The 53,935-nt window shown below is 64.5% G+C and carries 50 protein-coding genes and 3 pseudogenes; 25 read left to right on the forward strand and 28 right to left on the reverse strand.

Going from position 1 to position 53,935, the window contains the following annotated elements; all coding sequences use genetic code 11:
* Nucleotides 1-559, forward strand: a pseudogene (locus CWO91_RS19680) (hypothetical protein); the annotation flags it as partial.
* Nucleotides 560-580: 21 nt separating this feature from the next.
* On the opposite strand, the gene CWO91_RS19685 reads toward CWO91_RS19680, so the two are convergent.
* Both CWO91_RS19685 and rpsU read right to left on the reverse strand, forming a co-directional pair.
* Nucleotides 581-1,231 carry a tetratricopeptide repeat protein gene (locus tag CWO91_RS19685; protein WP_130215460.1) on the reverse strand — a complete coding sequence of 217 codons (651 nt, stop codon included), beginning with the start codon at nucleotides 1,229-1,231 and terminating at the stop codon, nucleotides 581-583.
* 129 nt (nucleotides 1,232-1,360) lie between these two features.
* Entirely contained in the window at nucleotides 1,361-1,657 is a 297-nt protein-coding gene (gene rpsU, locus CWO91_RS19690; RefSeq protein ID WP_008546194.1) for a 30S ribosomal protein S21, read from the reverse strand.
* Nucleotides 1,658-1,919: 262 nt separating this feature from the next.
* Here rpsU and aqpZ point away from each other — a divergent pair, with 262 nt between their 5' ends.
* On the forward strand, nucleotides 1,920-2,642 hold the full coding sequence (gene aqpZ, locus CWO91_RS19695) for an aquaporin Z (protein WP_130215462.1): 723 nt from the start codon (nucleotides 1,920-1,922) through the stop codon (nucleotides 2,640-2,642).
* A gap of 137 nt (nucleotides 2,643-2,779) precedes the next feature.
* Here aqpZ and CWO91_RS19700 read toward each other — a convergent pair whose 3' ends face one another.
* Both CWO91_RS19700 and purE read right to left on the reverse strand, forming a co-directional pair.
* Nucleotides 2,780-3,886 carry a 5-(carboxyamino)imidazole ribonucleotide synthase gene (locus CWO91_RS19700; RefSeq protein WP_130215464.1) on the reverse strand — a complete coding sequence of 369 codons (1,107 nt, stop codon included), beginning with the start codon at nucleotides 3,884-3,886 and terminating at the stop codon, nucleotides 2,780-2,782.
* Nucleotides 3,883-4,371 carry a 5-(carboxyamino)imidazole ribonucleotide mutase gene (purE, locus tag CWO91_RS19705; RefSeq protein WP_130215466.1) on the reverse strand — a complete coding sequence of 163 codons (489 nt, stop codon included), beginning with the start codon at nucleotides 4,369-4,371 and terminating at the stop codon, nucleotides 3,883-3,885. Before purE ends, CWO91_RS19700 begins: the two co-directional genes overlap by 4 nt.
* Before the next feature lie 141 nt (nucleotides 4,372-4,512).
* Between purE and CWO91_RS19710 the strand changes: the two genes are divergently transcribed.
* Nucleotides 4,513-5,223 carry a GGDEF domain-containing protein gene (locus tag CWO91_RS19710; RefSeq protein ID WP_165405561.1) on the forward strand — a complete coding sequence of 237 codons (711 nt, stop codon included), beginning with the start codon at nucleotides 4,513-4,515 and terminating at the stop codon, nucleotides 5,221-5,223.
* A gap of 2 nt (nucleotides 5,224-5,225) precedes the next feature.
* On the opposite strand, the gene CWO91_RS19715 is transcribed toward CWO91_RS19710, so the two are convergent.
* The 3 genes from CWO91_RS19715 to CWO91_RS19725 form a co-directional block, all read right to left on the reverse strand.
* The gene (locus CWO91_RS19715; RefSeq protein ID WP_128936481.1) at nucleotides 5,226-5,477 is read right to left on the reverse strand and encodes a hypothetical protein; all 252 of its coding nucleotides are present in this window, start codon (nucleotides 5,475-5,477) and stop codon (nucleotides 5,226-5,228) included.
* Nucleotides 5,478-5,498: 21 nt separating this feature from the next.
* Nucleotides 5,499-5,717: a hypothetical protein gene (locus tag CWO91_RS19720; RefSeq protein WP_130215470.1), complete on the reverse strand. Its 219-nt coding sequence runs from the start codon at nucleotides 5,715-5,717 to the stop codon at nucleotides 5,499-5,501.
* A gap of 153 nt (nucleotides 5,718-5,870) precedes the next feature.
* Nucleotides 5,871-6,077, reverse strand: a complete 207-nt coding sequence (locus CWO91_RS19725; protein ID WP_100234445.1) for a YdcH family protein — start codon at nucleotides 6,075-6,077, stop codon at nucleotides 5,871-5,873.
* A 328-nt stretch (nucleotides 6,078-6,405) separates the two neighbouring features.
* Here CWO91_RS19725 and CWO91_RS19730 point away from each other — a divergent pair, with 328 nt between their 5' ends.
* A complete protein-coding gene (locus CWO91_RS19730; protein ID WP_025034152.1) occupies nucleotides 6,406-6,585 on the forward strand; it encodes a YdcH family protein in 180 nt (59 codons plus the stop codon).
* 105 nt (nucleotides 6,586-6,690) lie between these two features.
* On the opposite strand, the gene CWO91_RS19735 is transcribed toward CWO91_RS19730, so the two are convergent.
* Nucleotides 6,691-7,794 carry an NAD(P)/FAD-dependent oxidoreductase gene (locus tag CWO91_RS19735; RefSeq protein ID WP_130215472.1) on the reverse strand — a complete coding sequence of 368 codons (1,104 nt, stop codon included), beginning with the start codon at nucleotides 7,792-7,794 and terminating at the stop codon, nucleotides 6,691-6,693.
* Between the two features lie 202 nt (nucleotides 7,795-7,996).
* Between CWO91_RS19735 and CWO91_RS19740 the strand changes: the two genes are divergently transcribed.
* The 5 genes from CWO91_RS19740 to CWO91_RS19760 are packed head-to-tail and all read left to right on the forward strand — an operon-like array spanning nucleotide 7,997 to nucleotide 15,152.
* Complete coding sequence (locus CWO91_RS19740; RefSeq protein ID WP_130215474.1) at nucleotides 7,997-10,684, forward strand: sensor domain-containing protein; 2,688 nt, start codon at nucleotides 7,997-7,999, stop codon at nucleotides 10,682-10,684.
* 36 nt (nucleotides 10,685-10,720) lie between these two features.
* Nucleotides 10,721-12,199 carry a glycerol-3-phosphate dehydrogenase gene (locus tag CWO91_RS19745; RefSeq protein ID WP_130215476.1) on the forward strand — a complete coding sequence of 493 codons (1,479 nt, stop codon included), beginning with the start codon at nucleotides 10,721-10,723 and terminating at the stop codon, nucleotides 12,197-12,199.
* 52 nt (nucleotides 12,200-12,251) lie between these two features.
* On the forward strand, nucleotides 12,252-13,424 hold the full coding sequence (locus tag CWO91_RS19750; protein ID WP_130215478.1) for an ABC transporter ATP-binding protein: 1,173 nt from the start codon (nucleotides 12,252-12,254) through the stop codon (nucleotides 13,422-13,424).
* Entirely contained in the window at nucleotides 13,421-14,335 is a 915-nt protein-coding gene (locus tag CWO91_RS19755; protein ID WP_130215480.1) for an ABC transporter permease, read from the forward strand. The genes CWO91_RS19750 and CWO91_RS19755 overlap by 4 nt, the downstream gene beginning before the upstream one ends.
* Before the next feature lie 4 nt (nucleotides 14,336-14,339).
* Complete coding sequence (locus CWO91_RS19760; protein WP_130215482.1) at nucleotides 14,340-15,152, forward strand: ABC transporter permease; 813 nt, start codon at nucleotides 14,340-14,342, stop codon at nucleotides 15,150-15,152.
* A gap of 103 nt (nucleotides 15,153-15,255) precedes the next feature.
* Here CWO91_RS19760 and CWO91_RS19765 read toward each other — a convergent pair whose 3' ends face one another.
* From CWO91_RS19765 to CWO91_RS19780, 4 genes are all read right to left on the reverse strand, one after another.
* Nucleotides 15,256-16,107, reverse strand: coding sequence for a carbohydrate ABC transporter permease (locus CWO91_RS19765; RefSeq protein WP_091888255.1), 852 nt, complete (start codon nucleotides 16,105-16,107; stop codon nucleotides 15,256-15,258).
* Entirely contained in the window at nucleotides 16,104-16,976 is an 873-nt protein-coding gene (locus CWO91_RS19770; protein ID WP_130215484.1) for a carbohydrate ABC transporter permease, read from the reverse strand. Before CWO91_RS19770 ends, CWO91_RS19765 begins: the two co-directional genes overlap by 4 nt.
* A gap of 94 nt (nucleotides 16,977-17,070) precedes the next feature.
* Nucleotides 17,071-18,456, reverse strand: coding sequence for an ABC transporter substrate-binding protein (locus CWO91_RS19775; RefSeq protein ID WP_130215486.1), 1,386 nt, complete (start codon nucleotides 18,454-18,456; stop codon nucleotides 17,071-17,073).
* Nucleotides 18,457-18,851: 395 nt separating this feature from the next.
* Complete coding sequence (locus tag CWO91_RS19780) at nucleotides 18,852-19,832, reverse strand: LysR family transcriptional regulator (RefSeq protein WP_130215488.1); 981 nt, start codon at nucleotides 19,830-19,832, stop codon at nucleotides 18,852-18,854.
* 118 nt (nucleotides 19,833-19,950) lie between these two features.
* Here CWO91_RS19780 and CWO91_RS19785 point away from each other — a divergent pair, with 118 nt between their 5' ends.
* Together CWO91_RS19785 and dctA are read left to right on the forward strand one after the other, a co-directional pair.
* Nucleotides 19,951-21,024, forward strand: a complete 1,074-nt coding sequence (locus tag CWO91_RS19785; RefSeq protein WP_130215490.1) for a 4-oxalomesaconate tautomerase — start codon at nucleotides 19,951-19,953, stop codon at nucleotides 21,022-21,024.
* A gap of 53 nt (nucleotides 21,025-21,077) precedes the next feature.
* Nucleotides 21,078-22,463: a C4-dicarboxylate transporter DctA gene (dctA, locus tag CWO91_RS19790; RefSeq protein WP_130215492.1), complete on the forward strand. Its 1,386-nt coding sequence runs from the start codon at nucleotides 21,078-21,080 to the stop codon at nucleotides 22,461-22,463.
* A gap of 97 nt (nucleotides 22,464-22,560) precedes the next feature.
* Here the strand turns inward: dctA and CWO91_RS19795 are convergent, their stop codons facing one another.
* Nucleotides 22,561-24,453 (reverse strand): AsmA family protein, encoded by a 1,893-nt coding sequence (locus tag CWO91_RS19795; protein ID WP_165405564.1) that lies wholly within the window; start codon nucleotides 24,451-24,453, stop codon nucleotides 22,561-22,563.
* A gap of 272 nt (nucleotides 24,454-24,725) precedes the next feature.
* Here CWO91_RS19795 and CWO91_RS19800 point away from each other — a divergent pair, with 272 nt between their 5' ends.
* From CWO91_RS19800 to CWO91_RS19810, 3 genes are read left to right on the forward strand one after another with little or no spacing between them, the layout of a single operon-like run.
* Entirely contained in the window at nucleotides 24,726-25,433 is a 708-nt protein-coding gene (locus CWO91_RS19800; protein ID WP_130215496.1) for a CoA transferase subunit A, read from the forward strand.
* 15 nt (nucleotides 25,434-25,448) lie between these two features.
* Complete coding sequence (locus tag CWO91_RS19805; RefSeq protein WP_018641532.1) at nucleotides 25,449-26,099, forward strand: CoA transferase subunit B; 651 nt, start codon at nucleotides 25,449-25,451, stop codon at nucleotides 26,097-26,099.
* A gap of 20 nt (nucleotides 26,100-26,119) precedes the next feature.
* Nucleotides 26,120-26,755 carry a GNAT family N-acetyltransferase gene (locus CWO91_RS19810; RefSeq protein WP_130215498.1) on the forward strand — a complete coding sequence of 212 codons (636 nt, stop codon included), beginning with the start codon at nucleotides 26,120-26,122 and terminating at the stop codon, nucleotides 26,753-26,755.
* Between the two features lie 139 nt (nucleotides 26,756-26,894).
* Here the strand turns inward: CWO91_RS19810 and CWO91_RS19815 are convergent, their stop codons facing one another.
* From CWO91_RS19815 to CWO91_RS19830, 4 genes and pseudogenes are all read right to left on the reverse strand, one after another.
* Nucleotides 26,895-27,773: an SUMF1/EgtB/PvdO family nonheme iron enzyme gene (locus CWO91_RS19815; protein ID WP_130215500.1), complete on the reverse strand. Its 879-nt coding sequence runs from the start codon at nucleotides 27,771-27,773 to the stop codon at nucleotides 26,895-26,897.
* A gap of 52 nt (nucleotides 27,774-27,825) precedes the next feature.
* Nucleotides 27,826-28,950 carry a copper-containing nitrite reductase gene (gene nirK / locus CWO91_RS19820; protein WP_164934739.1) on the reverse strand — a complete coding sequence of 375 codons (1,125 nt, stop codon included), beginning with the start codon at nucleotides 28,948-28,950 and terminating at the stop codon, nucleotides 27,826-27,828.
* A 520-nt stretch (nucleotides 28,951-29,470) separates the two neighbouring features.
* Nucleotides 29,471-29,947: pseudogene (locus tag CWO91_RS44350) on the reverse strand (copper chaperone PCu(A)C); the annotation flags it as partial.
* 25 nt (nucleotides 29,948-29,972) lie between these two features.
* On the reverse strand, nucleotides 29,973-30,179 hold the full coding sequence (locus CWO91_RS19830) for a hypothetical protein (RefSeq protein WP_130215504.1): 207 nt from the start codon (nucleotides 30,177-30,179) through the stop codon (nucleotides 29,973-29,975).
* 196 nt (nucleotides 30,180-30,375) lie between these two features.
* On the opposite strand from CWO91_RS19830, the gene hemN reads away from it, so the two are divergent.
* Nucleotides 30,376-31,728 carry an oxygen-independent coproporphyrinogen III oxidase gene (gene hemN, locus CWO91_RS19835; RefSeq protein ID WP_130215506.1) on the forward strand — a complete coding sequence of 451 codons (1,353 nt, stop codon included), beginning with the start codon at nucleotides 30,376-30,378 and terminating at the stop codon, nucleotides 31,726-31,728.
* Nucleotides 31,729-31,977: 249 nt separating this feature from the next.
* A complete protein-coding gene (locus tag CWO91_RS19840) occupies nucleotides 31,978-32,175 on the forward strand; it encodes a DUF1858 domain-containing protein (protein ID WP_130215508.1) in 198 nt (65 codons plus the stop codon).
* A 338-nt stretch (nucleotides 32,176-32,513) separates the two neighbouring features.
* Here CWO91_RS19840 and CWO91_RS19845 read toward each other — a convergent pair whose 3' ends face one another.
* Nucleotides 32,514-33,224 carry a Crp/Fnr family transcriptional regulator gene (locus tag CWO91_RS19845; RefSeq protein WP_091888281.1) on the reverse strand — a complete coding sequence of 237 codons (711 nt, stop codon included), beginning with the start codon at nucleotides 33,222-33,224 and terminating at the stop codon, nucleotides 32,514-32,516.
* A gap of 129 nt (nucleotides 33,225-33,353) precedes the next feature.
* Between CWO91_RS19845 and CWO91_RS19850 the strand changes: the two genes are divergently transcribed.
* Nucleotides 33,354-34,565 carry an NnrS family protein gene (locus CWO91_RS19850; protein ID WP_130215510.1) on the forward strand — a complete coding sequence of 404 codons (1,212 nt, stop codon included), beginning with the start codon at nucleotides 33,354-33,356 and terminating at the stop codon, nucleotides 34,563-34,565.
* A 2-nt stretch (nucleotides 34,566-34,567) separates the two neighbouring features.
* On the opposite strand, the gene CWO91_RS19855 is transcribed toward CWO91_RS19850, so the two are convergent.
* Nucleotides 34,568-35,590, reverse strand: coding sequence for an AraC family transcriptional regulator (locus CWO91_RS19855; RefSeq protein WP_130215512.1), 1,023 nt, complete (start codon nucleotides 35,588-35,590; stop codon nucleotides 34,568-34,570).
* A gap of 203 nt (nucleotides 35,591-35,793) precedes the next feature.
* Here CWO91_RS19855 and CWO91_RS19860 point away from each other — a divergent pair, with 203 nt between their 5' ends.
* Complete coding sequence (locus CWO91_RS19860) at nucleotides 35,794-36,414, forward strand: response regulator transcription factor (protein ID WP_130215514.1); 621 nt, start codon at nucleotides 35,794-35,796, stop codon at nucleotides 36,412-36,414.
* A gap of 168 nt (nucleotides 36,415-36,582) precedes the next feature.
* Nucleotides 36,583-38,259: a mucoidy inhibitor MuiA family protein gene (locus CWO91_RS19865; protein ID WP_130215516.1), complete on the forward strand. Its 1,677-nt coding sequence runs from the start codon at nucleotides 36,583-36,585 to the stop codon at nucleotides 38,257-38,259.
* A 185-nt stretch (nucleotides 38,260-38,444) separates the two neighbouring features.
* Here CWO91_RS19865 and CWO91_RS19870 read toward each other — a convergent pair whose 3' ends face one another.
* The 5 genes from CWO91_RS19870 to CWO91_RS19890 form a co-directional block, all read right to left on the reverse strand.
* Nucleotides 38,445-39,800, reverse strand: a complete 1,356-nt coding sequence (locus tag CWO91_RS19870) for an esterase-like activity of phytase family protein (RefSeq protein ID WP_130215518.1) — start codon at nucleotides 39,798-39,800, stop codon at nucleotides 38,445-38,447.
* Between the two features lie 85 nt (nucleotides 39,801-39,885).
* The gene (locus CWO91_RS19875; RefSeq protein ID WP_091888289.1) at nucleotides 39,886-40,785 is read right to left on the reverse strand and encodes a carbohydrate ABC transporter permease; all 900 of its coding nucleotides are present in this window, start codon (nucleotides 40,783-40,785) and stop codon (nucleotides 39,886-39,888) included.
* Nucleotides 40,778-41,734 carry a carbohydrate ABC transporter permease gene (locus CWO91_RS19880; protein ID WP_130215520.1) on the reverse strand — a complete coding sequence of 319 codons (957 nt, stop codon included), beginning with the start codon at nucleotides 41,732-41,734 and terminating at the stop codon, nucleotides 40,778-40,780. Before CWO91_RS19880 ends, CWO91_RS19875 begins: the two co-directional genes overlap by 8 nt.
* Nucleotides 41,735-41,869: 135 nt before the next feature.
* Complete coding sequence (locus CWO91_RS19885) at nucleotides 41,870-43,219, reverse strand: ABC transporter substrate-binding protein (RefSeq protein WP_130215522.1); 1,350 nt, start codon at nucleotides 43,217-43,219, stop codon at nucleotides 41,870-41,872.
* Between the two features lie 84 nt (nucleotides 43,220-43,303).
* Nucleotides 43,304-44,347, reverse strand: a complete 1,044-nt coding sequence (locus tag CWO91_RS19890; protein ID WP_130215524.1) for a C-terminal binding protein — start codon at nucleotides 44,345-44,347, stop codon at nucleotides 43,304-43,306.
* Nucleotides 44,348-44,598: 251 nt separating this feature from the next.
* Between CWO91_RS19890 and CWO91_RS19895 the strand changes: the two genes are divergently transcribed.
* Nucleotides 44,599-46,284 (forward strand): methyl-accepting chemotaxis protein, encoded by a 1,686-nt coding sequence (locus CWO91_RS19895; protein WP_130215526.1) that lies wholly within the window; start codon nucleotides 44,599-44,601, stop codon nucleotides 46,282-46,284.
* Nucleotides 46,285-46,535: 251 nt separating this feature from the next.
* Here the strand turns inward: CWO91_RS19895 and CWO91_RS19905 are convergent, their stop codons facing one another.
* Both CWO91_RS19905 and CWO91_RS19910 read right to left on the reverse strand, forming a co-directional pair.
* Entirely contained in the window at nucleotides 46,536-47,513 is a 978-nt protein-coding gene (locus CWO91_RS19905) for a Bug family tripartite tricarboxylate transporter substrate binding protein (RefSeq protein WP_130215528.1), read from the reverse strand.
* 235 nt (nucleotides 47,514-47,748) lie between these two features.
* A complete protein-coding gene (locus tag CWO91_RS19910; protein ID WP_165405562.1) occupies nucleotides 47,749-48,684 on the reverse strand; it encodes a DMT family transporter in 936 nt (311 codons plus the stop codon).
* Nucleotides 48,685-48,789: 105 nt separating this feature from the next.
* On the opposite strand from CWO91_RS19910, the gene CWO91_RS19915 reads away from it, so the two are divergent.
* Nucleotides 48,790-49,176: a DUF1330 domain-containing protein gene (locus tag CWO91_RS19915; protein ID WP_130215532.1), complete on the forward strand. Its 387-nt coding sequence runs from the start codon at nucleotides 48,790-48,792 to the stop codon at nucleotides 49,174-49,176.
* 61 nt (nucleotides 49,177-49,237) lie between these two features.
* Here the strand turns inward: CWO91_RS19915 and CWO91_RS19920 are convergent, their stop codons facing one another.
* A complete protein-coding gene (locus CWO91_RS19920; protein WP_130215534.1) occupies nucleotides 49,238-49,870 on the reverse strand; it encodes a TetR/AcrR family transcriptional regulator in 633 nt (210 codons plus the stop codon).
* 48 nt (nucleotides 49,871-49,918) lie between these two features.
* On the opposite strand from CWO91_RS19920, the gene CWO91_RS19925 reads away from it, so the two are divergent.
* Both CWO91_RS19925 and CWO91_RS19930 read left to right on the forward strand, forming a co-directional pair.
* On the forward strand, nucleotides 49,919-50,323 hold the full coding sequence (locus tag CWO91_RS19925; protein WP_130215536.1) for a hypothetical protein: 405 nt from the start codon (nucleotides 49,919-49,921) through the stop codon (nucleotides 50,321-50,323).
* Nucleotides 50,324-50,442: 119 nt separating this feature from the next.
* On the forward strand, nucleotides 50,443-50,847 hold the full coding sequence (locus CWO91_RS19930) for a VOC family protein (RefSeq protein WP_130215538.1): 405 nt from the start codon (nucleotides 50,443-50,445) through the stop codon (nucleotides 50,845-50,847).
* A 115-nt stretch (nucleotides 50,848-50,962) separates the two neighbouring features.
* On the opposite strand, the gene CWO91_RS19935 is transcribed toward CWO91_RS19930, so the two are convergent.
* Complete coding sequence (locus CWO91_RS19935) at nucleotides 50,963-51,895, reverse strand: DMT family transporter (protein WP_130215540.1); 933 nt, start codon at nucleotides 51,893-51,895, stop codon at nucleotides 50,963-50,965.
* Nucleotides 51,896-52,318: 423 nt separating this feature from the next.
* Here CWO91_RS19935 and CWO91_RS19940 point away from each other — a divergent pair, with 423 nt between their 5' ends.
* Nucleotides 52,319-53,611: an adenylosuccinate synthase gene (locus CWO91_RS19940; RefSeq protein WP_130215542.1), complete on the forward strand. Its 1,293-nt coding sequence runs from the start codon at nucleotides 52,319-52,321 to the stop codon at nucleotides 53,609-53,611.
* A 37-nt stretch (nucleotides 53,612-53,648) separates the two neighbouring features.
* Nucleotides 53,649-53,935: pseudogene (locus tag CWO91_RS19945) on the forward strand (hypothetical protein); the annotation flags it as partial.

The following is a 53,935-nucleotide window of genomic DNA, read 5'->3' on the forward strand; positions in this document are numbered from 1 at the left end:
GGCCGCCGCCCCGGTGGTGGAGGCCAATTCGGCCCCGGCTGCAGCTTCGCCGGCCGCGACCCCCGACGCCAATGACCTCGTGCGCGCCGCGATCGAGCGTCTGCGCAAATCGCCCGAGGGCAAGGCCGCTGAGGCCAAATCGGCCGAGACCAAATCTTCCGAAACCAAGCCCGCTGAAAGGCCGGCGGAGCCTGCGGCACGAGAAGCCGCCCGCATCCCGGAGGCTCCGCGTGTGACCACTGCGGAGCCGTCCCCGGTGCGTCCGCTGCCGCCGCCGATCACGGTGTCGACGCCATCATCCGAGGCCTATGGCAATGGCGGCTCGTCGCCGGTCAACCCGCCCTACACGGCCTCGGTCGGCGGCAATGACGACCCGAATCGGGTGACGCCGCCGGCTGATATTCCCGTGCCGGTGATCGCACCGCCGCTCGATCTGCGCGCCGACGCCGGCGCGCCCACGACCATGCAGCGGCCAAAGACCAATGTCGCCGATGAGATGCTGTCCGGCATGAAATCGATGTTCCACGCCGTTCTGCCGAAGCCCGCCACCCCCGATTAGGACGGCATCTGAGCCGCGCTGTCAGCCGCCGACGCGGGCAAGGCCGCTGCGGGCGGCATCGTCGCGTGGGCGAAGCGAGACCGCCTTGGTGTAGGACGCCGCTGCCTTGGCCCTGTCGCCCAGCCGCTCATAGGCCTGTCCGCGGGTGGTCCAGACCTGGGCGTTGTGCGGATCGGCCTCGGAGGCCTCGTCCAGATCGGCTGCGGCCTCCTTGACCTTGCCGAGCGCGAGATAGCTGGTGGCGCGGCCGAGCAGCGGCTCGACCTTCTGCGGGTTGAGCCCGCTCGCAGCGCTGAAATCGGCAATTGCGAAATCGTGCTGGTTATTGCCCTGATAGATCAAGGCACGGCCATAGAGCGCCTGCGCATTGTAGGGATCGAGCCCGACCGCGCGATTGAACTCGTCGAGCGCAGCTGCGGTCTCGCCTGACTTCGCCAGGGATTGGGCCTTTGCGGTGTGGGCCTGGGCTTCGCCGACATTGACGGCGCTGACCGCGCTTTCGGCGGCCGCAGTCGCCTTCGGCGCCTCCTGAGGCTTCTCCTTCTCCGGCATCAGCGATCCCAGATCGAAGGAGCAGCTGCACAGCGCAATCCCCATCAAAGCCGGCACGAACGGCCGCTGCCAGATCTGGCGCAGCCGCGCCAAGCTGCGCTCGGGGAAAGGGGAGGCCATCTACGGTTCGCTCGCGCTGGTGCCGCATCGGTAGTGCCCCCGTCCCAGAAGAAGGCACCGCTCACAAAACAATAACGCGGGCCAGGGGCCCGCGTCATCGAAAACTGAAGTCTTGCAAGATCCGGTAGATCAGCGCGGTCCGCGCGGACCTGCACCGGGGCCGCCACGACCACCGCGATCACCGCCGGGACCTGCGCCGAACACCGGCTTCGGCTTCATCGGCAGCAGGCCTTCGCGCTGCAGCTTCTTGCGGGCCAGCTTGCGCGCGCGGCGCACGGCTTCGGCCTTTTCGCGGGCCTTCTTCTCGGAGGGCTTCTCGTAGTGACCGCGGAGCTTCATCTCGCGGAAAATTCCCTCGCGCTGCATCTTCTTCTTCAGCGCCTTGAGGGCTTGATCGACATTGTTATCGCGAACGAGAACCTGCACGCGGCATCCTCTTCAGGTGGATCGGATTTGAATTCTGATAAGTCAAAGGGGATGGCGAAACGCGCAAGCCCTTAACCTTGAGCGCGCGGATGTATCAGACAAAACTGCAGATGTCCACCGGCCAAGGGGGATTTTGGGCCAAGTTCGGCCATTAAATGCGGCGAAAATACCTCTGTGCGGCCCCGATTTGGGCGATTCGGTGCCAATGACGGGGCCGTTTCCGGAGCTTTGCTCCGGAAACTTGAAATCAGGGGGACCACACATGGATATGAAAAAATACGCCGCCGAAGCCATCGGCACCTTCTGGCTCACATTCGCAGGCTGCGGCAGCGCGGTCATTGCCGCCGGCTTTCCTCAGGTCGGCATCGGTCTCGTCGGTGTGTCCCTGGCGTTCGGGTTGAGCGTCGTCACCATGGCCTATGCGATCGGCCACATCTCGGGTTGCCATCTCAATCCTGCCGTCACGATTGGCCTTGCCGCCGGCGGGCGCTTTCCGGCCGGCCAGATCCTGCCCTATGTGATCGCCCAGGTGGCGGGCGCGATCGTTGCCGCGTGGCTGCTCTATGTCATCGCGAGCGGGGCGCCCGGATTTGACGTCACCAAGGGCTTCGCGTCCAACGGCTATGACGCGCATTCGCCCGGCCAGTACAGCATGATCGTGTGCTTCCTCACAGAGGTGGTGATGACCATGATGTTCCTGTTCATCATCATGGGCGCTACCCATGGCCGCGCGCCCGCGGGCTTCGCGCCGCTCGCGATCGGGCTCGCGCTGGTGATGATCCATCTCGTCAGCATCCCCGTCACCAACACCTCGGTGAACCCGGCGCGCAGCACCGGTCCCGCGCTGTTCGTCGGCGGCTGGGCGCTGTCGCAGCTCTGGCTGTTCTGGGTCGCGCCATTGATCGGCGGCGCGCTGGGCGGGGTGATCTACCGCTGGCTCAGCGAGGAGCCCACAGGCATCGTCGCAGGCGTGAAGACTGCGTAATCGCTAGAGCATGATCCGGAAAAAGTGTGCAGCGGTTTTCCGGAAAGATCATGCTCAAACAATAACCTAAAGCGCAATGACGATTCATCCTGATCTCATCGCGCTTTAGGGGGATCGCAGCGATTGCTGCGGTCCCCTCAGGTGCCTTTCGTCGGCCTGACTTCGGTGATGTGTCCCATCTTGCGGCCGGGGCGCGGCGTGCCCTTGCCGTAGATGTGCACCGTGGCGCCGGGAACGGTCAGCCATTTGTCGTAGTCATTGATCTCGTCGCCGATCAGATTGGTCATGGTGACGACTTCGCCGTGGCGCACGGGCTTGCCGAGCGGCCAGCCGGCGATGGCGCGGATGTGCTGCTCGAACTGCGAGATGGATGCGCCGTCCAGCGTCCAGTGTCCGGAATTGTGCACGCGCGGAGCGATCTCGTTGACCAGCACCTTCGGTCCGGTGCCGTTGGCGAGCACGAACATCTCGACGGCAAGCACGCCGACATAGTCCAGAGCGTTCGCGATCTTGCCGGCGATGCTGCGTGCTTCCTCGGCGAGCGAATCCGGGATCGGCGCGGGCGCGCGCGATATCTTCAGAATGTGGTCGCGGTGCTCGTTCTCGGTGACATCGAAACACTCGACCTGACCCGCGGCCGAGCGCGCGGCGATCACGGAGATCTCGCGCTCGAACGGCACGAAGGCCTCCAGGATCGCCGATTTGGTGGCGAGGCTGGTCCACACCTTGGCGATGTCGTCGCCCTCGCGGATGATGGCCTGGCCCTTGCCGTCATAACCGAAGCGGCGGGTCTTCAGGACGGCCGGAAGACCGATTCGCACGATCGCCTCGCGCAGCGAGGAAACGGAGGTGACGTCGGCATAGGCGGCCGTGCCGATGCCAAGCCGCGTCACGAAATCCTTCTCGGCCAGCCGGTCCTGGGTGGTCTCGAGGATCTTCCGGTTGGGCAGCACCGGGCGGCGCGCATCCAGCACCATCGCGGCGGCCGCCGGCACGTTCTCGAATTCGTAGGTGATGACGTCGACGTCGTTGGCGAACAGCTCGAGCGCCTCGACATCGGCATATTCGGCGCAGGTCGCATTCAGGACCACGTCGAAGGCCGGGGAATCCGGATCGGGCGAGAACATCTGGCAGCGCAGCCCGAGCCGCGCCGCAGCCATGGCCAGCATCCGGCCCAATTGTCCGCCGCCGAGGATTCCGATGGTGTCACCGGGCTTCAGCGTCACCTGCCTGGCGTCGGTCACGCCTTGTCCTCCGGACGCTCGGCAACCGCCTCGGTCTGCGCCTTGCGCCAGGCGGCCAGGCGACCGGACAGGGCGGGGTCGGACAGCGCCAGCACGGAAGCCGCCAGCAGCGCCGCATTGATCGCGCCGGCCTTGCCGATCGCGAGGGTGCCGACCGGGATGCCGGCGGGCATCTGAACGATCGAATACAGCGAATCGAGGCCTTTGAGCGTCTTCGATTCGATGGGGACACCGAACACCGGCAGTTCCGTCAGCGACGCCGCCATGCCCGGCAGGTGCGCGGCGCCGCCGGCGCCGGCGATGATGACCTTGTAACCCGCCGCCTTGGCGCCCTTGGCGAAAGCGAATAGCCGATCGGGGGTGCGGTGCGCCGAAACGATGCGGGTTTCGGCGGCGACACCGAGTGCGGCAAGCGTATCGGCGGCATGCCGCATCGTGTCCCAGTCCGACTGGCTTCCCATGATGATGGCGATCGGCGCGGTCATGACGTCAAATGTGCCCGGAAAACAGAAAGATAGGCCAGATTAAAGGTTCCGGCCGGCGGCTCGCAAGGCGGTGGCAAGGAGAAGGGAATGCACTATCCTGTCTTGGTGAATCCCCGCAAGCCTTCATTGAGCAGGATGCCCATGAAGAAACCAAAAAGGGCGAGTGCTGCGAAGGCCAAAACGGGCCGAAAGACCAGCGCCAGCCACTCCAAAGCCGCTGCCAAGCGTCCGGCTCGCCCGGCGCGGCGCCAAACGCCGGCCGATGGAGCCACGGAAACCATCAAGGCGACCATCCGCGGCTTGCGGAGCAAGCTCAAGGCGGCGGAGCGGCGGGTCGCGGAGCTCGAGGCGGCCGCTGACACCGATTTCCTGCTCGAGATTCCGAACCGGCGCGGTTTCGAGCGCGAGCTCAACCGTGCCATTGCCTACATGAAGCGCTACCGCGCCAGCGGGGCGCTGATCGTGCTCGACGTCGATCGGCTGAAGCCGATCAACGATTCCTTCGGACACGCCGCCGGCGACGAGGTGCTGAAGGCGGTTGCCGCGACGCTGACGCGGCAGGTCCGCGCCTCGGATGTGGTCGGTCGTCTTGGCGGCGACGAGTTCGTGCTGCTGCTGTGGAATCTCAGCGAGACCGACGCCAAGGCGAAGGCCGCCATCCTCGAGCAGGCGATCGACGAATTGTCATTCACATTTCAGGGCCGGCACGTGGCTGCGGGCGCCTCCGCCGGCGTCGCGCTGTTGGGGGCGCAGTCCGACGCAGGCCGCGCCCTCGAGGAAGCCGATGCCGCCATGTATGTGCGCAAGGCGCACCGGCGTCACGAGCCACGGATCAGGCTCGCCAGCAGCTGATCCTACAGCGTGGCGAGATCTTGCGGCACGTTGCCGAACTTGCGCAGCAGTGTGGCGTCGCCGAATTCGCCGGTCATGGGATCGCCGCTGCGGCTGAACGCGATCGCGCCGATGTGACCGGCACCGCGCGACAAGATTTCGGCGCGCCGCAATGCGGCCGCCGAACTCTGGCACTCCTCTGCGGCGCCCGCGACGGGCGATCCGTCAGCATCGATCAGGAAGGGCATTGCAACGTAGTAGGTCACATCCGACATGGCGTTGCTCCGATGTTGAACTCAGGCGGCGCTGCTCTTGCCCCGCATCTTGCTGGGCGAGGTCTCCGGAATGCAGCCGGCGGAAATCGCCGCCTGCAATTCTGCCAGCTCGGCTTCCAGATATTCATTGGCCATGATCAGCGCCTTGATGGTGCTGCGCAGATTGCCGTCGCACATCGCGATCGCCTGATCGCAGGCTTGTTCATAATGGCTGTTGTCGAGAAGGGCGGTTGCCGACATCTGCGTTGTCCTTCTGCCTTTCCTTGGCGTTTTTCCCTTGGCGTTTTCCCTTGGCCTGTCTGGAGCCGGGACGTTCCGAATGTTCCTATTTTGTTCTTTTCGAGTCAAGCGGATTCAGATACGGCGAGCCGCCGCGAACGACCGGCTCAGGGCTCAGGCGATGATGTCGGGCGTAATCTGGTCTTCGATGAACGCGATGCGATCGCGTAACAAGAGCTTACGCTTCTTCAACCGCTGTAACCGCAACAGGTCGGGGGCGGGCGATTGATGCAGTGCATCGATCGCCGCATCGAGATCTCGGTGTTCCTGCTGCAACCGGGTGAGCTCGGCTTCGAGCTCACGCTCGTTTTCATTGGTCATGTCTGCGGTGGCCGAAAACCGATAGGCGTGAGATCTGGGCTGTGGATGCCCTGTGGAAATTATCGTCCTTGCGCGGCGTGACCGCAAGCGATCTGCGGCCATAGCCCGCCGATCTCCCGCAACATATTTCTGCGAGTCGCCGCGCCGCTACGCAGGCGCATTGATATCATGGATTTTTCTCGCGTGGTTCCTTACTCACGCTTCGTTACATATGAATTTTCAAAAATGACGCCGCGACGACGGATACCCATCGACAGAACGAATCGGTGATGTACAGTCTCTCGTCCGGATCGAATCCTAAGGTTCAACCCTACCGAGGAGGTTTCGAATGACAATTCAGGCACATCTTGTTGAATTGGAACGGAAGCACAAACTTCTCGAAAACGAATTGCACGAAGCTCTCGTGCACCTTTCAACAGACGACCTGCAAATTGTTGAGTTGAAGCGCCGGAAGTTGATGGTCAAGGACCAGATCGAGCGTCTGAAGCAAGGCGACACGCTCCACTAGTGACCCCCGTAACAGCGTAGAGTTGATCGTACCCTTTCAAGCGGGGATGAGTGCCTTTGCGCTCACCCCTGCTGCAATGTGCGTCGTGCAAAATTTGCGCGGCGCCTAGATGTCTGCGAGCTCGGCGACGTGATCGGCGATCGCAAGCGACGACGTCAGTCCCGGCGATTCGATGCCGAACAGGTTGATCAAGCCTGCGACGCCGTGATCGCGCGGGCCCTGCATCAGAAAATCCTGCGTGGCCACCGCCGGCGGCACGATCTTCGGGCGAATGCCTGAATAGCTCGGCATCAACGCCCTGTCGGGCAGCGTCGGCCAGTATTTGCGGATCGCGGGATAGAAGCGCTCGGCGCGTGACGGATCGACCTCGTAATTGATCGTCTCGATCCACTCGACGTCAGGGCCGAAGCGGGCCTGCCCTGCCATGTCCAGCGTCAGGTGCACCCCTAACCCGCCGGGCTCGGGCACCGGGTAGATCAGGTGCGAGAACGGCGCCCTTGCATTGCAGCTGAAGTAATTTCCCTTGGCAAGATAGGCCGGCGGAATCCGGTCCAGCGGCATGCCGTCGATGTTGCGCGCAACCGTCGTTGCCGAGAGCCCCGCAGCATTGACGAGCAGGTCGCATTGCAGTGTCATCGGCGCCTCGCCGCCAGCCTCGATCTCGATACCGCCGGCGGCTGCCTTGGCACGGACCAGTGGCGTGTGGAACGCGAAGGCCGCGCCGGCCTCCTCGGCTTCGCCGCGCAGCGAGAGCATGTAGGCGTGGCTGTCGATGATGCCGGTCGACGGCGACAGCAGCGCGGCGTCACAGGCAAGCGCCGGCTCCAGCGCGCGTGCGGCCTCGCCCGAAAGCAGCTGCATGTCGAGCACGCCGTTGGCCTCGGCATGTGCCTTGATCGATTGCAGCTTCTCAGTCTCTTTCGCGCTGGTCGCGACGATCAGCTTGCCGCAATTTTTGTGCGGGATGCCGCGCTCGGCGCAGTAGCGGTAGAGCGCGTGCTTGCCGCCGACGCACATGCGCGCCATCCAGCTGCCGGCGCGGTAGTAGATGCCGGCATGGATCACCTCGCTGTTGCGTGAGGAGGTGATGGTGCCGATGGCCTCGGCTTCCTCGAGCACGATGACCTCGCGCCCGGCCTGCGCGAGCCGTCGAGCCACCGCGAGTCCGACCACGCCGGCTCCGATGACGACGCAATCGACTTTATCCATGGTCGTGCAGGACGTCCGCTGGAAGCGCCGGTGGCCGCGGCTCTGGAATCGAGGGCGCGCGGCCGTTCTCCGTTAAGGAAGCATTTATCATGTCAGGGCAATTGCCGTATTTCGCGTCAAATTTTTCCGTTGCACATACAGGCGTTTACCCGATCCAAACCCGTGAAGCCAGACAATCCGACGTTGAAATCGCGGGTGGCTGATGGCTGAGAAGAACTGGCACGTGGGCAGCACGCTTCCGATCGCTGTGCAGGCCGTCCTGTGCCTGGCCGGCGCGGTCGCGCCTGCGCGCGCCTTTGCGCTGTCGGACGGCTTCACCGCTCCAGGTGATCTCGCCAAGCTCGATCCCAGCGTGATCTGGGAAGTCCTGATCGCGGGCATCGTCGTCTGCTCGTTCCTCGCCTCGATCGCGCTGTGGATCCATTCCTCGCTGCGCCGAACCAGGCGTTTGCAGTTGCGGCGCAATGCCTTCGTCTCCTCCGCCATGAACAATCTCAACCAGGGCGTGGTGATGACGAATGCGCAGCGGCGCGTCATCTTCTGCAACGACCGCTATCTCGATATCTATGGCCTGACGCGGTCGGATGTCCGGGCCAACATGAATGGCTACGAACTCCTCGCGCTGCGACGCAAGCGCGGGGTGCTCGGCGGCGCCTCCGACGACGAGTTCTACGAGAAGGCGGCAAGCAGCAACGGTTTGATCACCGAATTGCCGGATGGACGGGCCATCCTGGTGAAATTTCACGTGCTGCCGAACGGCGGCTCGGTGGCGACGCATCTCGACGTCAGCGAACAGCGCAGGCTGTCGCAACAGCTCGCCTCCACCAAGCAGTTCCTGGAAACGGTGCTGGACCACGTGCCGGCCTGTGTTGCCGCGAAGAACATCGAGGACGGCCGCTACATCTTCGCGAACACCGCCTATGAGCGCTTCTGGGGCTTCTCGCGGGATCACGTCGTCGGCAAGAAGGCGCGCGAGCTGTTTGTGCCCGCCTCGGCGGCCAGCATCGAGGCGGCCGACCAGGCCGCGCTCAATTCGCCGGACGGCCAGTTCCGCAACGAATTCGACGTCGAGCGTGGCGGGGAGCGGCGCATGGTCGCCTCGATCCGGATCGCGGTCCGCAATGAAAGCAATCGGCCCGGATTCCTGCTGCTGGTGTTCGAGGACATCACCGACCGCCGCTCACTGTCGCAGGAGCTGGAGAGCACCAAGAAGTTCCTCGAGCTCGTGGTCGATAACATCCCGGTGGCGCTGATCGTCGAGCAAGTGAAGGATGGCCGCTATCTGCTCGCCAACCGCAGCGCGGAGACGATTCTCAACCGCAGGCGCGAGGAAGCCACGGGCCTGACCGCCGCCGATATCTTCAATCCCAAGGAAGCCAAGCTGATCATCGCGCGCGACGAGGCCGCGATCAAGAAGCGCGGGATGATCACCGAGGAGCATCCGATCTCCACCAAGGACGGCCTGCGGCTGTTCCTGACCCGCCGCGCCACCGTGCTGAGCGATGCCGGCGAGCCGCAATATCTGATCAAGACCCACGAGGACGTCACCGATCGCCGGCAGACCGAGTCGCGCATGGCGCACATGGCCTATCACGACGGCCTGACCGACCTGCCGAACCGTGCCGCCTTCCTCCAGGCACTGACCCAGATGATCGAGGCCTGCGAAGGCACCGGCGAGGAGTTCGCCGTCCTCTGCGTCGACCTCGACGGCCTCAAGGAGGTCAACGATGTCTTCGGCCACGCGCTCGGCGACAAGCTCCTGATCGAGGTGGCGCAGCGGCTCCAGGATTCGGCGCGCGGCGGCGTGGTGGCGCGCCTGTCCGGCGACGAGTTCGGTCTCATCATCGACGGCAAGCAGCCGGAGGCGGGTCTTGCGCTGGCGCAGCAAATCGCCGAGGCCGTCGCGAAGGAATTCCAGATCGACGGCCGTCCGGTCCGCGCCGGCATCACCACGGGCATGTCGATCTTCCCGCACAATGGCGCTGATGGCGCCTCGCTGCTTGCCAATGCCGGCGCGGCGCTGTTCCGCGCCAAGCAGAAGTCGCGCGGCACGATCAGCCTCTACCAGCCGGAGATGGACCAGCAGATCCGCGATCGCCGCGTGCTGCACCAGGACCTCTCGATGGCAATCAAGAATGGCGAGCTCTCGCTCGCTTTCCAGCCGCAAGGCGCCGCCGGCCACAGCGTCGCCGAGAGCGAGATCATTGGCTTCGAGGCATTGGCGCGCTGGCAGCATCCGGTGCGTGGTCAGGTCTCGCCTGCCGAATTCATCCCGATCGCGGAAGAGAGCGGCCTGATCGTCGAGATGGGCGAGTGGATTCTGCGCGAGGCCTGCCGCGAGGCGGCGTCCTGGCCAAAACAGCTCCAGGTCGCGGTCAATCTGTCGCCGGCGCAGTTCATGCACGGTGACGTGGTCGGGCTGGTCCATTCGATCCTGATCGAGACCGGCCTTGCACCCGGCCGGCTCGAGCTCGAGATCACCGAGGGCGTGCTGATCGAGGACTTCGACCGCGGCCTTGCGCTGCTGCGCCGGCTGAAGGCACTTGGCGTGCGGATCTCCATGGACGATTTCGGCAGCGGCTATTCCTCGCTGAGCTACCTCCAGGCGTTCCCGTTCGACAAGATCAAGATCGACCGCGCCTTCATCATCAATCTCGGCCGCAACCCGCAATCGGCGGCGATCGTGCGCGCGGTGATCGATCTCGGCCACGGCCTCGAAATGTCGATCATCGCCGAGGGCGTTGAGACCCTCGATCAGCTCGCCTTCCTTGCCAAGGAGTGCTGCGACGGCGTGCAGGGCTATCTGCTCGGCAAGCCTCTGCCGATCGGGAAATATGCAGGCCTCGTCGGCCGCGCTGAGGTCATGGAGCTTGCGCTCAAGACCGGCTAATGATGACGGGGCGCTTCGCTCCTTCTCGACGGCCTCATGGCGGATTACGACCTTGCGATCATCGGCGGCGGCCTGAACGGTGTCAGCCTCACGCGCGATGCGGCTGGCCGTGGCCTGAGGGTCATCCTGTTCGAGCAGGGCGATCTCGGCGCCGGCGCGTCGTCGGCGACGCCGCGGCTCATTCATGGCGATCTATCGGTTCTGGAACGGCGCGGGTTCTGGCGGGTGCGGCGGGCGCTGGCGGAGCGCCGGACCTGGCTCAGGATCGCGCCGCATCTGGTCCGGCCGATGCACTTCGTCATCCCCGCCCATTCCGAGGAACGCCCGCCATGGCTGCTGCGTGCCGGCCTGTTGCTTTATGACAGCCTCTCCAGCCGGAATGGGCTGCCTGTCGCGACGACCCTCGACATCACGCATCATCCGGTCGGCAACGCGCTGAAGCGTCCGTTCGGCACGGCGTTCGAATATTCGGACTGCGTCGTCGATGATTCCCGCCTGGTGGTGCTGACGGCGCTCGATGCCGCCGAACGTGGCGCGGCGATCCGGACCGGGGCACGCTGTGTCCGCGCCGACCGAACCGACACCTGGCGGCTTGCGGTGGTCGATCGTGGCCACCGCCGTACGATCACGGCACGGGCCCTGGCCAACGCCACCGGCGCCTGGACGCCGATGGTGGCGGAGACCGTGTTGCGGCAGCCGCAGCCCGCCATGGCCGCCACGCAGATGAGCCAGATCATCGTGCCACGGCTGTTCTATTCCGATAACGTCTACGTGTTCCAGAACAGCGACGGACGACTGATCTTTGCTCGGCCCTTCGAGCGCGACTTCACCCTGATCGGCACGGTCACGCACGACTTCACCGGCGATCCCGCGATCGTGGCGATGCCGGGAGCCGACATCAGCTATCTCTGCGAGGCGGCCAGCCGCTATTTCCGCGAGCGCGTGACCCCGACCGACGTGGTCCGGACGATCTCCGGCGTCAACCTGACGCTGGCGTCCGTGCGGCAACGCGACGGCACGACCCTGTTCCACGCGCACCGGCGCAAGGCGCCGCTGATCACGATGTTCGGCGGCGATATCACGACGTCGCGCCTGCGCGCGGAGCGAGCGATAACGAAGCTGACGCCGTTCTACCCGATGTCGCCGCGCTGGACCGCCGGCGCGGCGCTACCGGGTGGAGATTTTGCCTGGGATCGTTTCGACACCGAGGTCGACCTCGCGCGCGACCGCTGGCGCTTTCTCTCGGAGCCGCAGGCCCAGCGCCTGGTCGCGGCATATGGCTCGCGCCTGCCCGCGGTGCTTGGCGAGGCCAAGACCCGTGAAGAGCTCGGCCCCGCCTTCGGTCCGGAGCTGACCGGCGCCGAAGTACGTTACCTGATGAACCATGAATGGGCGCGCTTCCCCGACGACATCCTGTGGCGCCGCTCCAAGCTCGGCCTGACCATGCCCGCGGCGGATCGCGACGCGCTGGCGGTGTTCATGTCGGATGTGAACGATTCATCCCGAACCGGTTGAGCTCGGGACGATCGGCCGCTAGCGTGCGGCGGAATCGGGGTTGGCAGGGAACATGACGGACGAGTTGCCCAGAACAGACGCCGCGGCCAATGCGGCCAGCGGAGATCAACATCCGGCGGCCGGGCAGCCGTTGCTGCGCATCGAGGGCGTCGCCAAGACGTTCGGGACGTTCCGTGCCGTGGACGGCGTATCGCTCGACATCAAGGCCGGCGAGTTTTTCGCGCTGCTTGGTCCGAGCGGCTGCGGCAAGACCACGCTTTTGCGCATGCTCGCCGGCTTCGAGGCGCCGGACGAGGGGCGCATCCTGCTCGGGGGTAAGGATATCGCGCAGGCCTTGCCGCACGAGCGTCCGATCAACATGATGTTCCAGAGCTACGCGCTGTTTCCGCACCTGTCGGTGCGCGACAACATCGCTTTCGGCCTGAAGCGTGCCGGCATGGCGCGCGCCGACATCGCCTCGCGCGTGGCGGAGATGATCGCACTGGTGAAGCTCGAGGGACTGGAGAAGCGCAAGCCCGATCAGCTCTCCGGCGGCCAGCGCCAGCGCGTAGCGCTGGCCCGTGCGCTGGCCCGCCGGCCGCAGCTCCTGCTGCTCGACGAGCCGCTCGCAGCGCTCGACAAGAAGCTTCGCGAGAGCACGCAAGCCGAGCTGATGGAGCTGCAGCGCCGGCTCGGCATGACCTTCATCATCGTCACCCACGACCAGGAAGAGGCGATGACGATGGCAAGCCGGATCGGCGTGATGAACGCCGGCAAGCTGGCGCAGGTCGCGAGCCCGCGCGAGCTCTATGAGGCGCCGCGCTCGCGCTGGATCGCGGAATTCGTCGGCGACGTCAATTTGTTCGAGGGCGAGTTCAAATTGCGCGACGGTCATCGCCTGGTCATCGCAACGCGCGACGCCGGGACTTTGGTTGCGGCCGAGCCGCGGGAGCCGGTGAGCGAGGCGAAATTGTCGGTCGCGATCCGGCCCGAGAAGGTCAAGCTCTCGCGCCGCGGCCCGGTGTTTGAGGCCGGTCGTGAAACGGCGATCAACAGTCTGGACGGTGTGATCGCCGACATCTGCTATCTTGGCGGCACCACTACTTATAAGGTGAAGCTCGACGACGGCGGAATGGTGCAAGCTTCAGTCGTCAACAGCGCGCGTCTCGACGTCGACGCCTACAGCGTGAACCAGAACGTCGTCGCCTGGTTCACGCCCGACGATTGCGTGGTGTTGCCGTCATGAGCGGACGCCGCATCTTCGCGCGGCCGGCGCGCTTTGCTGCAATCGCACCCTATCTCTGGATGGTGCTGTTCTTCCTGGTGCCGTTCGCCTTCGTGCTGAAGATTAGCCTGTCGCAGACGGCGATTGCGCAGCCGCCTTACGAGCCTGTGTTCGACCTGACGGCGGGATGGGAAGCGCTGAAGACGGCGCTTGCGGCGTTGTCGATCGACAATTTCAGGCTGCTGATCTCCGACGACATCTATGTGTTCGCTTATGTGCGCAGTCTCACCGTCGCCGTCACGGCGACCGTGCTCCTGCTCCTGATCGGCTATCCCATCGCCTATGGCATGGCGCGGCTGCCGAAGCGCTGGCAGGCGGTGGCGATGGTGCTGGTGATCGTGCCGTTCTGGACCTCGTTCCTGATCCGCATCTATGCCTGGATCAACATCCTCCAGCACGATGGTCTGCTCAACCAGATCCTGCTGGCACTGCATCTGGTCAGCCGGCCCATAGTGTGGCTCTCCACCGACAGCGCGATGTATATCGGCATCGTCTATTCCTATCTGCCGTTCATGATCCTGCCGCTCTACGCCACGCTCGCCAAGATGGAGCCGGCGCTGGAGGAGGCGGCCGGCGATCTCGGCGCGCCGCCCTGGCAGGTGTTCTGGCTCGTCACCTTCCCGCTGTCGCTGCCCGGCGTCGGCGCCGGCGTGCTCTTGTGCTTCATTCCCATCGTCGGCGAGTTCGTGATCCCGGACCTGCTGGCCGGCTCCAATTCGCTGATGATCGGCCAGACCCTCTGGCTCGAATTCTTCACCAACAAGGACTGGCCGGTCGCGTCCGCGGCGGCCATCGTGCTGCTGGTGGTGCTGCTGGTGCCGCTCTTGCTGTACGAGCGGCTGCAGAAGCGGCAATTGGAACAGGGGCGTTGAGACGATGCGCAAGGGCTTTCGTCTCTCCCGCTTCAACATCGCCTCGCTCACGCTGGGGCTGGCGTTCCTTTACCTGCCGATCCTCATCCTCGTCATCTATTCCTTCAATGCCTCGCGCCTGGTGACGGTGTGGGGTGGCTGGTCGCTGCGCTGGTATCACGAGTTCTTCAATGACCGCGCCATGATCGAGGCTGCCTGGATGAGCCTGCGGGTTGCGGTCTCGTCCGCGACCATTGCCACATTGCTCGGCACGCTCGCCGCGGTCGCGCTGTCGCGCGGCGAGCGGTTTCGTGGCCGGACGCTGTTCTCCGGCATGCTCTATGCACCGCTGGTCATGCCGGAGGTGATCACCGGATTGTCGCTGCTGCTGCTGTTCGTCGCGCTCAACGCCGAGCGCGGCTTCTGGACGGTGACGATCGCCCACACCACGCTGACGATGTGCTTCGTCGCGGTGGTCGTGCAGTCCCGCCTCGGTTCGCTCGATCGTTCGCTGGAGGAGGCCGCGATGGATCTCGGCTGCGATCCTGTCCGCGCCTTCGTGGCCGTCACGCTGCCGCTGATTGCGCCGGCAATCGTCGCCGGCTGGATGCTGGCCTTCACGCTGTCGCTGGACGATCTCGTGATCGCGAGCTTCACCACGGGCCCCGGCTCCGCGACCTTGCCGATCCGGATCTACTCCGAGGTGCGGTTGGGGGTGAAGCCGGAGATCAACGCGATCTGCACGCTGGTGATCGCCCTGATCGCGGTGGTCATCGTCATCGCCTCGCTCGCCTCGAAACTGTCGAGCTCACAGGGCGAGAGCGCGGCGCCACTGTGAGCCGATCGTCATTGCGAGCGAAGCGAAGCAATCCAGAAATGCCCCCGCGGAAACACTCTGGATTGCTTCGTCGCTACGCTGCTCGCAATGACACGAAGGGCTGCTACGACTTCACCGCACCCGCCGTGAGCCCGCCCACCATGTAGCGGCGGAAGGCATAGTAGACCGCGGCCGGCGGCAGCGCATAGATGAAGCCGGTGGTCATCAGCAGCTCCCAGGGCGAGTCGTCGGCGGCGAGGAAGTTGCCGAGTGCGACGGGGAGAGTGATCTCGCGATCGTTCGAGAGCAGCAGGAACGCGTAGAGATATTCGTTCCAGGCCAGCAGCACCGCATAGGTGCCGATCGCGACCAGCGACGGCATCATCAACGGCAGATAGACCAGGCGGAAGATCTGCAGCGTCGTCGCGCCGTCCATGACGGCGGCCTCGTCCAGCTCGACCGGCAGCTTGTCGGAGGCCTGCTTGAGCACCCAGATCGCATAGGGGCTGGCGATCGTCACCATCGCCAGGATCAGCGACCAGTGATTGTTGAGCAGGCCGTAATTGCCCATGGTGCGGTACATCGGCACGGCGAGGAACGCCGCGGGGATGAAATAGGTGAAGAGCGCGAGGTTCAACACCATGCGTCCACCCGGCACCTTCAGCCGCGAGATCGAGAACGCCGCCGCGGTCGCGATGAACAGGGTCAGCACGCCGACGGACGCTGCGATCAGCGTCGAATTCCAGAACTGGACGTAGAAGTCGCGCAGGAAATAGTGCTGCTGCTTGAACACGATCTCGAAGTTATGCAGCGTCGGGTGATCCGGCCACAGCTTGCCCGAGAACGCGTCCTCCTTCGGGGAGATCGCGAACAGGAACATGTGATAGATCGGGATCATCGTCCACAGGAAGACGGGGATGCCGATCAGCAGCAGCCGCGCTTCGATCGCGACTTCGCGCAAGGAGGGGAGCTTCATCGCGACAACCGTTTCATCATGAAGTACACGAGCGGCAGGACGAACGGCATCGCGCAGACGATCGACGCCATGGCGAGCGAGAGCTGGTCGAGCCGGAGATAGCGGATGCCGAGCGTCGACAGCACATGCGTGAGGTCGGCCGGGCCACCGCCGGTGAGCAGATAGACGCTGTTGAAGTCACCGAGCGTCCAGATCATCGAGAGCAGCGTGCAGGTGACGTAGAGCGTCTGCATCGACGGCCAGGTGATGTAGCGGAATTTCTGCCACCAACTCGCGCCGTCGACCTCGGCGGCCTCGAACAGATCGTGGGAGATCGCAAGACGGCCGGTGATCAGGATCAGCGTCCAGAACGGCAGCGACTTCCAGATGTGCACGGCGATCGCCATGCTCAGCGCCACGGTCGGATCGTTGAGCCAGTTCGGGCCGTCATCGCCTGTGAAGGAGAAGATGAGGTGGTTGATCATGCCCCATTCGGGATTGAGCATGAAGCGCACCGACAGGATGGTCGGGATCGACGGCACCGCCCAGGGCAGGATGAAGATCACCGAGAGCCATTTGATCCAGGTGCGCTGCTGGGCGAAGAAGCCGGACAGGAACAGCGCGATCAGCATCTTGATGTTGATGCCGATGACCAGGAAGATCAGCGTGTTGACCGCGGCGCGCGCGAAGATCGGGTCGTTGTAGAGCGCGACATAGTTCGCTGGGGCGCGCGCCAGCCACAGCCCGTAGCCGACGGGATAGATGACGAAGGCAAGGAAAACGAGCAGATAGGGCGCAAGCAGTACGATGCCCCAGACCTGCGCCGGGGTCAGCCGCGACGACAGGGGCGGGCCGGGGATTGCCTGATCGCCAGAGAGCGTAATCGCCATTCTTTTCGGTCTCTTCAAAGAGAAGCCGGCCGCGAAACGCGGCCGGAGTTGTTCTTACACCTCTCCCCGCAACGCGGGGAGAGGGGCGGATGACTTAACCCGCGACCTGCTTGATGCGGGCGATCAGTTCGTCGACGGCCTTGTCGACGGGAACCTTCTCGCTCACCACCCGGTTCATCGCCTTCGCCCACACGTTCTCGTTGTTGAGGATCGTGAACTTCCAGTTCTTGGTGAAGTCGAATGCGGCGGTGCCGCCCTTGAACTGCGTGTAGACCGCCTTGCGGTGCTTGTCAGCCTGCCAGAACGGACTTTCCTGGCTTTCCTTCGTCACCGGGAACCAGCGGCCGAGTGCGCCCTCGATATAGGGACGGACGTTCTCTTCCTGGAGCAGGAAGCTGATGAACTGCTTCGCCTCGGCCTTGTTCTTGGCCGCGGTGAAGACCAGCCCGGTCTTGACGTCGGAGCGGTAGCGGATGGTCGAACCATCCGGCGCCTTGGGGAAGGACGCCGTGATGATGTCCTGTTCATAGGCCTTCTTGCCGGCGTCGCGCTGCTCCTGGGTGAGGGCCTGGTTCTGTGAGTCCTCGTACCACTTCGCCGCGATCGAGATCGTGAAGTTGTGAGTCATCACGATGGTCTTGTTGTGGAAAGCGACGTTGTTGTCAGGATCCTTCCAGGTCGTCGAGGAGGGCGGCGTGCAACCCTTGATGTAGGTGTCGGTGTAGTCCTTCATCGCCTTGATCAGGTTCTCGCGGACCTTGGGATCATCGACCAGCAGCTTGCCGTCGTCGTCGACCAGCTTGACGTGGTAGGCGTCCATGAAGGTGTAGAACGACTGGAAGGCGTCGGTGGATTCCACGCCCATCGGCTGGCCGACGGCATAGATGCGCTGGCCTGTCGCCTTGCGGATCGCCGGCTGCACCTTGTCGCACCAGAACGTCCAGTAGCCCGTCCAGTCGGTCGGAATGTCGCTCTGCTTGAAGCCGGCCTTCTCCAGCATGTCGTTCCAGATCTGGACGTGCATGCTCTGCTGCTTCAGCGGGAAGCCGTAATAAGCCTTCTTCTTGGTCACATCGTTGTAGAGGATCGACGCATCCAGCGTGTTCTGCACGAACCGGCCCTTGATCGGCTCCATGACATCCGTGAGGTCCTCGAGCTTGCCCTCGTAAGCCCACTTGCCCTGCGCCTGCACGTCATAAGAGTCGGAATAGGCGACATCGGGCACGGTGCCGGCATCGAGCGCGGCGACCGTCTTCGGAATCATGTCCTGGATCGCGTACTGCGACAATTCGACCTTGATGCCGGTCTTGGCTTCGAACTTCTTGATCGTGTCGATCAACGCGTCGTCTTCGGAGCGATAGAAGCCCTTGCCCCACCAAACCGTAATCGTCTTCTGCTGCGCAAAGGCGGGTGCAGTGGCCGCAAACAGCCCAACCGCAGCGACCGCCAATGATACTGCGCCAATAACCTTGGATCTCACGTTTTTCTCCCTCAAACGGCCGGTGTTTTTAACCGGTCGTATAAAACACTAGCGCATGGCGGAAGTCTGATCTAGCGCCATCTTGTCAGACCAATGTCGTGGGGATAGAGCCTCGCGGAGATGCTTAATGCGCGCATCGATCCAATCGCCGCATCAATTCGCGGCAATCAATTCGCCTTGTGCGTTCTGGCTTGGCCTGACCATGCGCGCATACCTGCTCGCCGCTAGCGCAAGACGTTTAAGCGGTATGAGGACTGAACGCAACGCAACCCGCTCGCAACGCAGCGGTGCTCCTACTGCAGGGCGCCAAAATGTCTCTGTGAGCACAGGCGGGTTGATCCGAGGAACTCCGGTTCGACAGGGAAACGGTCTCGCCCCGCTCTGCCGGCGAGCTGTCAGCGTTTCCGCTTCAGGCCCGTCGATCCTGTGTTTGAACCTGCCTCGGCGGATCGGGACCGCGGCTTGCCTTGCCCGCTCGTTCGGGAAGGAGAACGCCATGCCTCGAGCAGCATCTTGAGAAATTGGCTGGCATGAGGGGATAGTGTCGCTCCGCGCCTGCGCACAATTCCGATCGTCCGCGACACTTCCGGCTCGATCAATCGAATGGTGTGAATGATCGGATGGCCGGCGGCTGGCGTCGCGAGCTTCGGTAGCACGGCGATGCCGAGTCCCGCTTCGACGAGGCCAAGCGAACCGGAGAGATGCGCGACTTCATAGGACCAGTTCAGCTGCAGGCCGTGTCGTGCCAGTGCATTGTCGATCAACGCGCGATTGCCGCTGTTGCGACCGACGGTGATGACCCGGTGCGGCACGATCTCCGACCAACTTACCTGTTTGCGCGATGCCAACGGATGGTCATGACGGCAGGCCAGGACGAAAGGATCCTCAACCAGTTTCTCAAATTCAATTTCGGCATGCGAAGCACCAATGAAATTGATGCCGAAGTCGGCTTCGCCGCGCGCGACCGCTTCCAATCCCTCATTGGCACCGATGTCCAGAATCCGGATGCGAATGCGCGGATACGCTTCGGCAAACCGGCCGATCGCTCGCGGCAGGAAATAGAACACTGCTGTCGGCACCGCGGCCACCGAGACCAAGCCTGAACTCCGCGCGCCGATATCCTGGATGGCGAGCACCGAGGTCTCGAACTCGTCGATGAGGCGGCGCACCTTCGGCAGGAAGTCACGGCCCGTCATGGTGAGATTGACGTGGCGCGTCGACCGCTCGAGCAACGGCGCACCGAGGCTTTCTTCCAGCTTCTGAATGCGTCGGCTGAGCGCTGGTTGAGACAAGTTCAGCGCCCTGGCGGTCCGGACAAAGCTTCCCGTCTCCGCGACGGCGATGAACGCCTTGAGGTCGAGCAGTTCTGCGTTCATGGCAAGGCTCCATTATGTCGATAGACGAAATAATACCTCAGATATTTGCATTTCACAAAAGAGTTCGGAGGGAGGATGCTCCGGTCCGGGCGAAGATGTCGCCGAACGGAAGAATTCCATGAATGATCAGATTGCCATTCCCTGTGTGGTCATGCGCGGGGGTACCTCGCGCGGACCGTTTTTCCTGGCCCGCGATCTTCCCGCCGACCCCAGGTCGCGCGACGCGGTCCTGTTGTCGGTGATGGGAGGTGGGCATGATCTTGGAATCGATGGAATCGGCGGCGGCAATGCCGTCATCAACAAGGTCGCGATCATCGGACCGGCAACGGTGCCCGGCGCCGATGTTGACTACCTGTTTGCCCAGGTACGTGTTCGTGAAGGGATCGTCGATACCTCTCCGAATTGCGGAAACATGCTGGCGGCCGTGGGGCCGTTCGCAATCGAGGCCGGCCTGGTCGCCGCGACCGCAGATCGCACCCATGTCCGCATCCACAATGTCAACACCGGCAAGCTGATTGATGCGACCGTTGCCACCCCCGGAGGGCGGGTGACTTACGAGGGCGAGGCGCGGATCGACGGCGTACCGGGAACGGCCGCGCCCATCGAACTGTCGTTCCCTAACGCGGCCGGCGCACGCACCGGTCGCCTGCTGCCGACGGGACGACCGGTCGACCGCATCGAAGGGATCGACGTGACCTGCATCGACGCGGCGATGCCGGTCATGCTGGTCCGCGCGGCGGATCTGGGATGGACCGGCCGTGAGGCACCTTCGGACTTCGCCGACAGCGGCTTCCGCGCGCGTCTCGAGAACTTGCGCATCGAGGCTGGGCTCCGGATGGGTTTTCCAAACTCCGCGACAATGGTGATCCCGAAGCCGGTTCTGATTGCGTCCGCGGGCGAGGCGAAGTTGAACACCCGATACTTCATGCCGCACGACTGCCATAGCGCGCTGGCCGTGACCGGCGCGGTCGCGATCGCGACTGCGTGCCTCACGCCCGGAACGATCGCGGCAGAGATGGTCGGACCGCTGGCGCCGCCGGTGCCGATCACGCTCGCCCATCCCTCCGGCCAGCTCGTGGTTCGGCTGGAGCCCGGCCTGGTCGCCCGAGTGCAGCGGACAGCCCGGCGGATCTTCGAGGGGCACGTCTTCGCCCGCCGGTCGCACGTGCCTCATTCGGTCTTGGCGGCCTGAAGCCCGCCGCCTCCGCAGCCATCAAGAAAATCAGAGCCATGGGAGAAACGAGAATGCACAAGCAAGCGCTGGTTGGACACCCGAACACCGAGGCGCGGAAGCCATTCTACCGGATTCTCTACGTCCAGGTGCTGATCGGCCTCATGCTGGGCGTCCTCACCGGCCATTTCTGGCCTGAATTTGGTGCCGCGCTGAAGCCCTTCGGAGACGGCTTCGTCAAGCTGGTCAAGATGATGATCGCACCGATCGTGTTCTGCACCATCGTGAGCGGCATCAACAGCATCAGCGATTCCCGTGAGGTCGGCCGCACGCTGGTGAAATCCATGGCACTGTTCTACCTGCTGACAGTGCTTGCGCTGCTGGCCGGCCTGATCGCCGTATCGCTGATTCAGCCAGGGGCGGGCATGCATGTTTCCGTCAGTACGCTGGACCCGTCGGTGGCTGCGAAATTCACCAAGCAGGCAGGCGCGACCGGATTTGCGGACTTCATGCTGCACATCATCCCGCATTCGTTCTTTGGAGCGTTTGCCGATGGTGAGGTGCTGCCGGTCCTGCTGATCTCCATCCTGATCGCCTTCGGCCTAAGCCGTGCCGGCGATGGGGGTGTCGTGGTGACAAAGGCAGTCGCCGCGTTCTCTCACGTGCTGTTTGTATCCTTCGGCTTCATCATGAAACTTGCTCCGCTCGGCGCCTTTGGCGCCATGGCGTTCACGGTGGGCCGCTACGGCATCCGCTCGATTGGTTCGCTCGGACTGTTGATCCTGACCTTCTATATCGCCTGCTCCGTCTTCGTGATCGTCGTGCTTGGTACGCTGGCGCGGCTGAACGGCTTCAGCCTGTGGAGGACCATCCGCTACTTCAGGGAAGAACTGCTGATCGTGCTCGGCACGTCGTCGTCGGAGCCGGCGCTGCCTGGCGCGCTGCGCAAGCTGGAGCAGCTCGGATGCCGGAAAGGCGTGTCAGGGCTCGTGTTGCCGATGGGCTACTCTTTCAATCTGGACGGCAGCGCCATTTACCTCACCTTGGCTTCCATCTTCATTGCGCAGGCCTGTGACATTCACCTGTCATGGGGGCAGATCGCGGCGATGCTCGGACTGATGCTGCTGACGTCCAAGGGGGCGGCCGGCGTCACCGGCAGCGGCTTCGTCGCGCTTGTCGCGACCCTCTCGGTCATGCCGGATTTGCCCGTGACCGGCGTGGCGCTGCTTGTTGGCATCGACCGCTTCATGTCGGAGGCTCGGGCGCTGACCAGCATGATCAGCAACTGTGTCGCGTCCATCACCGTTTCGCTGTGGGAGGACGCCTGTGACCGCGAGGTGCTGGCCCGTGAACTGGGACAGAGCGGCACTGTCACGGCCGCGGCCGGGACGAAGATCGGGGAGGCAGCGCTGGTGCGGGAGGACAAGAGCTGGATCTCGACGACGCAATCCGCCGCCTGACGACCGCGTTTGCATGAAATCGATTGCAGTATTCGGCTGCCAAATCGAGCCCGTGGCCCGCAGGCTGCCGACCCCTAAGAGAGCGACGTTGATCACTCTAGTTGGATTTGGCGCTGTCCTTCGCATTCTCCGCCGTCGGCGATCCATCCTGCGCGGGGCGCTTTCCGCCCCCGGTGATGCGCTGCTTCAGGAGATCGAGGAAGGGAGAAGCCGCAGGCGACTGCCGGATCAAGCTTTCGGGGTCGGGGAAGATCAGGGGATCGTCCCAGGGCCCCTGCACCATGAAGGGCAATTGAAAGCCGGACGTGGTGTTGAGGCTCGCCACGCCCTTCATGTCGTATTCGCGCGTCGGCACCGAGGCGGTGCCGGTCAGCGTGATCTTCGCCGCGGGCCCTTCGATGCGGATGTCCTCGGCGGTCGCGATCCCGTCGGCGAATTTCACCGCGATGGTGAGATTGTTATAAGGGGTCGAGCCGTTGCGGAAATTGCCGCCGCCGGACAGCGGCCGCCGCTCCAGACGCTTCAGCAGTTGCTCAGCGTTGAAGCCCGCGATCGCGCCGTCATGCCCGGTGACGGTGGCGTTGCCGTCGAGCGACTGCACGAGGCCGAACGGGCTCGAGCCTGAAGCGAACAGCGACACGTTGATGTTGCCGCGGCCGGACAGCTTGTTGACCCCGAACAGCTCGGAGGCGCAGGCCTGCAGATCGACATCGGTGAACTGGAATTGAGCCTTGATGTCGGCGACGCTGTCGGCGCGCGCGATGCCGAACGAGCCTTTGGCGATGCCGCCAAAGATCTGGGCCTCGCCCACCGAGAGCGCCAGCGTGCCGTTGCGCAAATTGGCGCCGATCGCGGTGCGACCGAGCTTCGACGGGCCGACCGTCAGCTTTGCCGCCGATAGGCGCATGTCGAGATCGGTGGTCGACAATCCGTTGAGATCGAACAGCTGTCTGTTCCAGTCGCGCGCTCCGCTCGCGAGCAGGCGGAAGGTCGAGATATAAGGCGTGAAGTCGAGCGCGTCGGCGGCGAGCGTCGCCTGGAGGGTCTGCCGACCGTTATTGGCGTAGGTCATGACGCCCTCGGCGGTATTGCCGTCGAGCTCGACATTGACGTTAGTGAGCGCGATCGAGGCACCCACGACGTTGGCGCGCGCCTTCAGCGCGAAACGGCCGAAGCCGCCGCTGCCCGGCTGCGGCTGTCCGGTCCAGCGCAGGGCGTTGCGCAAGGACGGGCTGTCGATGGTGAGGGTGCCTTCCATCATCGGGCTGGTGCGGTTGGCGACGCTGCCGTCGAAGGCGAGCTTGAGCGGCGCGCTCGCGATCCGCGCCTTCAACCCCGACCGCTCGCCGGAGAGGGCGGCGACGAAATCGGAAAAGCTGATCGAGCCGTCGACGCGCTCGCCGCGCCAGTCGAACTGTCCGGTCGCGGCAAAGGAGCGCGAGATCGAGGGCCAGGCCAGCGACAGGTCGATGTCCTCGAGCTTCTCGGTGGCGTGCGTGGCGGAGTCCTCGTAATTGAGTACGCCGTCCTGGATCCTGATCTCGGAGAACGACACCTGGTTGTCGGCGCCGGGCTTCATGGTGCGTGCAATGGTCTGGATGAAGGGTGTCCAGTTGCTCTCGCCGTCCGGCTTCAGGCTGACATGGATGCGCGGCCGCAGCAGCGCCAGGTCGGCGATCTCGAATCGTTGCAGCAGCAGCGGCAGCAGCCGCAAATTGGCGGTGAGCACGTCGACATGGAGCGCGGGATCGTTGGCACCGCCGCCCTTGAGACCGACGTCGCGGAAGGAGATGTAGCTCGCCGGCAGGACCGAAATGTCGATATTGCCTGCGACACTGAGCTCCAGCCCGGTCACGTCGCGGATCTGCGCTTCCACCGCCTTGCGCAGCGCGTCACGGTTGATGAGCCAGGAGGTCGCGATCAGGGCTATCAGCGCCACGCCGAGCAGCGCCGCGATCGGCGTCCCGAGGCGCTTCATTCCTTGGGCCATGGTCAATGGCATGTCCTGATCGGGTTGGTCGTTGGAGCCAGAAGGGCGGGTCGGGAAACCTGCGTGCCCACGCCCAACCCCCGCAACTTGATGGGTTTTCTTGTCGCTTTCAAGGCCGCGGGCGATTCTGCCCACGGCGTGGGCAGCTTCTATCACCCGGGGGCGGAACGGAGAACCCCGTATCATTGACGGCCTCGGAGAATTTCGCCTAATAATCGCCGCCAATAAGGCGCGACGCCCGCAAGCCGAAGGTTCAGTCGAAGGTCATTTGCATGAACAAGGTCTATCCCGACGCCAAGTCGGCTCTCGACGGCATTCTCAAAGACAACATGATGATCATGTCGGGCGGCTTCGGCCTCTGCGGCATCGCCGAGGAGCTGTCGGACGCGATCCGCGAGGCCGGCGTCAAGGGCCTGACGGTGGTCTCCAACAATGCCGGCGTCGACGGCATCGGGCTCAGCCGCCTCTTGGAAACCCGTCAGATCAAGAAGATGATCTCGTCCTATGTCGGCGAGAACAAGCTGTTCGCCCAGCAATTCCTCGCCGGCGAGCTGGAACTCGAATTCAATCCGCAGGGCACGCTGGCGGAGCGCATTCGCGCCGGTGGCGCAGGCATCCCAGCCTTCTACACCAAGACCGGCGTCGGCACGCTGATCGCCGAAGGCAAGGAAGTGAAGGAGTTCGACGGCGAGAAGTATCTGATGGAGCGCGGCCTGTTCGCCGACCTCGCCATCGTGCATGCCTGGAAGGGCGACACCGCCGGCAACCTCATCTACCGCAAGACCGCGCGCAACTTTAACCCGATGATGGCGACCGCCGCCAAGATCACCGTGGCCGAGGTCGAGCATCTGGTTCCGGCCGGCGAACTCAATCCCGACCACATCCACACGCCCGGCATTTTCGTGAAGCGCATCGTCGAGGTCGGCACGGCCAAGAAGCGCATCGAATTCCGCAACACCCGCCCGCGCACGGCAGCTTGAGATCAGGAGAGCGATATGGCCTGGACCCGTGAACAGATGGCCGCGCGCGCCGCGAAGGAACTGCGCGACGGCTATTACGTCAATCTCGGCATCGGCATTCCGACGCTGGTCTCGAACTACATCCCCGACGGCATGGACGTCAGCCTGCAGAGCGAGAACGGCATGCTCGGCATGGGCCCGTTCCCCTATGAAGACGAGGTGGATGCGGACCTGATCAACGCCGGCAAGCAGACCGTGAGCGAGCTGCCCTCGACGTCCTATTTCTCGAGCGCCGATTCCTTCGGGATGATCCGCGGCGGCCACATGGATCTGTCGATCCTCGGCGCGATGCAGGTGGCCCAGAACGGCGACCTCGCCAACTGGATGATCCCCGGCAAGATGGTCAAGGGCATGGGCGGCGCGATGGACCTCGTCGCCGGCGTCAAGCGCGTCGTCGTGGTGATGGAGCATTCCGCCAAGGACGGTCCGAAGCTCTTGAAGCAGTGCAACCTGCCGCTCACCGGCGAGCGCGTGGTCGACATGGTGGTCACCGATCTTGCCGTCTTCACCATCGACAAGCACGGCGACGGCGGCATGGCCCTGATCGAGCTCGCCGACGGCGTCTCGCTCGACGAGGTCAAGGCCAAGACCGAAGCCGAATTCCGCGTCGCGCTGAAGAACACCTGAGGCTTCGCAATGGGGCGCGCATGACGATACGGTCTGCGCGTCCCGAAGACGCCGATTTCATCGTTCAAACCATCCTTTCGGCGCAGCGCGGCTACCGCCCGCGCGGCTGGTTCGATGTCGCGCTTGGCTGGCCCGAAGCGCAGTGCCGCGATTTCATCGCGCGCATCGCGGTCGCCCGCGCCGTGTCGATGTGGCACGTCTCGCAATTCCTGGTCGCCGAGGTCGATGGCAAACCGGCCGCAGCGCTGTGTGCGTTGCCAGCAGCCGGTACGGGACCGGCGGCCTGGCGCGCGATCGAGGAAGTCGCGGTCGCAACCGGGCTCGCCGCGCCGGAGCTGGAAGCTATCCGTCAACGTGGCGTCTATACGCGCGCCTGCTGGGTTCAGGGCGGGGAGGGCGACTGGATGATAGAGTACATCGCAACCGATCCCGGCTATCGCGGTCTTGGCCTGGTGCAGGCGCTGATCGCGCATGCATTGGATAAAGGGCGGGCGGCTGGATTTGGCCGGGCGACAATTTCGTTTTTGATCGGCAACGAACCTGCCGAACGCGCCTATGCCAAGGCGGGTTTTGTCTTTGCGGAAGAGAAGCGCGATCCCACGTTCGAGGCGATCATCGGCGCGCCCGGCTTCCGCATGTTTGCGCGGGCGATTTGATCGGCCCTGTCTTGGCATTTTGAACTGTCATGCCCCGCGCAGGCGGGCATCCAGTACGCCGTGGCCTTTCGATACTATCACTGTCATCTCTGGAATACTGGATTGCCCGCCTTCGCGGGCAATGACAGCAGGAGAGGCGCTACGACCGCGCCGACCACACCTTGCCCCACCGCGCCGACACGCTCGCGACCCAGGAGGTCTGCTCGCGCACCAGGCGGAAGCCGAGATTGGCGGGCGGCACGCCTTGCGCGCAGCCGCCGGCGCGGGCGTCGCGGATGAAATCGGTGACATAGGCGCGGTGCGCGCCCTCCGCGACGCGCACGCCGCAATTCACGGTCGGGCGGATCGTATTGCCGGTCTCGTCGACCCGCGAGCGCACGAAGCAGGTCGAGGTCCATTCCCAGACGTTGCCGGAGATGTCTTCGAGGCCGTGCTCGTTGAGGCCGAACCTGCCGAACGGATAGGCGGTGGTGTCGGCGAGGTCGCGCTCGGACTCACGCTCGTAGCGGCTGATCCAGCGCTTCGAAGGATCGCTTGCGTCGACCGGCACGCCGTCATCCCTGAAACGGCTGCCGGCGGCAAATGCCCATTCTTCGTCGCTCGGCAGGCGATAATGCCTGCCGGTCTTGCGCGACAGCCAGCCCGCATAGGCTTCGGCGTCGTACCAGCTCACCTGGACCGCAGGGCGATCGGGCGCGACGACGACGTCGCGGCCCAGCGCGCGGCATGCGCCATCCTGCACGCAGAGCTGAAAGTCGGCGGAGGAGACCTGTTCGCGCATGATGTGAAGCGGTCTGTTGAACCGCAGCTTTCGCAGCGGCGCTTCGGCCTGCTGCCCGGCGCGCGTGAAATCACCGGCCTCGCGATAGACCAAGCTGCCGGCGGCGATCTCGATGATCGCCGGCTCGCCGCCCGCGCGCTGCGTCGCCATCTCGGAGACCAGAGGCGCGACCGCCAGCGGTCCCGCGAGTCCGGCCGCGCAGGCCAGCGCCAACTTCAGCTTGAATGCGATCAGCATGGTGATCCCCGCAAAGAAAAAAGGGCCGGCGATTTGCCGGCCCCTCTGTTTGTCAGTTGGTCTTGCGGCCGGTCTCCAGGGCGCCCTGCGTCTGCGCCGGAATTTCGGCCGGCGCTTTCACCTGCGTCATCAGATCATCGTTCCATTTGCCTTCGACCTTGAAGTGCGCTGTGGCGCCGAGATCTGCGGCCTCGATCAGGTTATGCGTGACGTAGGCGTAGATGCCGGGCTGCTGGAATTTGTACAGCGCCGCGCCCGCAGAACCGCCGCGGATGAACCAAGTCTCGAGCCCGACCTCGGGAGCATTGCCGAATTTGCCGGTCTCCCAGACATAGTCGCCATGGCCGCCGATCAGGTGCGGACGGCTGTCGCGGTTGGCCTGCGAATGCACGATCAGCACGTTTTCGCCGACATTGGCGGTCAGCGCGTTCTTGCCGGTCAGCGCGCCGGCCTTGCCGTTGAACACGACATGGGTCGGCGTGAGCTTCTTCATCACCTCTTCGGTCTCGGTGAAGGCTTCACCGGGCGAATCGTAGGACTTGAAATTGCCCTTCTCGTCGCGCGGCACGTACATGTCCTGCTCGCCGATATAGTAGACCTTGTCGTATTTCAGCGCGTGGCCCTTGCCGTCGTTCAGTCCGTCGCGCGGCAGCACCATCACGGCGCCGTTCATGCCGGAGACGACATGCCAGGGGATCATCGGGCCGCCCGGCGCGCAGTGATAGACGAATACACCGGTCTTGGTCGCCTTCCAGCGCAGCACGACCTGCTCGCCGGGATTGACCAGGGTGAGCGCACCGCCGCCGAGCGCGCCGGTCGCGGAATGGAAGTCGATGTTGTGCGGCATGGTGTTGGTGGCGGGATTGACCAGCGTCGTCTCGACGTAGTCGCCCTCATGCACGACCATCAGCGGCCCCGGCATCGAGCCGTTGAAGGTCATCGCCTGGAAGGTGGTGCCTTTCTCGTCGATGACGACCTTCTTCTCCTCGATGGTGAGCTTGAACTCGATGATCTTGGGGCCCTGCTTGGTCGCTTGCTCGTGCGCATGTACGAAAGGCGGAGCGACCAGCTCGACCTTCTGACGAGGCAGTTTGAGATCGTCAGCGGCCAAAGCGGGGGTCGCCAACATCAGCGCAGTCGCGGCGGCGCCGATCAGTGCAGCTCTGCGGGTGAACATCGGAAGCATCCTTCATCTGAAATGGTTTTGATGACGGATGCAGTGTGCGCCGATCACGGCAAGATGATTTGCGCTGCAACAACCTTCAGTCGGATTTGCCTCCGCGACAGTACTTAGGGGCTTACCGGAGTAGGATCGGCGACACGACGTTGACCGCGTCCGAGGACGTGATGCGGATGTCGAGGCCGAGCGACCAGCGGCCCGACAACGGCGCCGACATTGTGACGCGCCACTGATCGTGGCCGACACGTTCGGCGTTTGCCGTCACCGGCGCCACGCCATGCTCGGGATTGCCGAGCGTGACCGCCACTGCGTCGGCGCCCAGCGGCAACTCGTTCGCATCTTCGAGCTGGATCGCGATCTCGACCGGCCCGGCGCGACCGGGCGAGACCGTGACGTTCGCCATGGCCTTCTCGGCGTGAAGATGGGTGAAGAAGCTCTCGTCTGCCTCGGACGTTGCCGCGGGCGGCGTTGACATCGTTTGTTTCGACTGCGGCGCGGGCTCGGCGGCCTGCTTGCTGCCGGCTTTGTCCGGCGCCTGTGCGCCGATGGCCTGCACGTCGAGCATCACCGTCACGTCGCCCGCATGTTCGAACGACAGCGTCACCGGCACCTCGTCGCCCACGCGCAGCGGTGCGTCGAGCCCGATGAACATCAGGTGTCCGCCGCCGGGTGCGAGCGAGAGGGATTGGCCGGGCGCGATGACGAGTCCGTTGTCCAGTGGACGCATGGTCATGACGCCGTCGTTGACGGCCATTTCGTGGATTTCGGTTCTCAGCGCATGCGCGGTCGATGCGGTCTTCAACCGCTCCGGTGCGAGGCCTCTGTTCTCGATCGTGAGATAGCCGCCGGCGACTCTGGCGCCACCGGGCGTCGCCCGGCTCCATGCTGCGGTGATGACGAGATCGCCACGGGTCGTGTCGGCGGCGAAGGCGGGCGGCCCGGCAAGGCACGACAAGGCGACCGCGCCGGCGAGGATGCGTCTGGATGAGATCATGATCGAGGCTTTCGCGAAGATGCGGCTAGAGCAGCTGTATGGCGAGCCGGACCGTTGCCCAGATCGCCAGCGACAGCACGATGAAGACCGCGATTGCGGCGGCCAGAGCGCGCGCGATGCCGACAGGGCCGGTCGCTGGAGCTGCCGGGACGGGGCGGAAGTCGTCGAAGCGCGGGATATGGCCGCGGACATCGAGCAGGGACAGGATCAGTTCGAGTGCGAGAAGCCTCATGGCAAACGCTCCGGATGGCCGTGCGATCGACCATCAGCATGGCGCGGAACCGGTCATTGCGTTTTGCGCGAGCGCAATGTTTGCCTTCGCCGCCCCGTCCGGACTTTGCGCGAGCGCAAGGTCGCCGTCGCGAATCCGGGTTAGCTGTGACTCGCCGCGGCGTCAGCAAGCGGCCGAATTTACGAATGGGTAAGATATGAGAGCTGATCTCGCGGTGAGCTACGGCGACGAACGGTTGCCGCGCTACACGAGCTACCCGACCGCACCGCACTTTTCGCCTTCGATCGGTGGAGACACCTACGCCAGGTGGCTTGCCGAGCTCCCGGCGGGTGCCAGCGCGTCGCTCTATCTGCACGTGCCGTTCTGCCGCGAGATGTGCTGGTATTGCGGCTGCCATACCCAGATTGTCCGCCGCGACGAGCTGATCGCGGCCTATCAGCGGACATTGCGCAGCGAGATCGTGCAAGTGGCCGACACGATCGGCCGCCGCATCAAGGTCGAGCATATTCATTTCGGCGGCGGCACGCCGACGATCATGGCGCCGGAAGCTTTCGCCGAGTTGATGGCAACGATGCGCCGGGCATTCTTCGTGCTGCCCACGGCGGAGATCGCGGTCGAGATCGATCCTCGGACGCTGACCGCCGACATGGTGGAGGCGATGCGGCTCTCCGGCGTCAACCGCGCGAGTCTCGGGGTTCAGAGTTTCGATCCCGTCGTGCAACGCGCGATCAACCGCGTGCAGAGTTTCGAGCAGACGGCTTGCGTCGTCGACATGCTCAGGCGCGCCGATATCGCGGGAGTCAATTTCGACCTGATCTACGGGCTGCCGCACCAGACCGTCGCCTCGTGCCTGGACACAGTCCGGCGCGCGCTCGCGCTTGCGCCCGACCGCTTCTCGGTGTTCGGCTATGCCCATGTGCCTGATTTCAAGAAGCATCAGCGCATGATCAACGAGGCCGTCCTGCCCGACGGCCCCGCGCGTCATGACCAGGCTTGCGCGATCGCGAATGCGCTGAAGGAGGCTGGCTACGTGCAGATCGGCCTCGATCATTTCGCGCGACCCGACGATTCCATGGCCGTGGCCTTCGAGGAGCGGACGCTGCGGCGCAATTTCCAGGGCTACACCACAGACAAGGCCGAAGTGCTGCTCGGCTTCGGCGCGAGCGCGATCGGACGCCTGCCGCAAGGCTACGTCCAGAACGAGGTGCAGATCGGCGCCTACGCGCAGTGCATCAGCGCTGGCCGTCTCGCCACCGCGAAGGGCTATGGGCTCACCGATGACGACCGGCTGCGCGCCGACATCATCGAGCGCATCATGTGCGAGTTCGGCGCCGATCTCGGCGACATCTGCGCGCGGCATGGCGCGGAGCCCGAGGCGATGCTGAAGTCGGCGTCGCGTCTGAAGCCGCTGATCTCTGACGGCGTCGTGAGGCTGGACGGCGACAAGCTCGCGGTCGCCAGGGACTCGCGCTTCCTGGTCCGCAGCGTCGCGGCGGCGTTCGACGCGCATCTGGATCCAGGAAAGCAGCTGCACAGCCGGGCGGTTTGAACTCACACACTCTGTCATTCCGGGGCGCGCCAACCGAACTCGGGTTTACCCGAGTTCGGCAGACTTGAAGATCCAAGTCGGCAATAGCCGACTTGGATGGCGCGAGCCCGGAATCCATTGTTCCACATCACGCGCTGCACAATGGATTCCGGGCTCGTGCTGCGCACGCCCCGGAATGACGCGTTGCTTGCGCTTCAACAAAGAAACTCCGCCCCGCTCCGCTATCGTCGTTTCGGAACGGAGTTGTCCATGTCTTTCCGATCCGACGATCTGGTCGATGACATCATGCGCACGGCGCCGCACACGATCCGTGTGTTTCTCGCCTTCAGGATGGCCTGTGTCGGCTGCCCGATCGCGACCTTCCACACGGTGGATGACGCCTGCCGCGAGCATGACATCGACCGCGAGAAATTCCTCGCCGCGCTGTGCGACTGCGTGCCGGCGTGAGGTGGTCCGGAATTCGCGCGGGCCGCGTGCGGATTCCCGGGTGAGGGCGCGCTTTCGCCGTAAGCGGAATCGCCCCTCGCTCCTGTCTTGCAGGTCAGGGTTGTCGCATATGCCTTTGGGCAGGTCTTTAGCGCACGCCTCGTCCTTCGAGACGACCGCTTCGCGGTCTCCTCAGGATGAGGCTAATCGGCATCTGCGCTTGTTGAAACTGTTGACCGCGCACTCCGTCCTCATCCTGAGGAGCCCGCCAGAAGCGGGCGTCTCGAAGGATGGGCCGCGGGGAAACTGCACTCAATCGATAGGCCAACTAACTCCGGAAAAACGTCCTGGCGCAGCTCTCACGCCGCGCCGCTATCGGGGCTCCGCTCCGCCAGCACGACGATCCTGTGCGGTTCGCGCAGGATGATGCGCTGGCGGCCGCTCTCGACGAGACCCTGGCTCTCCCAGCCACTCAGGATACGGCTGACGGTGTGCAGCGTGGTGCCGGTCATCTGCGCGATGTCCTGGCGGCTGATCGGGAAGTCGATCTCGATGCCATGGTCGAGCTTCTTGCCGGATTGCTTGGCGAGGCGCAGCAGCACATGCGCGACGCGCTGCTCGACCTGCTGGGTCGACATTTCCAGGATGCGGGTGTGGCTCTCCTGGAGGCGCGTGCCGACCGTCTGGAGCGTGTTGGCGGCGAGCGAGGGAAACCGCTCGATCAGCCGGGGCCAGGCCGAGGTCGGCCAGATCAGCACAACGCTGTCGTCGACCGCCATCGCCGTCGCCGGATAGTGCGCTGCTCCGATCGCCATCGCGAGGCCGAACGTCTCGCCGGGCGCGACATAGCGCACCACGATCTGCTCGCCGGTCGGCGTGGTCTTGGCGGCCCGGACGTGGCCGTGCAGCAGCAGGAAAAAAGACTGCGCGTCCGCCCCCTGCTCGAAGATGGTGCTGTTCTTGGGGTAACGCGCCGAGCGGGCCTCGCGCAGGATTTCCTCGAGGTCCTCCGGCTTGACGCCCCCAAATAGCGGCAAATGCGCAACGAGCGATGTGTCGACCTTGGCCATTCTGTCTCCTTGGCGCTGGGGAGTGTGATGGCACCTGCAATCGTCCAACAGTTTGCGATAGCGCAAAACGGGCCGGCCGGGCGGCAGTATTTTTCCAGACACCGGTTGGAATTTCCAGGAGTTGACCCCATGGCTGGCGCCCGATCCCGCAACTTTGAGGGCTGGCCGCTGTTTGCGAACAGCTTTCGGCCCTTTTTCCTGTTCGCCGCGATCCAGGCCGCCTTGTCGATCCTGGTCTGGCTGCCGATGTTCTATGGCGAGCTGTCGGTGACATCAGCCTTCGCACCGCGCGACTGGCATGTCCACGAGATGCTCTACGGCTTCCTGCCTGCGGTGATCACCGGATTCCTGTTCACGGCGATCCCGAACTGGACCGGGCGGTTGCCGATCCAGGGTGCCTCGCTGGGGGCGCTGCTGGTGGTCTGGCTCGCCGGGCGCATTGCGGTGACGTTGTCGGCCGACACGGGCTGGGTGTTCGCGCTTCTCGTCGATGCCGCCTTCCTGGCGCTGGTCGTCGCCGCCGCGGCGCGCGAGATCGTCGCAGGCGGCAACTGGCGCAACCTGCCCGTGGTGGCGCTCGTGCTGGTGCTGCTTGCCGGCAACATCTCCTTTCATCTCGAAACGCACTTCGAAGGCGCGGCCGATATCGGCATCCGCGTCGGCATCGGCGTGGTCGTGCTGCTGATCGCGCTGATCGGCGGCCGCATCATCCCGAGCTTCACCCGCAACTGGCTGGTCAAGTTCAATCCCGGCCGCCTGCCGGTGCCGTTCGGACGCTTCGACGGCGCGGTGATCGGATGCAGCGCGCTCGCGCTCATCTCGTGGATCGTGGCGCCATTGAATGCCGTCACCGGCGTCGCGATGGCACTTGTCGGCGTGCTGCACCTGGTGCGGCTTGCGCGCTGGGCCGGTGACCGCACGCTCCGCGAACGGCTGCTCTTGATCCTCCACGTCGGCTATTTTTTCGTGCCGCTCGGATTCCTCCTGCATGCGCTGGCTGCCTTCGGCGCGCTGCCTTCGAGTGCGGGCATTCACGCCTGGATGGCCGGGGCGGCCGGAACCATGACGCTCGCGGTGATGACGCGCGCGAGCCTCGGCCACACCGGGCAGGCGCTGACGGCTTCGCCGGCGACACAGGGGATTTACCTCGCGATCATCGTCGCGGCGCTGGCGCGGGTCGCCGCGGTGGTGCTGCCTGCGCACACTGACGCGCTACTGCACATTGCCGCCTGCGGCTGGGTCGTCGCATTCCTCGGATTTGCCATTGCGTTCGGCCCGCTGCTCGCCGGCAGCCGCCGGCGGGCGCTTGCCATCATGGGCGTGCCGGTCCCGGCACGCTGAGCTTACGCCGCGGTCTGCGAGGGCACCTCGGTCCGCACGCCCTTGCGCCATTCGGTGATGGTACAGCCGAAACGGCCGCGGAACCAGCGCGCCATGGCGCTCTGCGCGGAGAAGCCGAGCTGCACGGCGACGTCAGCCAGCGGCCGGCGCGTGTCGTCGATCAGTTGAATCACGAGATCGGCGCGCTGCGCTTCGAGGATGGCCGAAAAGCTGGTGCCTGACGCGGCAAGGCGGCGGTGGATGGTACGCCGGGTGCAGGCGAGATGCTCGGCCACACGCTCGACGGTGCAATCGCCGCTGGCGAGCAGGCTGCGCACGACCTCGTCGATCTTTGCCTCCCAGCTTGCGGGGCGCGTCTCGATCGCCTCGATCCGCTTGCGCAGATAATTCGCGATCAGCGGATGCGCGCTCCGGATCCGGCGCTCCATGTCGTGCGCCGACAACAGGATCGCATCGTCATCCGCATTGAAGGTGACGCGGCAGCCGAAGAACTCGCGATAACGCTTGCGGTCGTGCGGCGACGGATAGTGCAGGTGCACCTCCAGTGGCCGCCAATCGCTGCTGAACAGCGACTGGATGATGCGGTGGACGCTGCCGAGCGCCATGTCGATGGCCTGACGCGGCGCGCTCGGCTGCCGGCCGCGCAGATGCAGCGTGACGGTCACGGTGTGCTTGTCGCGCGCAACATCGAGCCGCATGCCCTCGTGATGGACATGGATGAAGCGTGAGAATGCTTCGATGGCCTCGCCGACTGTCGCCTGTTCGCGCACGATCAAACCAACCGCGCCGAAATTGGTCAGGCCGCCCCGCTCGGCAAGGCGCAAGCCGAAGTCTTCGGCGCCGGATGCCTCGGCCGACAATTCGAGCAGGCGGCGCAGGCCGGCGACGGCGATCGGCGTGTCGGGCTTGTCGAGGCAGGCCAGCGGCAGTCGGACCTTGCGCATCATCTGCCTGGGGTCGAGTCCGACCGACCGGGCGACCTCCGGATAATAGCTCAAGCCTGCGCTGCGAATGAGGTCGGTCATGCGACCCGTTCCGCCATTCCCGAGGGATGTCCCGAAATGTAAAGTTTATGTCCCCATCCGTCAAATCCGGGAACGCGTTGGAACATACATAGGGGAAAACCGAAGCAAAGCACTGGCGTGAATGCCGTGCTCACGACGGCGCGGTGGCGACTGGGCCCGCTGCCGTCTCGGCCATTTGACCAAGACATTGCTGGATCGGGATGATGCCGGGAAACATGGTTTCCAAGGGTGAGGTGTTTGTCATTGAAACTGACGCGGTCTCCCGCGAGCAGCTTTCGACCGCGCTTCAACAGAGCGCCTATGACGTGATCTGCTTCGCCGATGGCGCCTCGCTGCTATCGGAGGCGAGAGCGCGGATGCCGGCCTGCGTGCTGCTGGAGATGCCGCCGGATCGCTCCGGCCTCGAGGTGCTCAAGCGGCTGCGCGAGGAAAACTGCATGGCGCCGGTGCTGGTGACCTCGGCGAACGGCAGCATTTCCATGGCGGTCGACGCCATCAAGAGCGGCGCGGCCGACTTCATCGAAAAGCCGTTCCGCACCCGTGACATCGTCGATCGGATCGATGCTGCGATCGACGAGTTCGCGCAACCCGGCTCGAACCGGCAGCGCTGGCTGCCCGGCCGCGAACCCCTCACCGCGCGCGAAGGCGCGGTGCTCGAGCATCTCGCCGCGGGCCTCACCAACAAGGAAATCGCCCGGCGCATGCATCTGAGCGCGCGGACGGTCGAGGGCTACCGCGCCAGCATCCTGAAGAAGGCTGGCGCCCGCAACGTGACCGATCTGCTCCGTCGCATCTTCGGCCAGGGCTCGCCAATCCAGATCTGAGGCCTGGCGGGACCATAAGGCGTTCCGCGGCCACGGTGCCGCCGCCGCAGCGCCCCACGGAAACCCCAATCGAACCAGTTCCTTCCCTGCCGCGTCTCATCACGATGGCGAGGCATCTGATCGCGCGCGTCCGGCTGGCGGCGCGGCGATACCGGCAGGAGGGATTTTATGCGCATCATCGCAAATTATTTGGCAACCACGAGCCTGGTCCTGGTGACCTCGGCCGTCGCATTGCCGTCATGGGCAGCCGACGTGGACGCCAAATCCGCGATCGACACGGTCACCGTCTATCCCGATGGCGCCACCGTGACGCGCGTCATTTCGTTGGATCTCGCCTCGGGTGACTCGACGCTGGTCGCCAAGGATTTTCCGCTCTCGCTCGATCCGTCCTCCCTCCGCGTCGAAGGCGAGGCGGGCGCCAAGCTGACTATCGGCACGATCGACGCGCGGCCGCCGCGTACGGCGCCGCCCGTGAACCTGCCCGAGCTCGACAAGCGCATCGAGGCGCTCAGGGATCAGCGGGCAGACCTGCAAGGTGCGATCGACTCGGCCACCGCACGGCGTCAGTTCGCGCAGCACTTCGCTGAAGCCTCGCCCGCCGGCCTCGGCGACAAGGGCGAAGCGCGCCCGATCACCGAATGGCGCGCGGCCTTTGCCACCGTCGCCGAGGAGATCGCGACCGCCGACACTGCGATCCGCGAGGCCACGCGAAAACAGCGCGAGATCGATCGCCAGATCGCACAATTGGAAGCCGAGCGCTCGGCCAAGCCGCCGAGCAAGCTGGAGGTGCGGATCGACGTCGCCTCGGGAGCCGCGACGAAGGCGACGCTGCGGGTGACCTATGCCGTGCGCAACGCGCGTTGGCTGCCGCTCTACGACGCCCGGCTCGACACCGGCACCAAGGACCGCAAGCCGCAGCTCGAGCTGGTCCGCCGTGCCGAGATCACGCAATCCACCGGCGAAGACTGGTCCAACGTGACGCTCGGCGTCTCGACGGTGCGCATCGGCCGCGGCGGCAGCGCCCCGGAGCTGAATTCGCTGGTGGCGCAATATCCGCAGGTGCCGAAGCCGCTGGCGCTCGGCACGGCCTCTGATCTGGCGCGGCCCGCCCCGGTCGCGCGTCAGATGCAACCCCATCTTTCGAAGATGGCCGAGTCGGTCGAGCCGCGTGAACGCGCCGAAGAACAGCAGGCGGTTGCCGAAATCGGCGACTTCCAGGCCACCTTCAGGATCCCCGGCCGCGTCAGTCTCGGTGCCGCCGAGGGCGCCAAGAGCCTCCGTATCGCTTCGGTGAATGTGCCCGCCGATCTGGCGGTGCGCGCCGCACCGGTGATGGATCCGACCGCCTTCCTCGAAGCCAGCTTCAAGCAGACCGACGATACGGCATTGCTGCCGGGCAAGGTCGCGATCTACCGCGACGGCGTTTTCGTCGGCCGCGGCAAGATCACGGCGTCGGCCAAGGACGACATCGTGCGGCTCGGCTTCGGCGCCGACGACAAGATCAAGATCGAGCGCGCGGTGCTCAAGCGCAACGAAGGTTCGGCGGGCCTGCTGGTCACGACGTCGAAGACCGACGAGCGTTCATTCAAGACGACTATCCGCAATGGTCACGATTTCCCGATCAAGGTTGCGATCGAGGATCAATTACCGGTCAGCGAGAACGAGGACATCGTGGTCGAGATGCTGCCCGCGACCACGCCGCCGACCGCGAGCAACATCCGCGACAAGCGCGGCGTGCTGGAATGGACATTCGACGCCAAGCCCGGCGAGATCAGGGACATCAACTTCGTCTGGCGGATCCGCTGGCCGAAGGACAAGGGCATGGTGATCGTGCCGGCGGGGTAGGGAGTTTACGGTGCAATAAATCCTCCGTTGTCATGCCCCGCCACCGGGTCTCGCCTTCGGCGAGTCCGATGACAGGCTCCGGCGGGGCATCCAGTAAGCCGAGGCCTAACGATTCAATCGCTGCCGCCGCGGCGTACTGGATCGCCCGGTCGAGCCGGGCGATAACCCCATTGAGGAGCGAGATCTCACTTCGCCTTCAGGAAATCCGCGACCTCGAGCAGCATGAATTCGTCGTCGTCGGCCTTGTTGGGGTCGCGGCTGGACGAGAACGGCAGATTGTTGTCATTGCCGACGATGATGTGGGTGTCGTCGACGCGATCGACGTTCTCGATGGTGAAGAACGGGAAGGTGTAGACGCCGTCATTGAGCGGCTTCCTCGCCTTCTTGTCGGGGTCCCTGATCTTCATCAGATCGACATAGCCGATCTTGCGCACGGGCTTGCCGACATTGGCGTCGGTGAGCTCGATCTTGTAGATGCGCTTGAACTTGGCGAGGTCAGGAAAGCAGTTCTCGCCGCGGGTGCCCTGCGGGCAGGCCTTGTCGGCGGTGCCTTCGCCGTTGTCGCGCTCGATGACGAGGCCGGAGGCCTGATCGATCATGTTGAAGTCGCCGATGGCGTTGCCGTTCTGCTCGAACACATACTGCCAGTAGCGGCCGGTGAACTTCTCGGCAGCGACGTCGAATTCGAGGATGCGGGAAGCTTCCTTGCCGTCGACCTTCTCCCAATCCTTCTTGTCGGCGTCCCACAGCGGTCCTTCGAGCAGCCCGTAGAGGAATTTACCGTCCTTCGACGACGCAAAGCCTTCAAACCCCTTGGAGCGGCGGAGGTTGACGTTGGTGTAGGTCGCGCCCGGCGCGCCCGGCGTTCCCACCGCCCAGTTGTCGGGCGAGCGCACCGGCTTGCCGTCGGCGACCGTCTCGAACACGGCCAGGATCTTGCCGGATTTATCGGCCTTCATAATGTAGGGACCGAACTCGTCGCCGATCCAGAAGATGTCGCCGATGATCTGGAAACCCTCGGTGTCGAAGTCCGAGCCGGTGAGGTAACGCTTCTGCGTGTCCTCGTGCACGATGCGGAAGGGCACCTTCTTGTCGGGATCATGCAGGAAGATGGTCTCCAGCCGCTCGATCTTGCCGCTCGCCCAATCCATCTTGCAGCGGTTCAGATACAGCATCGAATCCGGCGAGTTGGCGCGCGCGCCCATGCCGTTGTCGGTGATCACCCAGAATGTGCCGTCGGGCATGGTCTTGATGCCGGAATGACCCTGGAGCGGCTGGCCCTTGAACGGCAGCGACACGCCGGTCGCCCGCTCATAGGACTTGCCCATCACGGTGCCGAGCGCGTCGACGCGCTTGCCCGTGGTGTATTTGCCCGAAGTCTTAAGATCGGCGGGGGCATCGGCCGGCGCGTCGATGAACGACTTGGCCGGCATCACCACGTGGCCGGCGAGCTTGGCCGGGAATTCAACTTCGCTTTGCGCGAGCGCGGCGCTCGCGGTGAGAATGATCGTTGCGACGGTGCTGAGAAAAGTCGCGCGCATGTGCGTCTCCTGTTGGCGGACGCACGCCTTATGCGGACTGCACGTTGCAGTTTTGTGAAGCCGGGCCAAAGGCCGCAGCGGCCGTCTACTCCTTGACCGCGCCCGTCAGCGACGACACGTAATAATCCACGAACAGCGAGTAGAAGATCGCAACCGGCAACGAGCCGAGCAGCGAGCCCGCCATCAGCGCGCCCCACTGATAGACGTCGCCGGTGACGAGCTCGGTCAGGATCGCGACCGGCACGGTCTTGTTGGCGCCGCTCTGGATGAAGGCGAGCGCATAGATGAACTCGTTCCAGGACAGCGTGAAGGAGAAGATGCCGGCCGAGATCAGGCCGGGCACGGCGAGCGGCAGCGTGATCCGCCGCAGGATCTGGAGCCGTGTGGCGCCGTCGACCAGCGCGCACTCCTCGAGCTCGTACGGAATCGACTTGAAATAGCCGATCAGGAGCCAGGTGCAGAACGGCACCAGGAAGGTCGGATAGACCAGGATCAGCGCCAACGGTGAGTCGAACAGGCCGAACTGCACGACGACGGTGGCGAGCGGAATGAACAGGATCGACGGCGGCACCAGATACGCCAGATAGATGCCGAGGCCGACATAAGGGCTGCCGCGGAAGCGCAGGCGTTCGATGGCATAGGCGGCGAGCGTGCTCGCGATCAGCGACAGCGTGGTCGACCCGATTGCCACCAACATCGTCGTCCACAGCCAATGCGGATAGGCGGTGTTGAACAAGAGGTGCTTGATGTGCGCCAGCGTCGGCGAGGAGATCCAGAACGGATTGTGCTCCTTGTAGTTCATCAGCTCCGCGTTCGGTTTGAACGAGGTGATCGCCATCCAGTAGAACGGGAACAGCAGGATGAGTACAAAGCAGCCGAGCGGCAGATAGATCATCATCAGCCGCCGCAGCCCGGAATCCCAGGCCATCGTGTCGGGCGCTGCCTTCGCGTCGGCGACAGCCGGTTGGGCGACGGTATCAGTCATTGCTCTCTCCCTGCTGCCATTTGCGGCGCGCCAGGCCGAAATAGGAGAACAGCGTCGCGAACACCAGGAACGGGATCATCGACACCGCGATCGCGGCGCCTTCGCCGAGCTCGCCGCCGGCGATGCCGCGCTGGAAGGCCAGCGTTGCCAGCAGATGAGTCGAGTTGCCGGGCCCGCCACGGGTGATGGCGTAGACCAGCTGGAAGTCGGTGAAGGTGAAGATGATCGAGAAGGTCATGACGATGGCGAGGATCGGCATCATCATCGGGAAGGTGATGTAGCGGAAGCGCTGCCAGGCGCTGGCGCCGTCGAGCATCGCAGCCTCGTAGAGCGAGGGCGAGATGGTCTGAAGCCCCGCCAGCAGCGAGATCGCGACGAAGGGAATGCCGCGCCAGATATTGGCGGCGATCAGCGAGAAGCGCGCCGGCCAGGGCGAGCCGAGGAAGTCGACATTGCTGTCGCGCCAATGCAGCACGTCGACCAGCAGGTAGGAGATGATCGAGAATTGAGGATCGTAGATCCACCAGAACGCCAGCGCCGACAGCACGGTCGGCACGATCCAGGGCAGCAGGATGATCGCACGCAGCACGCTCTTGAAAGGAAAATGGTTGTTGAGCAGCAGCGCCAGCCAGAAGCCGAGTGCGAATTTCCCGAACGTCGCGATGCCCGTGTAGACCACGCTGTAGAACACTGCGTTCCACCAAAGCGAATCGGTGAGTAGATACTGAAAATTCTCGAAGCCGACGTAGATGCCACGCCGGCCGATCGTGGTGTCGGTGAAGGCGAGCCAGACGCCGAGGCCGAGCGGATAGGTCAGGAAGACCGCGAGCAGCCCGATCGCAGGCGCCAGACACATCACGATCAGGAACGGCTTGTAGTCGAACAGGCGTACCAGCCAGTTCGGCTGCAGCTGGGCCAGGGCAGGGGAAGAGAGGGTGGTCACGGACATCAGCTCGTTGTCCCGTCTGTGAAAGTCACTCCACCGTCATTGCGAGCGAAGCGAAGCAATCCAGTCTGTCTCCGCGGCTACAGTCTGGATTGCTTCGTCGCTTCGCTCCTCGCAATGACGGACACTCAGTCCGTGCTACCGGCCTTGCCGCCGGAAGTACCGCTTGCAGCGCTGCTCGGCTTCGGCGGCAGCGGCCTCCGGCGTGGCAGCGCCGGTGGCAACGGACGAGAACATCTGGATCAGCACGTAGTCTGCGCTGACGGCACCCGTCGCCGTCGAGATCGGGCCCTTGTAGCCGTCATAATAGGTGCTGTTCATGGTGTCCTTGAACAGCTTCACCTTGGGATCCTGCGACCACACGGCGGCCTCGGCATAGGCGGCCAGCGGCTGTGACCAATAGCCGGAGTTGGCATTGAGCCACGGCTCGTACTGGTCTTTTTCAAGCATGTATTGCAGGAATGCCTTTGCCGCGTTGGGGTACTGGCTGTGCTTGAACAACATGGCGTTCAGCGTCAGGCCCGCCATCGGCGAAACCTTGGCCAGGCCCTTCGGCAGCAACTGATGTTCGCTGTCCTCGGCGATTGCCTTGGTCGCGGGGTCGTTCTTCAACGAGAAGTACAGCGAGACGCCGTTCGCGGTCAGGGAAATCTCCTGCGAGGAGTAGGCGCGGTTGTTGCTGACGTCGTTCCACGACGTCGTGCCGGCGATGAAGGTCGGGTAGAGCTGCTTGACCCAGTTCAGCGCGGCAATGGTCTCCTTGCTGTTGATGACGACGTTGCCGTCCTCGTCGAGCAGGGAGCCGTTGTGCGACCACAGAGCCCAGTTCGCAAAACCGTTGCCGTCGCCCTTGGCGTTGCCGAGCGCGAAGCCGGCCGGCTTGCCGGCCTTGTGCAGCTTCTGGCAGAGGTCGAGGATGCCGGCATGGTCTTCCGGCACCTTGTCGAAACCGACCGATTGCAGGATCGACTTGCGGTAGATCAGAGGACCGGCAGTGGCGCCGAACGGCAGCCCGATCCAGGCGTCGCTCTTGTTCTTCTTGCCGTAGCGCTGCGCCAGCGGCAGCCAGCCGCCATAACGCTTGCCGAGATAGTCGGCGACATCAGTCAGCTCGATCAGCTTGTCGATATAGATGTGCGGAGCATCGGAGAAGCCGATGATGATGTCGGGGCCGGCGCCGGAATTCGAGGTCACCGCGGTCTGCTGGTTGATGTCTTCCCAGCCGACGAAGTCGACCTTGACCTCGACCCCGGTCCCCTTGGTGAATTTTGCCGCATTGGCGCGGAACACGTCCTCGTCGGCCTGGACGAAACGCACCGGGCGCAGCATGCGCAAGGATGCGCCTTTCTCGATGTCGCGCTTGGGCGCCGCCACATCGGCGGCCTTGATGGTGGATTGCGTTGTTTGCGCTGCAGCACCAGTGGCCGCGAGCGTTGCAGCGGACAGGCCCAGCGCCAAGGCATCACGACGCGTGATGTCGTTCCTCATCAGTTCCTCCCTAAATGTCTCCCTTCCCGGCGTTGATCGCCGGTGAAGGGCCGTTTCGGTCTTTGACGCGTTTGCGCCGGCCGCCTAGCTGTTCGGTCCGCGATCCATGCTGACGGGCTGCCAGCGACGGAGCGCAGTGCTTTGCAGCACCGACGGATTGACGCAGCTTACCGGCCACATGCCCTGAAGCACCAGTGACAATTCGTAGCCCACACGGCGCTTGCGCGCCTCGTCGAACCGTGCCGAGGCCGAAGCGACGTGGGCGGTCAGGGTCACATTCTCCATGCCGAGCAGCGGATTGTTATGCGAGGGCGGTTCCTTCTCCAGCACGTCGAGGGCGGCATGCGCGATCCAGCCTTCTTGCAGCGCCTTGATCAGGCTCTCCTCGTCCACCGTGGCACCGCGCCCGGTGTTGATGAAGATCGAGCCCTTCTTCATCTGCCGGAAGTGCTTCTCGGTGAGCATATGATGCACCTCGGGCCGGGCGGGGGCGTGCATCGAGACGAAGTCGGATTGCGACAGCACCTCGTTCAGCGTCGCCGGGATCACGCCGTGGTCGTACATCAGGGTTTCCTGGATGAAGGGATCATAGGCCATCATGCGCAGGCCGAACGGGGCTGCGCGTTTCGCAACCGCTCGCGCCACGCGGCCGAACGAGATGAAGCCGAGCGTCTGGCCCATTAGCCTCGGGATCTTGAGCAGCGCCGGCCGGCCCTCGGCCCAGCGACCGTCGCGCACCATGCGGTCCTGCTCGACCAGGCGGCGGAAGCCGGCGAGCAGCAGCATCATGGCGTGGTCGGCGACCTCCTCGATGAAAGTATCGGGGATGTTGGTGACGGGAATGCCGCGGGCGGTGGCGGCCTTGACGTCGACGCTGTCGACACCGACCGAGCCGAGCGTGATGACCTTGCAGCTCTCCAACGCGTCGATGATGGTCTTGGAGATCGGAATGCCCTTGGCATAGATGGCGTCGGCATTCTTTGCGGCGGCGATGAAGCCGGCCTCGTCGGCGGGCGCTTCGACGATCTCGGCATCGATCGGATCGAGCGCCTCGCGCTCATAGGAGTAATCGCTGCCCGCGACCGTGAAGCTCGCGCCCTTCGGCGTCACCACCCTGTATTTCGGCATTTTCTGCTCCCGATTTGGTTTCTTGTTGTGACCCGCCTTCGTGGCTGGCCTTTGCGTCTTTTACGCGAAATCGATGCGGTCGCGTACAATTCCCGGTTGTCGGCGTGGAGATAAATTGCCGGTTTTTGCGGCTCCGTACGGGCTTCTACGGAGGCCCGTAAGTAACTTGATAAGGCCTCACACATAAAAGTTGATTCGATTTTGATCGATCTGGTCGCGTGCCCGTATCCCATTGTTGCCGGAGCCATCCCGTGAAATTGAGCAATCTGAAGATCGCCCCGAAGCTCGGCATTCTCGTCGGCGTCACCTTGTTCGGCCTGTGCATCTCCGGTGTCCTTGCCGGCTACCTGATGAAGCGCGAGATGGTGAACGCGCGCATCGACCAGACCAAGGCGATCGTCGAGCTGGCCCGCAACTACGCGGCCACGCTGGTGAAGCGGGTCAATGCCGGCGAGTTGACCAAGGACGCCGCGCTCGCCGAGCTGCGCCGCTACGGCAATGCGATGACCTACGACAAGGGCTCCGGCTATCTGTTCGGCACCACCTATGATGGCATCACGCAGCTCGCGCCCGATCCGAAGCAGATCGGCGCCAACCGCATGGATGTGGAGACCAACGGTCGGAAGCTGTCCCGCGAGATCATGGATGGGGTCAAGGCGAACGGCGAGACCCTGCTGTTCTACGAATATGTGAAGCCCGGTCAGGCAAAGCCGATCCGCAAGCTCGGCTACGCCGTCGCAGTGCCCGGCTTCGAGATGTATCTCGGCACAGGCGCCTATCTCGAGGACATCGACGAGAAGATGGGCCCGGTCTACTGGCTGCTCGGCTTCGCCATGCTCGGCATCGTCATCGTTGCGGGTAGCGTCGCCTGGCTGATCGGCCGCAGCATCAGCCGCCCGCTCGCGCTGCTCGGGACCCGCATGAAGGAGCTGGCCGACGGCAAGCTCGAGGGCGACATCTCGGGTGTCGGCCGCGGCGACGAGGTCGGCGCGATGGCGTCGACCGTGCAGATCTTCAAGGACAACGCCGTCCGCATCCGCGACCTCGAGAAGACCGAGGCCGATGCCAAGGAGCGTGCCGCGGCGGAACGTCGCAGCGCGATGGAAGACATCGCCAACGACTTTGAACGCAGCGTCAACGGCATCGTCCGCTCGGTCTCCTCAGCCGCGGCCGGCATGCAGAGCACGGCGCAGTCGATGACCGCGACCGCGAGCGACGCCTCCTCGCGTGCCGCAACGGTCGGCGCTGCCTCGCAAAAGGCCTCCGGCAATGTCGGCACGGTTGCCGCGGCCGCCGAAGAGCTGTCGAGCTCGGTTGCGGAAATCTCCCGCCAGGTCACCCGCTCGACCGAAGTCGCGGGCCGCGCCGTCAGCGACGCAGAGCGGACCAACGCCACCGTGCAGGTGCTCTCGACCGGCGCCGAGAAGATCGGCGAGGTGGTCAAGCTGATCCATTCGATCGCCGCGCAGACCAACCTGCTCGCGCTCAACGCCACCATCGAGGCGGCACGCGCCGGTGAATCCGGCCGCGGTTTCGCGGTCGTCGCCTCCGAGGTCAAGGCGCTCGCCAACCAGACCGCGCAGGCGACCGAGGAGATCTCCGCGCAGGTCGCGGCGATGCAGACCTCGACCAGCGACGCGGTCACGGCCATCTCCGGCATCACCCAGACCATCGCCGAGATGAGCGAGATCACCGCCGGCATTTCCGCTTCGATCGAGCAGCAGGGCGAAGCGACCCGCGAGATCGCCCGCAACATCCAGTCGGTCGCGGCCGGCTCGAGCGAGATCAACGCCCATATCGGCAGCGTCACCTCGGCCGCGGAAGCGACCGGCAGTGCGGCCACCGACGTGCTCTCCAACGCCCGCGAGCTGGACAACCAGTCCGGCGCGCTGCGCAGCGCCGTCGACGGCTTCCTCGCCAAGGTCCGCGCGGCGTAAGGCGGAACGCTCGAAATCGTAGGGTGGGCAAAGGCGCGCAAGCGCCGTGCCCACCTTTTTCTTTCGAGCTTGTCGAAGTGTCGGTGGGCACGCTTCGCTTTGCCCACCCTACGATGTCTCGTGCCCCGGACGCAGCGCAGCGCTTCTTTAGCGGTGCGCTGCAGAGCCGGGGCCCATGCTCGCGGCAATCTGGGTCCCGGCTCTGCGTCGCGTCATTTCATGCCGCGCCGCGTCCGGGACACGAGACCGTTCTACTGCTTCTCGATCTTCGCGTTCGTGATCAGTTTCTCCCACAGCACGAGCTGCTCGTTCACGAAGCTGCCAAGCTGCTCCGGCGTGCCGGAGAAGGCGTCCATGCCGAGGGTGGCGAGCTTGGCTTTGATCTCCGGATTCTCGACGATCTTCCTGATCTCGGCGTTGAGCCGCGTCACGATCTCCTTCGGCATGCCGGCCGGGCCGAAATAGCCCTGCCATGACGAGATGTCGAAGTCGGGCACGCCGGCCTCCTGCATCGAGGGCAGATGCGGCACCAGCGGTGAGCGCTCCTTGGTGGTAACCGCGAGCGCGCGCAGCGCGTTGCCGTTGACATGCGGCAGGCCGGTCAGGATGTCGACGAACATCATCGAGACGCGGCCGCCCATGACGTCGTTGAGCGCCGGCGGCGAGCTCTTGTAGGGCACGTGCAACAGGTCGAGCCCGGCATTGTGCGCAAAGGTCGCGCCCGACACGATCGCCGAGGACGAGCCCGAGGCATAACTCAGCTTGCCCGGATTGGCCTTGCCATAGGCGACCAGCTCGCCGACGGTCTTGGCCGATACTTCCGGATTGATGACCAGCATGAAGGGCAAATCGCCGGTGCGCGCGATCGGCGTGAAATCCTTGACCGGATCGTAAGTGAGGCTCTTGAGCAGGAAGGGATTGGCCGAATGCGTGGTGTTGGTCGTCACCAGCAGCGTGTAGCCGTCGGGCGCGGCGCGCGCGACATAGGTCGCGGCGAGCATGCCGTTGGCGCCCGCCTTGTTCTCGATCACGATGCCGACGCCGAGCGCCTGCGACAGATGCTGCGAGATCAGCCGCGTCGTGGTGTCGGTGCCGCTGCCGGCCGCAAACGGCAGCACCAGCGTGATGTTGCGGCTCGGATAATTGTCGGCCTGGGCGGTGGACGTGGCGGCAAGGCACAGTGCGGCCGCGCCGATGGCACGCAAGTTTCGAATCAACGCTGAAATCATGTCTGAACGTTCCCTCTTTTTCGTTGGCCGGGAACCTAGCGTCTCCTCGTTGAAATCGGAAGACGTGAGTTTGTCGCCCACTCTCGTGCCCCAGGCGCAGCGCAGCCGCAGTGATGCGCTGCTGAACCGGGGCCCATGCTCGCGGCACACTGGGTCCCGGCTCAGCGATGCATCGCTGACGCGCTGCATCTTGTCCGGGACACGAGATCCGGCGCGTGGAGTCCGCACCGCGGAATTACTTCACCGCAGAACCCTGGCGCGAGGCGATCACGACGCCGGCGAGCACCAGCGCGTAGCCGATCAGGTGGAACGGCTGGAGCTTTTCGCCGAGCAGCAGGATCGCCAGCGCCGAGCCGAACACCGGCACCAGATGGAAGAACGGCGCGGCGCGGTTCGGGCCGATCAGCGCCACGCCGCGGTTGAAGAAGAGATAGGCCAGCGTCGAAGGAAAGATCAGGATGTAACCCAGCGTCGCCAGCGTCATCGTATCGAGTTGCAGCACGCGGCCGCTTGCCGCCTCCCAGATCGCGGTTGGCAGCAGCATGGTCGCGCCGCAGCAGGTGGTGAAGGAGAGAAATGAGAGCTGGTGGATCTTCGGCCGCCGCGGGATGAAGGCGGAGTAGAGACCGAACGCCACCAGCGAGGAGGCGAACATGATGTCGCCCCTGTTGAAGCTGATGCTCGCGAGCGCGGCGAGATCGCCGCGCAGGATGATGATCAGCACGCCGGCAAGCGAGATCGCGATGCCGGCGAACTGCGCGCCGGTCAGCCGCACCCCGAACAGCACCAGCGACCACAGCGCCACGAACAGCGGACCTGCCGACTGGATCAGCAGCGCATTCAGCGCTTCCGTGTATTGCATCGCCCAGTAGGATATCGCGTTGTTGAAGGCGAAGCCCACCAGCGACAGGAACAGCATCAGGCCCAGGCTGTTGCGCAAGGCGGGCCAGTCGCGCTTCAGATGCGGCCATGCGAATGGCAACAGGATCAGGAATACGCCGAACCAGCGGATTGTGGTCACCGTCAGCGGCGGCACATGCGCACCGACATGGCGCGCGAGCACGATGTTGCCGGCCCAGAACAGCGAGCTCAGGCTCAGCAGCAGATAAGGCTGGTTGTTGAGCCAACTGGCCGGATTGGAGGCCGGTGGCGCGGGCGAAGCGATCGTCATTGGCGTCGGATACAAGCTTGCGCCGGATTGCCGTCGTGACACAAGCCACGCAGCCGCAATGCTACAATGCAGACATGAACCGGGGAGGCGCCTTTGGCGGTTAATATGTTGAACATCGAGGGCCTGGAACGGCTCGATCCAAATGCGCCGGTGGTTATGCTGAACCTGATGCGCTTCCACGCGCGTTCGCGCGACGGCAACGGCTCCGGCTGGGACGCTTATCTGCGCTACAGCGCGATCACCGTGCCGATGATCAAGGCGCGCGGCGGCACCTTGCTCTGGACCGGCGAAGCCAGGGCTGTCGCACTCGGACCGCAGAAGGGGAACGACTGGGATTTCGTCGCGCTGGTCTTCTATCCGTCGGTCACAGCCTTCCTCGACATGATGACATCGGAGGCCTACGAGACGCAGGCCGACCCGCATCGCGTCAACGGCTGCGCCGAGCACGTCATCATTGCCACCAGCGAGGCGTACAGCAAGTTGAAGGCGTGATCGTGCGCGGGCGGGGCTGCCTTCACAAGGAGAAGAAACAAGACGCCATCGGGGGCAGTGCCTACTTGTTCCCCACCGCGCGCCCATCAAGTGCCAGCGCGTCCACTACGGCGCGGCAAGCAGCCTGCAGCAGGCGGCAGACCTCCTCCGTCGACCGCTGCGGGCGCAGCGCTGCAAACGTCGGATAGCTCGTCAGCACGAAGATCAGATCGACCGAGTCCCGCACGGCGCGCTTTGCCGCGTGTTTGCCGACGATGCGCGACAGCAGCGCAGCCAGCAATTCGCGCCGGCGCTCGTTGCGCGCGACCAGCGCTTCGCCGAATTCGGGATCGGTTGCAATGTCCTGGTTGAGTCCGCCGACCGCGGCGTCGTGCCCCCAGAACGTACAGAATATTTCGACGACGCGATCGAGCGCGGCGCGCGGATCCGCCATCGCCATCACCTCGGTCAGTTCGAACAGCCCGCCCCGGCGGGCGATGTTGTCGAACACGGCTTCCAGCAATCCGCGCCGCGAGCCGAACTGGTTATAGACGGTCAGCCGCGTGACGCCGGCCGCCTTTGCCACCACGTCGAGTGAGAAGTTCGCGATGCTCGCGTCTTTGCGCAACAGGCCCGCGCCGGCCGCGATGATGCGTTCGCGCGTCTCCGCCGCCGCGGAAGCCCGCGCGGAGCTCACATAGTTGCGCTTCGGCATGGCCTTGCCATTCTGTATATTCAATTTGAAGCCGGTGCGGAGCTCGCCATGCAAACTGCCCTCGTGATCGCCCTGTCGCTTCACGTGTTGTCGTCCGTGTTCTGGGCGGGATCAAGCTTCGCGCTGGCCCGCACCGGCGGAGCCGGCGGCGAGCAACTCGTCTTTCCACAGCTCGGCGCGGCGACGATTGCGATCCTGACCGGCGGTTATCTCGGGCATCTCGTGCATTCCGGCCATTTCGGCACGGCCGAGCAGGTGCTCGCAGTCGGCGCGGTCTGCGCGTTGATCGCGGCCGGCGTTCAGGCGGCCATCGGTCCCCGTGCGCTCATGGCCTCGCGTCGTGGCGCCGGTAATCCTGAGGAGCTGCGTTCACGCATCGCCACGGCCCAACGCGTGGCGGCGGGCCTGCTCGGCATCGCCGCGCTCTGCATGGGCGCTGCGCGCTACATCTGAAGGCGGTTTAGGGGCGTCCCGGAGGTCGAAAAGCAGCACTTGAGTAGAGCGTTGAGAGTTTTCTGTTTCGCCGGTGTCAGGCGATAGCGCGGCTTCCAGCCGTTTTTGAAGGAAAAGCGATGTCCAAGATGATTCTAGTGAACCTGCCTGTACGTGACCTCGCTGCATCGACAGCGTTTTATCTGGCGCTGGGTGCCGCGGTGAATCCCCAATTCTCCGGCGCAAGTTCGACCTCGCTGATGTTCTCGGACGCGATCGGGGTGATGCTGCTGACCCACGACCACTATCGCGAATTCACCCAACGCGAGATCGGCGACGCGCGCCGCGACAGCCAGGCCATGTTCGCTCTTACGGTCGACGACCGCGACACCGTCGATGCAACGCTGGCTCGCGCGGTGGCCGCGGGCGGTCGCGCCGATCCGAACCCGGCGCAGGACCTTGGCTTCATGTACAACCGGCACGTTGAAGACCCGGATGGCTATGTTTGGGAGATGGTATGGATGAATCCGTCAGCGAGCGCTTGAATCCGGCGCATCTGCGCAGTTGAAAGCAAATACAGATCACTCATGGCGGGGCCTTCTCGTATCGCCATGAGTCAAGCCCCGGAAGACGCTCCAGGCGACTTGACCGGACCCGACCCTAGTTCGCCTGCTTCCGTGACGCCGCGAACACGCCCGACAGCACCAGCGCAAAACCGATGAAGTGGAACGCCTGCGGGTGTTCGCCGAGGAACGCCATCGCCATGATCGAGCCGAACACCGGCACGACATGGAAGAACGGCGCGGCGCGGTTGGCGCCGATCAGGCGCACGCCGCGATTGAAGCAGAGATAGGCGAGCGTCGAGGGGAATACCGCGACGTAGAACAGCGTCAGCAGGTTCGGTCCGTCGAGCTTCATGACCGGACGCGCGGACAACTCCCAGATCTCCAGCGGAATGAGACAGGCCGCGCCGCAGCCAAAGGTGAAGGCGAGGAACGACAGGCCGTGCATCGGCGGGCGCTTCAAGGTCAGCACCGAGTAGAGTGCGAAGAAGATCAGCGCGACGATGAAGATGAGATCGCCCTTGTTGAACGCGATGTTCGACAGCGTGGTGAAGTCGCCGTGCAGCAGGATGATCAGCACGCCGCACATCGACAGCAGCACGCCGAACGCCTGCGCCGCGGTGAGCCTGATACCGAGAATGGCCAGCGACCACAGCGCCACGATCAGCGGCGCGGCCGACTGGAGCAGCAGCGTGTTCAGCGCCTGGGTATGCTCCAGCGCCCAATATTGCAGCGTGTTGAAGGCGCCGATGCCGGTGACCGAGAGCGTGACCATCAGGCCGAGCCGCCCGCGGATCGCGGGCCAGTCCTGCGCAAGATGCTTCCAGGCGAACGGCAGCACCAAAAGGAACGCGAAGAACCAGCGCAGGAACGACAGCGTCACCGGCGGGATGTGGCCGGCGGCGAGCCGACCGACGATGGCGTTGCCGGCCCAGCACAGCGCGGTGATGCTGAGCAGCAGGTAGGGCTGGTTGGCGATCCAGCTGTGACCGGATGTATCGGTGCCGGTGGTCTGGGCGGTTGCGGACATTGTGATCGTCATGGCCCCGCGGATAGCGCCGAGGCCCCCGGCCCGGAAAGGTCCGGGCCGGCTCATCGCCCGGCTCTGCTCAAAGACACGGAAATCGAGATCGCATCAACGGGGGGCGGATGCATCGCGACCATGCAGGGACCGACATGGCGCCTTACGCTTTGGTCGAAGCCCGTTCCGCCGTTCCACAGGCTTCTGGATTTTCAGGGGATATCAAAGGCTTGGGTCGGGCTTTGGACCTCGAAAAAGCCCCGTTCTTGCTTGCCTAGAGGGGCTGCTTCCTTTATCCGGTTGGCTGCCTTGCGTGCGGGCGGCTCCGGCCGCCGATTGGGCTGGGCGCAGGCATGATCCCGGAAGAGTGGGCACCGGTTTTCCGCGAGGATCATGCCTCCTAGAGACAGATTGAATAGGGATTACCCGCGAATGGCCAACGTTGTCGTCGTCGGCGCCCAGTGGGGCGACGAAGGGAAGGGCAAGATCGTCGACTGGTTGTCGGAGCAGGCGGACATCGTCGTCCGCTTCCAGGGCGGCCATAACGCCGGCCACACGCTGGTGATCAACGGCAAGACCTACAAGCTCGCGCTGCTGCCCTCCGGCGTGCTGCGCGAGGGCAAGCTGTCGGTGATCGGCAATGGCGTGGTGTTCGATCCCGCCGCCTTCCTCGACGAGGTCGCCAAGCTCAGGGCGCAGGGGGTCGAAGTCAGCCCAGACAATCTGCGCATCGCGGAAAACGTCACGCTGATCCTGCCGCTGCACCGCGAGCTCGATGCGCACCGCGAATCCGCCAGCGCCGCGACCGCGATCGGGACGACGCGCCGCGGCATTGGACCTGCCTATGAGGACAAGGTCGGCCGCCGCGCCATCCGCCTGATGGATCTTGCCGATCATCAGACGCTGCCGCACAAGATCGACCGCCTGCTGGCGCATCACAACGCGCTGCGCCGCGGCCTCAACCTGCCGGAATTCGACGGCGCGGTGATCCTGAAAGAGCTGATGGCGATGGCGCCGCAGCTGCTGCCCTATGCCGAGACGGTCTGGCGGCTGCTCGACATCAAGCGGCGCGAAGGCAAGCGCATGCTGTTCGAGGGCGCGCAAGGTGCGCTGCTCGACGTCGATCACGGCACTTACCCCTATGTCACCTCGTCCAACACGGTGGCGGCGCAGGCTGCGACCGGCGCCGGCCTCGGGCCGGGCGCGGTCGGCTACGTGCTTGGCCTGTGCAAGGCCTACACGACCCGCGTCGGCCAGGGCCCGTTCCCGACCGAGCAGGACAACGAGACCGGCCGCAAGATCGGCGAGCGCGGCCGCGAGTTCGGCACCAATACCGGGCGGCCCCGCCGTTGCGGCTGGTTCGACGCCGTGCTGGTCCGCCAGGCGGTCCGGACCTGCGGCATCAACGGCCTGGCGCTGACCAAGCTGGACATCCTCGACGGCTTCGACACGATCGAGGTCTGCACCGGCTACAAGCTCGACGGCAAGGAGATCGACCATTTCCCGGCCGGCGAGGGTGCGCAAAGCCGGGTCGAGCCGATCTACGAGACCATCGAGGGCTGGAAGGAGCCGACCGCCAACGCGCGGTCCTGGGCCGACCTGCCGGCTCAGGCCATCAAATATGTCCGCCGGATCGAGGAATTGGTCGGGTGCCCGGTCGCACTGCTTTCCACCAGCCCCGAACGCGAGGATACTATCCTGGTGCAAAATCCGTTTGAGGCTTAACGATATCTTACCGGGACGCGCGTATAGTTGAGTTGAAATGGCTGATTACTATCCGCTGATCGCCCGCGCTATTGCCGCCCTGGATCCCAACGCTCCCGGCGAAAGCCGTCGCGCGCTCTATGAGCGGGCGCGCACGGCGCTGATCGCGCAGCTCCACAGCGTGCAGCCGCCGCTCTCCGAATCCGAGATCACCCGCGAACGGCTGTCGCTGGAAGAGGCCGTCCGCAAGGTCGAATCGGAGGCCGCCCAGCGCGCCCGCGAGGCTTCGCGCCCCGGTGGCGGCACGCGCAGCAGCGGCAGCGGCGATGCCTTCCGCCGCGCCAG

Origin of the sequence: Bradyrhizobium genosp. SA-3 (genome assembly GCF_004212635.1) — a bacterium.
In the GTDB taxonomy this organism is placed as follows: Bacteria; Pseudomonadota; Alphaproteobacteria; order Rhizobiales; family Xanthobacteraceae; genus Bradyrhizobium.

Coding starts and splice junctions, on each gene's coding strand:
- CWO91_RS19685 (WP_130215460.1), bottom strand. CDS start 1,231: ATGGCCTCCCCTTTCCCCGAGCGCAGCTTGGCGCGGCTGCGCCAGATC.
- aqpZ (WP_130215462.1), top strand. CDS start 1,920: ATGGATATGAAAAAATACGCCGCCGAAGCCATCGGCACCTTCTGGCTC.
- purE (WP_130215466.1), bottom strand. CDS start 4,371: ATGACCGCGCCGATCGCCATCATCATGGGAAGCCAGTCGGACTGGGAC.
- CWO91_RS19710 (WP_165405561.1), top strand. CDS start 4,513: ATGAAGAAACCAAAAAGGGCGAGTGCTGCGAAGGCCAAAACGGGCCGA.
- CWO91_RS19715 (WP_128936481.1), bottom strand. CDS start 5,477: ATGTCGGATGTGACCTACTACGTTGCAATGCCCTTCCTGATCGATGCT.
- CWO91_RS19720 (WP_130215470.1), bottom strand. CDS start 5,717: ATGTCGGCAACCGCCCTTCTCGACAACAGCCATTATGAACAAGCCTGC.
- CWO91_RS19725 (WP_100234445.1), bottom strand. CDS start 6,077: ATGACCAATGAAAACGAGCGTGAGCTCGAAGCCGAGCTCACCCGGTTG.
- CWO91_RS19730 (WP_025034152.1), top strand. CDS start 6,406: ATGACAATTCAGGCACATCTTGTTGAATTGGAACGGAAGCACAAACTT.
- CWO91_RS19735 (WP_130215472.1), bottom strand. CDS start 7,794: ATGGATAAAGTCGATTGCGTCGTCATCGGAGCCGGCGTGGTCGGACTC.
- CWO91_RS19740 (WP_130215474.1), top strand. CDS start 7,997: ATGGCTGAGAAGAACTGGCACGTGGGCAGCACGCTTCCGATCGCTGTG.
- CWO91_RS19745 (WP_130215476.1), top strand. CDS start 10,721: ATGGCGGATTACGACCTTGCGATCATCGGCGGCGGCCTGAACGGTGTC.
- CWO91_RS19750 (WP_130215478.1), top strand. CDS start 12,252: ATGACGGACGAGTTGCCCAGAACAGACGCCGCGGCCAATGCGGCCAGC.
- CWO91_RS19755 (WP_130215480.1), top strand. CDS start 13,421: ATGAGCGGACGCCGCATCTTCGCGCGGCCGGCGCGCTTTGCTGCAATC.
- CWO91_RS19760 (WP_130215482.1), top strand. CDS start 14,340: ATGCGCAAGGGCTTTCGTCTCTCCCGCTTCAACATCGCCTCGCTCACG.
- CWO91_RS19765 (WP_091888255.1), bottom strand. CDS start 16,107: ATGAAGCTCCCCTCCTTGCGCGAAGTCGCGATCGAAGCGCGGCTGCTG.
- CWO91_RS19770 (WP_130215484.1), bottom strand. CDS start 16,976: ATGGCGATTACGCTCTCTGGCGATCAGGCAATCCCCGGCCCGCCCCTG.
- CWO91_RS19780 (WP_130215488.1), bottom strand. CDS start 19,832: ATGAACGCAGAACTGCTCGACCTCAAGGCGTTCATCGCCGTCGCGGAG.
- CWO91_RS19785 (WP_130215490.1), top strand. CDS start 19,951: ATGAATGATCAGATTGCCATTCCCTGTGTGGTCATGCGCGGGGGTACC.
- dctA (WP_130215492.1), top strand. CDS start 21,078: ATGCACAAGCAAGCGCTGGTTGGACACCCGAACACCGAGGCGCGGAAG.
- CWO91_RS19795 (WP_165405564.1), bottom strand. CDS start 24,453: ATGGCCCAAGGAATGAAGCGCCTCGGGACGCCGATCGCGGCGCTGCTC.
- CWO91_RS19800 (WP_130215496.1), top strand. CDS start 24,726: ATGAACAAGGTCTATCCCGACGCCAAGTCGGCTCTCGACGGCATTCTC.
- CWO91_RS19805 (WP_018641532.1), top strand. CDS start 25,449: ATGGCCTGGACCCGTGAACAGATGGCCGCGCGCGCCGCGAAGGAACTG.
- CWO91_RS19810 (WP_130215498.1), top strand. CDS start 26,120: ATGACGATACGGTCTGCGCGTCCCGAAGACGCCGATTTCATCGTTCAA.
- CWO91_RS19815 (WP_130215500.1), bottom strand. CDS start 27,773: ATGCTGATCGCATTCAAGCTGAAGTTGGCGCTGGCCTGCGCGGCCGGA.
- nirK (WP_164934739.1), bottom strand. CDS start 28,950: ATGTTCACCCGCAGAGCTGCACTGATCGGCGCCGCCGCGACTGCGCTG.
- CWO91_RS19830 (WP_130215504.1), bottom strand. CDS start 30,179: ATGAGGCTTCTCGCACTCGAACTGATCCTGTCCCTGCTCGATGTCCGC.
- hemN (WP_130215506.1), top strand. CDS start 30,376: ATGAGAGCTGATCTCGCGGTGAGCTACGGCGACGAACGGTTGCCGCGC.
- CWO91_RS19840 (WP_130215508.1), top strand. CDS start 31,978: ATGTCTTTCCGATCCGACGATCTGGTCGATGACATCATGCGCACGGCG.
- CWO91_RS19845 (WP_091888281.1), bottom strand. CDS start 33,224: ATGGCCAAGGTCGACACATCGCTCGTTGCGCATTTGCCGCTATTTGGG.
- CWO91_RS19850 (WP_130215510.1), top strand. CDS start 33,354: ATGGCTGGCGCCCGATCCCGCAACTTTGAGGGCTGGCCGCTGTTTGCG.
- CWO91_RS19855 (WP_130215512.1), bottom strand. CDS start 35,590: ATGACCGACCTCATTCGCAGCGCAGGCTTGAGCTATTATCCGGAGGTC.
- CWO91_RS19860 (WP_130215514.1), top strand. CDS start 35,794: ATGCCGGGAAACATGGTTTCCAAGGGTGAGGTGTTTGTCATTGAAACT.
- CWO91_RS19865 (WP_130215516.1), top strand. CDS start 36,583: ATGCGCATCATCGCAAATTATTTGGCAACCACGAGCCTGGTCCTGGTG.
- CWO91_RS19870 (WP_130215518.1), bottom strand. CDS start 39,800: ATGCGCGCGACTTTTCTCAGCACCGTCGCAACGATCATTCTCACCGCG.
- CWO91_RS19875 (WP_091888289.1), bottom strand. CDS start 40,785: ATGACTGATACCGTCGCCCAACCGGCTGTCGCCGACGCGAAGGCAGCG.
- CWO91_RS19880 (WP_130215520.1), bottom strand. CDS start 41,734: ATGTCCGTGACCACCCTCTCTTCCCCTGCCCTGGCCCAGCTGCAGCCG.
- CWO91_RS19885 (WP_130215522.1), bottom strand. CDS start 43,219: ATGAGGAACGACATCACGCGTCGTGATGCCTTGGCGCTGGGCCTGTCC.
- CWO91_RS19890 (WP_130215524.1), bottom strand. CDS start 44,347: ATGCCGAAATACAGGGTGGTGACGCCGAAGGGCGCGAGCTTCACGGTC.
- CWO91_RS19905 (WP_130215528.1), bottom strand. CDS start 47,513: ATGATTTCAGCGTTGATTCGAAACTTGCGTGCCATCGGCGCGGCCGCA.
- CWO91_RS19910 (WP_165405562.1), bottom strand. CDS start 48,684: ATGACGATCGCTTCGCCCGCGCCACCGGCCTCCAATCCGGCCAGTTGG.
- CWO91_RS19915 (WP_130215532.1), top strand. CDS start 48,790: ATGTTGAACATCGAGGGCCTGGAACGGCTCGATCCAAATGCGCCGGTG.
- CWO91_RS19920 (WP_130215534.1), bottom strand. CDS start 49,870: ATGCCGAAGCGCAACTATGTGAGCTCCGCGCGGGCTTCCGCGGCGGCG.
- CWO91_RS19925 (WP_130215536.1), top strand. CDS start 49,919: ATGCAAACTGCCCTCGTGATCGCCCTGTCGCTTCACGTGTTGTCGTCC.
- CWO91_RS19930 (WP_130215538.1), top strand. CDS start 50,443: ATGTCCAAGATGATTCTAGTGAACCTGCCTGTACGTGACCTCGCTGCA.
- CWO91_RS19935 (WP_130215540.1), bottom strand. CDS start 51,895: ATGTCCGCAACCGCCCAGACCACCGGCACCGATACATCCGGTCACAGC.
- CWO91_RS19940 (WP_130215542.1), top strand. CDS start 52,319: ATGGCCAACGTTGTCGTCGTCGGCGCCCAGTGGGGCGACGAAGGGAAG.